General features: G+C 51.2%; 56 protein-coding genes and 6 tRNA genes (2 of these 62 only partly in view). 7 read left to right on the forward strand and 55 right to left on the reverse strand.

The features are described 5' to 3' along the window. The 11 genes from flgL to flgB all read right to left on the reverse strand — a co-directional run. A protein-coding gene (flgL, locus tag H8K43_RS14255; protein ID WP_186904456.1) for a flagellar hook-associated protein FlgL crosses the window boundary here: on the reverse strand, positions 1 to 1105 show its 5' portion. 110 nt of this gene lie to the left of the window's left edge; the window shows 1105 of its 1215 coding nt (coding positions 1-1105); the start codon lies at positions 1103 to 1105; its stop codon lies beyond the left edge, outside the window. A gap of 8 nt (positions 1106 to 1113) precedes the next feature. Then, entirely contained in the window at positions 1114 to 3360 is a 2247-nt protein-coding gene (flgK, locus tag H8K43_RS18870; protein WP_222611051.1) for a flagellar hook-associated protein FlgK, read from the reverse strand. A gap of 210 nt (positions 3361 to 3570) precedes the next feature. After that, the gene (gene flgJ / locus H8K43_RS14265; protein WP_186904457.1) at positions 3571 to 4470 is read right to left on the reverse strand and encodes a flagellar assembly peptidoglycan hydrolase FlgJ; all 900 of its coding nucleotides are present in this window, start codon (positions 4468 to 4470) and stop codon (positions 3571 to 3573) included. Positions 4471 to 4479: 9 nt separating this feature from the next. Next, entirely contained in the window at positions 4480 to 5619 is a 1140-nt protein-coding gene (locus H8K43_RS14270) for a flagellar basal body P-ring protein FlgI (RefSeq protein WP_186904458.1), read from the reverse strand. An 18-nt stretch (positions 5620 to 5637) separates the two neighbouring features. Continuing rightward, positions 5638 to 6303, reverse strand: coding sequence for a flagellar basal body L-ring protein FlgH (locus tag H8K43_RS14275; protein ID WP_186904459.1), 666 nt, complete (start codon positions 6301 to 6303; stop codon positions 5638 to 5640). Positions 6304 to 6320: 17 nt separating this feature from the next. After that, entirely contained in the window at positions 6321 to 7103 is a 783-nt protein-coding gene (gene flgG, locus H8K43_RS14280; protein WP_186904460.1) for a flagellar basal-body rod protein FlgG, read from the reverse strand. A gap of 71 nt (positions 7104 to 7174) precedes the next feature. Further along, positions 7175 to 7915, reverse strand: coding sequence for a flagellar basal-body rod protein FlgF (gene flgF / locus H8K43_RS14285; RefSeq protein ID WP_186904461.1), 741 nt, complete (start codon positions 7913 to 7915; stop codon positions 7175 to 7177). A 50-nt stretch (positions 7916 to 7965) separates the two neighbouring features. Next, on the reverse strand, positions 7966 to 9318 hold the full coding sequence (gene flgE / locus H8K43_RS14290) for a flagellar hook protein FlgE (protein ID WP_186904462.1): 1353 nt from the start codon (positions 9316 to 9318) through the stop codon (positions 7966 to 7968). A gap of 45 nt (positions 9319 to 9363) precedes the next feature. Further along, positions 9364 to 10047, reverse strand: a complete 684-nt coding sequence (locus H8K43_RS14295; protein ID WP_186904463.1) for a flagellar hook assembly protein FlgD — start codon at positions 10045 to 10047, stop codon at positions 9364 to 9366. An 18-nt stretch (positions 10048 to 10065) separates the two neighbouring features. After that, a complete protein-coding gene (flgC, locus tag H8K43_RS14300) occupies positions 10066 to 10470 on the reverse strand; it encodes a flagellar basal body rod protein FlgC (protein WP_162021058.1) in 405 nt (134 codons plus the stop codon). A gap of 2 nt (positions 10471 to 10472) precedes the next feature. Beyond that, the gene (gene flgB / locus H8K43_RS14305; RefSeq protein ID WP_186904464.1) at positions 10473 to 10880 is read right to left on the reverse strand and encodes a flagellar basal body rod protein FlgB; all 408 of its coding nucleotides are present in this window, start codon (positions 10878 to 10880) and stop codon (positions 10473 to 10475) included. A 178-nt stretch (positions 10881 to 11058) separates the two neighbouring features. On the opposite strand from flgB, the gene flgA reads away from it, so the two are divergent. From flgA to H8K43_RS14320, 3 genes are all read left to right on the forward strand, one after another. After that, on the forward strand, positions 11059 to 11802 hold the full coding sequence (gene flgA, locus H8K43_RS14310) for a flagellar basal body P-ring formation chaperone FlgA (protein ID WP_186904465.1): 744 nt from the start codon (positions 11059 to 11061) through the stop codon (positions 11800 to 11802). 123 nt (positions 11803 to 11925) lie between these two features. Then, positions 11926 to 12237, forward strand: coding sequence for a flagellar biosynthesis anti-sigma factor FlgM (gene flgM / locus H8K43_RS14315; RefSeq protein ID WP_162021061.1), 312 nt, complete (start codon positions 11926 to 11928; stop codon positions 12235 to 12237). A gap of 2 nt (positions 12238 to 12239) precedes the next feature. Continuing rightward, entirely contained in the window at positions 12240 to 12722 is a 483-nt protein-coding gene (locus H8K43_RS14320; protein ID WP_186904466.1) for a flagella synthesis protein FlgN, read from the forward strand. A gap of 114 nt (positions 12723 to 12836) precedes the next feature. On the opposite strand, the gene motD is transcribed toward H8K43_RS14320, so the two are convergent. The 34 genes from motD to aroC all read right to left on the reverse strand — a co-directional run bounded on the left by motD (position 12837) and on the right by aroC (position 42661). Continuing rightward, positions 12837 to 13598, reverse strand: coding sequence for a flagellar motor protein MotD (gene motD, locus H8K43_RS14325; protein WP_186904467.1), 762 nt, complete (start codon positions 13596 to 13598; stop codon positions 12837 to 12839). A gap of 12 nt (positions 13599 to 13610) precedes the next feature. Next, positions 13611 to 14345 (reverse strand): flagellar motor protein, encoded by a 735-nt coding sequence (locus H8K43_RS14330; RefSeq protein WP_186904468.1) that lies wholly within the window; start codon positions 14343 to 14345, stop codon positions 13611 to 13613. Beyond that, positions 14327 to 15058, reverse strand: a complete 732-nt coding sequence (locus tag H8K43_RS14335) for an RNA polymerase sigma factor FliA (RefSeq protein ID WP_162021065.1) — start codon at positions 15056 to 15058, stop codon at positions 14327 to 14329. The genes H8K43_RS14330 and H8K43_RS14335 overlap by 19 nt, the downstream gene beginning before the upstream one ends. A gap of 5 nt (positions 15059 to 15063) precedes the next feature. Beyond that, complete coding sequence (locus tag H8K43_RS14340; protein ID WP_230403969.1) at positions 15064 to 15906, reverse strand: MinD/ParA family ATP-binding protein; 843 nt, start codon at positions 15904 to 15906, stop codon at positions 15064 to 15066. Beyond that, positions 15899 to 17215, reverse strand: a complete 1317-nt coding sequence (gene flhF / locus H8K43_RS14345; RefSeq protein ID WP_186904469.1) for a flagellar biosynthesis protein FlhF — start codon at positions 17213 to 17215, stop codon at positions 15899 to 15901. The genes H8K43_RS14340 and flhF overlap by 8 nt, the downstream gene beginning before the upstream one ends. Beyond that, the gene (gene flhA / locus H8K43_RS14350; protein ID WP_186904470.1) at positions 17212 to 19320 is read right to left on the reverse strand and encodes a flagellar biosynthesis protein FlhA; all 2109 of its coding nucleotides are present in this window, start codon (positions 19318 to 19320) and stop codon (positions 17212 to 17214) included. Before flhA ends, flhF begins: the two co-directional genes overlap by 4 nt. Next, entirely contained in the window at positions 19313 to 20467 is a 1155-nt protein-coding gene (gene flhB / locus H8K43_RS14355; RefSeq protein WP_186904471.1) for a flagellar biosynthesis protein FlhB, read from the reverse strand. The genes flhA and flhB overlap by 8 nt, the downstream gene beginning before the upstream one ends. A gap of 366 nt (positions 20468 to 20833) precedes the next feature. Then, on the reverse strand, positions 20834 to 21214 hold the full coding sequence (locus tag H8K43_RS14360; protein ID WP_186904472.1) for a tautomerase family protein: 381 nt from the start codon (positions 21212 to 21214) through the stop codon (positions 20834 to 20836). 137 nt (positions 21215 to 21351) lie between these two features. Then, entirely contained in the window at positions 21352 to 21981 is a 630-nt protein-coding gene (locus H8K43_RS14365) for an ABC transporter ATP-binding protein (protein ID WP_186904473.1), read from the reverse strand. A gap of 192 nt (positions 21982 to 22173) precedes the next feature. Next, a tRNA-Leu gene (locus H8K43_RS14370) sits at positions 22174 to 22266 on the reverse strand. A gap of 70 nt (positions 22267 to 22336) precedes the next feature. Next, positions 22337 to 22410: transfer RNA gene (locus tag H8K43_RS14375), tRNA-Cys, on the reverse strand. An 82-nt stretch (positions 22411 to 22492) separates the two neighbouring features. Then, positions 22493 to 22568, reverse strand: a tRNA-Gly gene (locus H8K43_RS14380). A gap of 28 nt (positions 22569 to 22596) precedes the next feature. Further along, positions 22597 to 22672, reverse strand: a tRNA-Gly gene (locus H8K43_RS14385). Between the two features lie 30 nt (positions 22673 to 22702). Next, positions 22703 to 22778, reverse strand: a tRNA-Gly gene (locus H8K43_RS14390). A 22-nt stretch (positions 22779 to 22800) separates the two neighbouring features. After that, positions 22801 to 22876 (reverse strand) — tRNA-Gly (locus tag H8K43_RS14395). 50 nt (positions 22877 to 22926) lie between these two features. Beyond that, positions 22927 to 23520: a CDP-diacylglycerol--glycerol-3-phosphate 3-phosphatidyltransferase gene (gene pgsA / locus H8K43_RS14400; RefSeq protein WP_186904474.1), complete on the reverse strand. Its 594-nt coding sequence runs from the start codon at positions 23518 to 23520 to the stop codon at positions 22927 to 22929. Between the two features lie 118 nt (positions 23521 to 23638). After that, positions 23639 to 25513 (reverse strand): excinuclease ABC subunit UvrC, encoded by a 1875-nt coding sequence (gene uvrC / locus H8K43_RS14405; protein WP_186904475.1) that lies wholly within the window; start codon positions 25511 to 25513, stop codon positions 23639 to 23641. 64 nt (positions 25514 to 25577) lie between these two features. After that, on the reverse strand, positions 25578 to 25973 hold the full coding sequence (gene acpS / locus H8K43_RS14410) for a holo-ACP synthase (protein WP_186904476.1): 396 nt from the start codon (positions 25971 to 25973) through the stop codon (positions 25578 to 25580). Next, positions 25970 to 26620 carry a hypothetical protein gene (locus tag H8K43_RS14415; protein ID WP_186904477.1) on the reverse strand — a complete coding sequence of 217 codons (651 nt, stop codon included), beginning with the start codon at positions 26618 to 26620 and terminating at the stop codon, positions 25970 to 25972. The genes acpS and H8K43_RS14415 overlap by 4 nt, the downstream gene beginning before the upstream one ends. Beyond that, entirely contained in the window at positions 26617 to 27447 is an 831-nt protein-coding gene (gene recO / locus H8K43_RS14420) for a DNA repair protein RecO (RefSeq protein ID WP_186904478.1), read from the reverse strand. The genes H8K43_RS14415 and recO overlap by 4 nt, the downstream gene beginning before the upstream one ends. 18 nt (positions 27448 to 27465) lie before the next feature. Continuing rightward, on the reverse strand, positions 27466 to 28368 hold the full coding sequence (gene era / locus H8K43_RS14425) for a GTPase Era (RefSeq protein ID WP_186880651.1): 903 nt from the start codon (positions 28366 to 28368) through the stop codon (positions 27466 to 27468). A gap of 8 nt (positions 28369 to 28376) precedes the next feature. Continuing rightward, entirely contained in the window at positions 28377 to 29222 is an 846-nt protein-coding gene (gene rnc, locus H8K43_RS14430) for a ribonuclease III (RefSeq protein WP_186904479.1), read from the reverse strand. Positions 29223 to 29234: 12 nt separating this feature from the next. Then, a complete protein-coding gene (locus tag H8K43_RS14435; protein ID WP_186904480.1) occupies positions 29235 to 29630 on the reverse strand; it encodes a DUF4845 domain-containing protein in 396 nt (131 codons plus the stop codon). 75 nt (positions 29631 to 29705) lie between these two features. Continuing rightward, entirely contained in the window at positions 29706 to 30611 is a 906-nt protein-coding gene (gene lepB / locus H8K43_RS14440; protein ID WP_186904481.1) for a signal peptidase I, read from the reverse strand. After that, a complete protein-coding gene (gene lepA, locus H8K43_RS14445) occupies positions 30608 to 32401 on the reverse strand; it encodes a translation elongation factor 4 (protein WP_186880655.1) in 1794 nt (597 codons plus the stop codon). The genes lepB and lepA overlap by 4 nt, the downstream gene beginning before the upstream one ends. A 165-nt stretch (positions 32402 to 32566) precedes the next feature. After that, positions 32567 to 33385: a tRNA pseudouridine(38-40) synthase TruA gene (gene truA / locus H8K43_RS14450; protein ID WP_186904482.1), complete on the reverse strand. Its 819-nt coding sequence runs from the start codon at positions 33383 to 33385 to the stop codon at positions 32567 to 32569. 84 nt (positions 33386 to 33469) lie between these two features. Beyond that, positions 33470 to 36304 carry a motility hub landmark protein FimV gene (locus tag H8K43_RS14455; RefSeq protein ID WP_186904483.1) on the reverse strand — a complete coding sequence of 945 codons (2835 nt, stop codon included), beginning with the start codon at positions 36302 to 36304 and terminating at the stop codon, positions 33470 to 33472. 297 nt (positions 36305 to 36601) lie between these two features. After that, positions 36602 to 37729 carry an aspartate-semialdehyde dehydrogenase gene (asd, locus tag H8K43_RS14460; RefSeq protein WP_162019373.1) on the reverse strand — a complete coding sequence of 376 codons (1128 nt, stop codon included), beginning with the start codon at positions 37727 to 37729 and terminating at the stop codon, positions 36602 to 36604. Positions 37730 to 37783: 54 nt separating this feature from the next. Further along, positions 37784 to 38857 carry a 3-isopropylmalate dehydrogenase gene (leuB, locus tag H8K43_RS14465; protein WP_186904484.1) on the reverse strand — a complete coding sequence of 358 codons (1074 nt, stop codon included), beginning with the start codon at positions 38855 to 38857 and terminating at the stop codon, positions 37784 to 37786. Positions 38858 to 38950: 93 nt separating this feature from the next. Further along, on the reverse strand, positions 38951 to 39598 hold the full coding sequence (gene leuD, locus H8K43_RS14470; RefSeq protein ID WP_186904485.1) for a 3-isopropylmalate dehydratase small subunit: 648 nt from the start codon (positions 39596 to 39598) through the stop codon (positions 38951 to 38953). 23 nt (positions 39599 to 39621) lie between these two features. Continuing rightward, positions 39622 to 39744, reverse strand: a complete 123-nt coding sequence (locus H8K43_RS14475; RefSeq protein WP_186904486.1) for an entericidin A/B family lipoprotein — start codon at positions 39742 to 39744, stop codon at positions 39622 to 39624. 28 nt (positions 39745 to 39772) lie between these two features. Further along, a complete protein-coding gene (gene leuC / locus H8K43_RS14480; protein ID WP_186904487.1) occupies positions 39773 to 41176 on the reverse strand; it encodes a 3-isopropylmalate dehydratase large subunit in 1404 nt (467 codons plus the stop codon). An 81-nt stretch (positions 41177 to 41257) separates the two neighbouring features. After that, a complete protein-coding gene (locus H8K43_RS14485) occupies positions 41258 to 41482 on the reverse strand; it encodes a hypothetical protein (RefSeq protein ID WP_186904488.1) in 225 nt (74 codons plus the stop codon). A 105-nt stretch (positions 41483 to 41587) separates the two neighbouring features. Beyond that, entirely contained in the window at positions 41588 to 42661 is a 1074-nt protein-coding gene (gene aroC, locus H8K43_RS14490; protein ID WP_186904489.1) for a chorismate synthase, read from the reverse strand. Positions 42662 to 42935: 274 nt separating this feature from the next. On the opposite strand from aroC, the gene H8K43_RS14495 reads away from it, so the two are divergent. The 3 genes from H8K43_RS14495 to H8K43_RS14505 all read left to right on the forward strand — a co-directional run bounded on the left by H8K43_RS14495 (position 42936) and on the right by H8K43_RS14505 (position 47467). Further along, positions 42936 to 45209: a bifunctional diguanylate cyclase/phosphodiesterase gene (locus H8K43_RS14495; RefSeq protein ID WP_230403972.1), complete on the forward strand. Its 2274-nt coding sequence runs from the start codon at positions 42936 to 42938 to the stop codon at positions 45207 to 45209. Between the two features lie 178 nt (positions 45210 to 45387). Further along, positions 45388 to 46701 (forward strand): sensor histidine kinase, encoded by a 1314-nt coding sequence (locus tag H8K43_RS14500; RefSeq protein ID WP_186904490.1) that lies wholly within the window; start codon positions 45388 to 45390, stop codon positions 46699 to 46701. A 7-nt stretch (positions 46702 to 46708) separates the two neighbouring features. After that, positions 46709 to 47467, forward strand: a complete 759-nt coding sequence (locus H8K43_RS14505) for a LytR/AlgR family response regulator transcription factor (RefSeq protein WP_162019380.1) — start codon at positions 46709 to 46711, stop codon at positions 47465 to 47467. A 58-nt stretch (positions 47468 to 47525) separates the two neighbouring features. Here the strand turns inward: H8K43_RS14505 and H8K43_RS14510 are convergent, their stop codons facing one another. From H8K43_RS14510 to rpsF, 7 genes are all read right to left on the reverse strand, one after another. Beyond that, positions 47526 to 48536, reverse strand: a complete 1011-nt coding sequence (locus H8K43_RS14510; protein ID WP_186904491.1) for an inorganic phosphate transporter — start codon at positions 48534 to 48536, stop codon at positions 47526 to 47528. Between the two features lie 114 nt (positions 48537 to 48650). After that, entirely contained in the window at positions 48651 to 49277 is a 627-nt protein-coding gene (locus tag H8K43_RS14515; RefSeq protein WP_162019382.1) for a DUF47 domain-containing protein, read from the reverse strand. A 113-nt stretch (positions 49278 to 49390) separates the two neighbouring features. Continuing rightward, complete coding sequence (locus H8K43_RS14520) at positions 49391 to 50782, reverse strand: replicative DNA helicase (protein WP_162019451.1); 1392 nt, start codon at positions 50780 to 50782, stop codon at positions 49391 to 49393. 159 nt (positions 50783 to 50941) lie between these two features. Continuing rightward, positions 50942 to 51394, reverse strand: a complete 453-nt coding sequence (gene rplI / locus H8K43_RS14525) for a 50S ribosomal protein L9 (protein WP_186904492.1) — start codon at positions 51392 to 51394, stop codon at positions 50942 to 50944. A gap of 27 nt (positions 51395 to 51421) precedes the next feature. Then, on the reverse strand, positions 51422 to 51706 hold the full coding sequence (gene rpsR / locus H8K43_RS14530; RefSeq protein ID WP_162019384.1) for a 30S ribosomal protein S18: 285 nt from the start codon (positions 51704 to 51706) through the stop codon (positions 51422 to 51424). 9 nt (positions 51707 to 51715) lie between these two features. Continuing rightward, entirely contained in the window at positions 51716 to 52015 is a 300-nt protein-coding gene (gene priB / locus H8K43_RS14535) for a primosomal replication protein N (RefSeq protein ID WP_162019385.1), read from the reverse strand. 33 nt (positions 52016 to 52048) lie between these two features. Continuing rightward, positions 52049 to 52417, reverse strand: a complete 369-nt coding sequence (gene rpsF / locus H8K43_RS14540; RefSeq protein ID WP_162019386.1) for a 30S ribosomal protein S6 — start codon at positions 52415 to 52417, stop codon at positions 52049 to 52051. Between the two features lie 242 nt (positions 52418 to 52659). Between rpsF and lexA the strand changes: the two genes are divergently transcribed. Beyond that, complete coding sequence (gene lexA, locus H8K43_RS14545) at positions 52660 to 53319, forward strand: transcriptional repressor LexA (protein WP_162019387.1); 660 nt, start codon at positions 52660 to 52662, stop codon at positions 53317 to 53319. A 99-nt stretch (positions 53320 to 53418) separates the two neighbouring features. Here the strand turns inward: lexA and lon are convergent, their stop codons facing one another. The 3 genes from lon to clpP all read right to left on the reverse strand — a co-directional run. Beyond that, positions 53419 to 55824, reverse strand: coding sequence for an endopeptidase La (lon, locus tag H8K43_RS14550; RefSeq protein ID WP_186904493.1), 2406 nt, complete (start codon positions 55822 to 55824; stop codon positions 53419 to 53421). Between the two features lie 227 nt (positions 55825 to 56051). Further along, the gene (gene clpX / locus H8K43_RS14555) at positions 56052 to 57317 is read right to left on the reverse strand and encodes an ATP-dependent Clp protease ATP-binding subunit ClpX (protein WP_186904494.1); all 1266 of its coding nucleotides are present in this window, start codon (positions 57315 to 57317) and stop codon (positions 56052 to 56054) included. A 175-nt stretch (positions 57318 to 57492) separates the two neighbouring features. Next, positions 57493 to 57671, reverse strand: partial view of an ATP-dependent Clp endopeptidase proteolytic subunit ClpP gene (gene clpP / locus H8K43_RS14560; RefSeq protein ID WP_329604529.1) — the end only. Its footprint extends 448 nt past the window's final position; only the last 179 of its 627 coding nucleotides appear in the window; the start codon falls outside the window, past its right edge — the gene reads right to left on this strand; the stop codon is at positions 57493 to 57495.

Consider the following 57671-nt stretch of genomic DNA (forward strand, 5'->3'; position numbering starts at 1 on the left):
CGATGTCCTGGATCTCAGACAAAGACTGCTTGTAAGACACGCTCTTGGCATCGCCCTCATTGTCGAGACCATCTATCTCTTTCAGACTGCTGCCTACCTGTGCCCGCACGGTCAACACGTTACTCAGTGACTTATCGACATTGTTATTTGCCTGCGTCAAGGCTTGTGTGAGATCACTGCGCGCCGCAGAAGTCGTCGCTGGCGTTTTGAGCGCATTAATCACATCCGTCACGGTTTCAAAAATATCCTGATTACCGGGCTGGATCAGGATTTTATCCCCTGGTGCCGGCGCGGTCGGATTATTTTGTAAGGTCAGATTAATGCCATCAAACGTCACATTCACCGGATTGGTATAAGGTGTTGGCGGAACGATGGTACCACCTGTCGTTTTATCAAATACTGAAAAATTAGCAGCAGTATTATCAAATCTGACTTCGTAATTATGACCAGTGAGATTGCCAGAGGTTAATGGATCCACTGCTGCCGTCGCCCCAGTTTTGCCTACATTAGAAAGATTCGGCACAATATTAAATTGTGCATTCGAGGTACGGATATTTCCAAACACTTCCATACCGGGAGCACTTAAAGGCAGTTGTCGTGCCGAATCAGCCTGCAGATAGCGCTGCCCCTGATCCCCGGCATAACTGGCACCGGTGATAGTCTTGGTAAATGGCGCGGTAGTCGTGGAAAATCCTGAAAACAGGTAATTCCCTGTTCCATCAGTCGCATTCGCAGAGCTGATCATCTGATCCAGATTGCTTTGCAATTGCTGGGCAACGTAAGTACGGTCAGCATCACTCAAGGTGCCATTTCCTGCCTGAACGATCAATGTTTTAATGCTGTGCAGATTATCCGTCACAGTCCCCAACACGCCATCGGTCACACTGAGTAAATTCTTTGCGTTCTGACGATTCACTGCAAACTGATCATTGATTGCATCAGCCTGGGTAATGACCAGTGCCCGTGCGGATCCGATAGGGTCGTCAGCCGGGGTCAGCACTTTTCTGCCTGAGGAAATCTGCTGCTGGAGTTTATTCATATTGGTCTGAAGATCACCAATACGGCTACTGCCAGTATCATAAATGGTGTTGGTACTGATACGCATGATTACCTCTATCTGCCCAGCGTCAGCAAGGCATCAAATAATTGACTGGCGATCTGCATTAACTTGCCTGCAGCCTGATATGCCTGTTGATAACGCAACAAATTAGCTGCTTCTTCATCCAGATTGACGCCGGATTCACTTTGCTGCGCAGCCACTGCCTGCGCCAGCATTTTCGTTTCAGAGGCACTGGTGACTTGTAATTCGGCGGTTTTATTACCGACCAGGCTCACGAACTGCGCGTATGCACCTTGTATCGTTGTGGTATTTCCAACCAACAGATTCTTAGTCTGTATGGTGGCTAAAGCCAGTGCATTACGATTATCGCCAGTACCATTGGTATTCGGTGCGATGTTGAACACATCGCCATTTGCCGGGCTACCGGTTACCGTGAAACTTGCACCATTGAAACTGATCGTTGAGCCAGCAGTGAACGGAACATTACTGCCAGCCGGATAAGTCGTGACCGCGCTTCCATTGGTGACCGTGACATTCGCTGTTGCAGGAAATCCACTCAAAGTGTTAGTCGCTGAATTGAATGTCAGCTTAGTCGACGCCACTGGCGTTGAAGCCGCCAGCGTGAACTGATCACCGTTGCTGGGTGCTGCTGTACCATTTTTAATAGCAAAGTTCATTCCCGCTACGCTGATCTGCGCACCGCTGGTATAAGGCACGGTCGCAGGCGGAGGATAATTTGTGGTGACACCTGCGTTAGTGACAGAAACGATTTGTCCCGCAGGAAAGCCTGTCAGAGAACCACCTGAATAAGTCAACGTCACTGGCGGCGTCAGTGTACTGGATTTGAACGAATTATCTGTTTTTACCGGACTGATCGTCGCTGTGGCCGAAGTAGATGCAGAGCCGGCCAGCGAATCAAAATTACCGGAAGAAATCTTTCCTGAACCAGTATTGGTGGTCGGTGCAACGCTGCTGACTGGCGACGCCACCGCCAGCTTATTCGGATCACTGATAGCGACCGCCAGGCTGTTTGCCGCATTGGAGGTAGGCTTGATCAAAAATTCGTCGCCTGCTGCAGGCTGTGCAGCGGGCGGCTGCGGGAATTCCATACTGACGCCATCGACCACAACCGGCTGGGAAGTCGAATTCGTTACCTGACCATCACTGAGCCGTGTCACTTTATAGGTACCTGGCGCTGTGATCTGCAGGCGGTAATCACTGGTACTCAATGCCGATGCATCGACAATTTTCGAGGTCACCAACGCGGCAGTGGTATTACCCGCACCTGGTGTATTGACCGGCTGCGCAATATTGAAAAAATTACCACCCATTTGACCATTCAAATCCTGGCCTAAGGCATGTTGCTGATTAAAGGCAGATGCAATGCTGACCGCTACCCGACCAATCGCGCTTTGCGCCGGATCCAGGGTATTGGCACGAAAATCAAACAAGCCGCCCAATTTACCACCTGGCAAGCCATTTTCTGGAATTTGGGTGACATTCCCGTTCGAGGTATAAGCCACTTCGGAACGATTAGGATCGGTCGCAGAAACACTGACCTGCAATTGATTGACCGTACCACCGAGTACAATGGGCTGACCATTACCGATAAACACATTGTATTTATTATCTTGCGGGATCACCGTCACCTTGGTCAGTTTAGATAATTCGGTGACCAGCAAATCACGCTGATCCAGCAAATCATTCGGCGGCGAACCGGTAGTGCTTTGCGATTTTGCTATCGTATCGTTTAAGGCTGCTAATTGCGTGGAATAGGCATTGATAGAACTGACAGCGCCGGCGATTTCACCATTGACGTCCGTGCGAATCTGGTCCATGCGCCCTTGCAGACTGGTGAAACGATTGGCCAGCGCCTGACCATTTGAAATCACGGCCTGACGCGCAGCAGCGCCAGCCGTGCCATTCGGACTGCTCGATAAGTTCTGTACCGATTTGAAGAAATCCTGTAAGGCTGGCGTTACACCGGCAGTCGGATCAGCAACCAGATTATTGATCTGCTGGATCTGAGCAGCATATGCACTCACCTGGTTCAGTGAGGTCTGCGAAGAATTAACCTGCTGCCCAATGAACTGATTGTATTGACGCTGAATCTGGCTGATCGTCACACCCTGCCCGACAAAGGAGCCGCCCAGATTCTGGGGCGCATTTGCCGATTGCACCAAAACCTGGCGGCTATATCCTGGAGTTGACGAGTTGGCAATATTATGGCCGGTAGTGGTAATCCCCATTTGGGCTGCTGCCAGAGCACTTTGCCCTATGTTCAGAACGTTCGTTCCCATAATTCAACCTATTGAGTTGTGCCACGCCTTTACACGTCATCACCCTTGTTTTCGGAGAATTTCTGAAAAACTTTAATGAGGGAAATATATGGCATCAAAGCCTGATGATAGCCTGCGCCTTATTCGTGACAGCCAGTCTATACCTCAGTCTTCTGTAAAGGCGAAAATGCGAAAAAATGTATTTTTTTATTCAAATCCTGAGTTTGCAACTCAGACAGACAGATTTTGCTTAATGATACGGGTCAGTTTATTCGCATAATTAGGATCCGTTGCATAACCTGCTTTTTGCAAGCCTTGCGCGAACGCACTTGCATCTTTAGCATTGGCGATCACATTTTCATAGCGCGGATTTTGCGTCAGCAACTTAGCATAGTCCTTAAACGCATCTGCATAGGTGTCATACGCTTTAAATTTCTCGACACGGCGCTGCGCCACGCCGTTGATATACTCAGTCGTCACGGCATCAACAGTTTTACCCTTCCAGCTACTGGTGGCCTTAACCCCAAAGATGTTATGAGAGGTACTACCGTCCACTGTCTTGATTTCGCGCTTGCCCCAGCCACTTTCCAGCGCTGCCTGGCCTAGCATGAACTTGGCCGGAATACCGGTGGCTTTACTGGCCTCCTCGGCATGTGCAGTCAGTTTTTGCTGGAATTCACGCACATGGGCAGGACCAGAGAAACCACTTTTCGCGTCCGGAACCGGCTGTTGTTCAAACTTCAGATTATCCAGGTAACGATTGATGCCCTGAGAAGCAAAAGCCTGTGGTGCACTGGCATTTTCCGGCTGTATCGCCTGTGCCACTGCATTATTGGTGAGCTGCCTGACTAAGGCATCCGCCAGGCCTATGCCCTTATTCGCCATCGACTGCGATAACTGCTGATCCAGCATAGAGGTATAAGTACGCGTCTGTTCGCTATCAAACGGACCATCCTGTCCGCCTGCCTGACGCATAGACTTGAGCATCATGTTCATAAACAATGCTTCAAACTGTTTGGCAGCCGCCTTCACCGACTCAGGAGAATTATCTTTTGCCGATTGCTTAAGACTGTCCAGACTGCGGGTATCAAACGCCAGCCGGTTTTCGGGAATTTCTGCACGTCCTAACATGGCGGGTCCTTAAATAATTTCCAGTTCAGCACGCAAAGCGCCTGAAGCCTTCATCGCCTGTAAAATCGCCAGCAAATCCTGAGGTGTGGCACCAATCGAATTGAGTGCTTTCACAACATCGGTCAGTGAGGCACCGGCTTTCAACATCATCAATTGGCCGGCATCTTTAGTGATACTGATATTGGAATTGCCGGTCGCCACCGTTTGACCACCCGCAAGAGCATTCGGCTGACTGACCGCATTCTCAGTGTTGACCACCACCGACAAATTACCATGCGCAACCGCACAGGTTTCCAGGCTAACCGCCTGATTCATCACGATAGAACCGGTACGGGCATTGAGTATGACTTTCGCCACCATCGCTGCGGGCGTCACATCCAGACTTTCCAGATTCCCCAGAAACGCAACCCGCTGATCGGGGTTGGCCGGTGCCTTCACCTGTATCACCCTGCCATCCAGTGCGGCAGCGGTATCGTTACCGAAGCGACGGTTAATCGCATCCACTACCCGGCTGGCCGTCGAAAAATCCGAATTATTCAATTCCAGCTGCACCGTATTCCCATTCGCCACCGGACTAGGTACAGCCCGTTCCACAGTGGCACCACCAGAAATACGACCGACGCTCAGATGATTCACCTGAGCCTTGCTGCCATTGGCCGATGCACCAACGCCGCCGACCAGCACATTACCTTGTGCCATCGCATAAATCTGACCATCTGCACCTTTGAGTGGCGTCATCAGCAAAGTGCCGCCGCGCAGACTTTTAGCATTCCCCATAGAAGAGACCGTGATATCTAATGCCTGCCCAGGCTGCGCAAATGGTGGCAGGCTGGTGGTGACCATCACTGCAGCGACGTTTTTTAACTGCAGCGTTGAGCCGACCGGCAAGGCCACGCCCATTTGCTGCAACATACTGACGATACTCTGTACGGTGAACGGCGTCTGCGTTGTCTGATCACCACTGCCATCCAGACCTACCACAATCCCATAGCCCAGCAATTGATTCTGACGTACCCCCTGAATGCCAGCCAGATCCTTAATACGTTCCGCCTGTGCAGGCGCAGGCATCAGTATGCTCAGCGACAATAATAATGCTGCATATAAGCTCGAAGGAAGCACGCCAGAGGCGAAGGAAAATCCGGTTTTCATAGCCAACTTTCAATTCCCTTACATAGGGAGAAAACTCAGGAACAGACGACCTAACATAGAATTCATTTCGGTCGCGTCTATGCGTGTATTAGAACGATATTCAAAGCGCGCATCGGCTACCTGAGTAGATGCCACCACATTCCCTGCAGCTATCGTGGTGGGATTCACCACACCGGAAAAACGTACGAACTCCGCACCTTTATCGAAGGCTAGCTGCTTCTCGCCACTGACCAGCAAATTTCCGTTCGGCAGCACGTCGATCACCGTGACCGCTATCGTGCCGGTAAAACTGTTGCTGGCGGTTTCTGCGCCTTTTTCATCAAACTTAGAGCTGCCATTGGTGTTGACCGAACCACGCGAAGTGGTTGCCGCATTCAGGCCAAACAAATTAGGTGTAGCCAGCGCCAGACTGGAGGATTTACTGTTGGAATTCGCACTCGCTTTCGCCGCAGAGGTTTTCTCTGCAATCGTGATGGTCAGTGTATCGCCCACCATTCTGGCCTTCGCATCTTCATACAGTGGCCGGTAGCTGGCACTCTGAAAAATGGCGCCATTCGCTTCGCGTAAAGGCCTGGCAGATTGTGCTGGCAAACTCATAGGCTGATGCACGATCGGTGCGGGCGCACCGGCGCAGGCAGATAGCAACAGTACACTCAACAGATAAACCCGATTCGCGATTTTCATGATCAACTCCTCAATGCTTACAGCTGCGACAGTTTCTGCAACATCTGATCCGATGTCGTAATGGCTTTACTGTTGATCTCGTATGCGCGCTGAGTCTGTATCATATTCACCAGCTCTTCGGCGACATTCACGTTGGAGGTTTCTACAAAATTCTGCAACAACAAGCCCGCGCCATTCGTACCAGGTGCGTTGGTGCCTGGATTACCGGAGGCGGCTGTCTCTACGTACAGATTTTCGCCCAGTGCCTGCAAGCCAGTCGGGTTGATGAATGTCGCGAGCTGGATAGAACCGACTTGTACCGGTGCCGCCGAGCCGGGCTGGGTGACTGAAACGGTGCCATCACGTGCGACGGTAATCGACTGTGCATTGGCTGGTATCGTAATCGCAGGCTGAATCACAAAACCGCTGGACGTGACCAGCTGGCCTTGATTATCCATTTGAAATGAGCCGTCACGCGTGTAGGCAGTGGTTCCATCTGGCAGTAATACCTGAAAAAAGCCCTGCCCCTGTATCGCCAGATCCTTGCTATTGCCCGTTTGCTGCAGATTCCCCTGAGTGAAGATTTTCTCAGTTGCGACCGGACGCACACCGGTTCCGAGCTGCAAGCCAGAAGGCAGCTGGGTCTGCTGCGAGCTTTGTGCACCGGGCTGACGTATGGTCTGATACAGCAAATCCTCAAACACGGCGCGTGAGCGTTTAAAACCAGTCGTACTGACATTGGCCAGATTATTGGTAATCACATCCATCTGGGTCTGCTGCGAATCCAGACCTGTTTTCGCAATCCATAAAGACCGTATCATACATTTCTCCTGCGCGCCGTTACGGCACAATTAAGCTGGCAAATTTTGAGACTATTGTGCACCTGTAGGCATCAACTCAAACTGAGGATCTGACTGGCTTTTGTCTCGTTATTCTCGGCATTCTGCAAAAGCTTCATCTGCATTTCGAACTGCCGTGCCAGATTAATCATGGTGACCATTGATTCCACCACATTGACATTGCTGTTCTCCAGCATGCCACCGGCCACGCCTACTGCAGGATCAGCATCCGGTACCGTGCCATCTTTGGTACGAAATAAACCATCATCGGCACGTACCAGATTTTCTTCCGGCGGATTGACCAGCTTCAGCCGCCCTACTACCTGCACTGCGTTCGGACGATTTCCATTCGGCACGGTAGATACCGTCCCGTCCTTCGCAATCGCAATCGAAACATCCGGCGGTATGGTGATAGGGCCACCATCGCCCAGTACGTTCTGGCCATTCTGGGTTTGCAATACACCATTCTCACTGAGCTTCAGACTACCAGCACGGGTGTATGCTTCACTGCCATCCGGGCGCTCGACCACTAGCCATCCCTTACCTTGAACTGCCACATCAAGTTCGCGTCCGGTGATTTGCATCGCGCCAGTCGTAAAGTCTGCGCCGACGGTGGAATCCACCACGAATGCACGGGTGGGAATTTCTGCATTTTGTACCGGCACAGCACGGAAAGAATCCAGCTGTGCGCGGAAACCATTGGTGGTTGCGTTCGCCAGGTTATGCGAATTGGTCGCCTGCTGTTCGAGAACATGTTTAGCACCCGTCATCGCGGTGTAGACTAATCGATCCATGGTCTGCTCCTGTTCATACTGGTCGAACGCATATCATCACTCCCTAGTCATTAACGGAGATTGACGATAGTCTGCAACACCTGATCCTGCGTTTTAATCGTTTGTGCATTGGCCTGATACACACGTTGCGCAGTAATCATATTGACCAGCTCACCGGTCAGATCGGTATTCGAATCTTCCGTGGCCGATGCAGTCAGCGCACCCAGATTACCCGAGTTAGGCGGCCCCACCAAAGACTGACCAGACGCAGCAGTCTCTGCCCACTGATTATCACCCAGCGATTGCAAGCCATTCGGATTCGTGAAGCTGGCCAACACCACTTGTCCCAAGACTTTAGTCTGACCATTGGTATAACTACCCACAATAGTACCGTCCTTAGAAGTATTGAATTTAGACAGCTTGCCCGAAGTGAAACCGTCTTGTTTCATACTGCTGACACTGAAGTCAGAACCGAACTGGGTGGAATTGGTGTAGTCGAAACGGATGTCTGCCGTGGTATTAATCGGTGTCACCGCACCCGAAGCGACCGGCACTCTGAAATGCAGCGCGCGCGGGTCGGTTGGCGCATAGGCAGGATTCGCGCCTATCAATTTACCCAAATTATCGAAAGCGAGCTTACCTATCGGTGAAGCAGGGCTGGCGGCTGGCGTCAGCGCACCGGTTGCATCAAAACGATTGCCATCAACTGTGGAGAACACATTCCACTCTATCGAACCCGGGACCGCAGGCGGCGTGGTGACCGGATCGATACGTACATAATAGGTTTGTACGACGTGTGAGTTACCCAGACTATCGAACACCGTGACAGAGGTGGATTTATTGTACGAAGTCGGATCAGTCGGCGAGAAGGCGATCGGTGTAATGACCGGTGGAATAGTGACGGGCTTTTGTGTACCAGGTACGTATTCGCGCGAATCCAGGTTCATCACGCCACTGATTTTAGACGTTTGCGCTGGTGCGATATCTGCCGTATTGATATTGATCTGTGCAGCCGAACCGGTTGACAATACACCGTTAGCATCAGCGATATACCCGGTCAGATGTGCGCCTTGCGCATTCACGATATCGCCGTTTTTATCGAGCTGAAACTGACCATTACGGGTGTAAGTGACTGCACCATTGGTACTGAGACGGAAGAAGCCATTACCGTTAATCGCGATATCCAAAGGATTATTGGTGGAACTGATATTCCCTTGTGTGAATTGCTGGGCAATGGTCGATACTTTGACACCAATCCCCACGGCATTTGCTGACGCGCCGCTCAGCGAGTTCGCATAGACGTCGGCAAACTGCACCTGCGCCTGTTTGAAGCCTACCGTATTGGCATTGGAAATATTATTACCGATTACATCCAGCGACTTGGATGCTGCATTCAAACCACTTAAGCCTTGCTGAAAACCCATGATATCTCTCCTTAATTTAGCCGTGACCTGGACTATCCAGCGGACTTAATAAATCTGCCTTACATCATTCATACCAACCTGACCAACTCCGGAAACAGTCAGCTTGACTCCTTGCGCACCAGCTGTGACACTATTCACCACACCAAAACATAAAGACGTTACATCCAGCTTTTTATTCCCGGCGCTGGCTTCAATTTCATACTGATAATTCCCATTGGGCAGCGTGGTACCCGCATCATTCTTACCATCCCAGGTCATATTATTTAAACCGGCCGGCAATGCCCCAAGTTCTATCTTGCGCACCACCGCACCGGACTGATCCCTGATCACCAGACTGGCTTTGTCTGCAGCCTGTGGTAAGTCGAGTGCGTAAACGGATTTGCCATCCTGTAATGCGATATTGCTACCCGGTGTAATCACACCATGACCTATCATATTGGCTGCCTGCAGACTCTGACTGGCCACGTAATTGGAATTCATGGTCGCCATCGAAGCATTTAGTTTTTCTATGCCAGTCACCGTGGATAACTGTGCCATCTGACTGGTCACCTGCGCGTTATCCATAGGATTCAAGGGATCCTGATTTTTCATCTGCGTCACCAGCAGTGTCATAAAACGATCCTGCGCATCCTGGGTCGTGTTTTTTGTTTTGCCATTGGAGCCATTCATCGCAGTCAGCAAAGTCTGATCAACCGTATTTCCTGTATTTCCCGTATTTATTGTAGCCATGTCAGATTACTCCCCGTCTTACTGACCCAAGGTCAAAGTTTTTAACAGCATTGTCTTTGCTGCATTCATTGTTTCCACATTCGTCTGATAGGATCTGGACGCGGAAATCATATTCACCATTTCCTCCACCACATTGACATTTGGCATCGCGACATAGCCTTTTTCATCCGCCATAGGATGCTTAGGATCGTAGTGCAGCTTGGGTGCGGTCGCATCTTCCACCACCTCCTTCACACGCACTGCAGTCGCCGGCGTGCCTTCCACCGGAACAGCACTGAACACCACCTGCTTGGCTTTGTACGGCTGACCATTGGAGCTGGTCACACTGTCGGCGTTGGCGAGATTACTCGACACCACATTCAGGCGCTGTGACTGCGCACTCATGGCAGAACCGGCCACATTAAATACATTAAATAGCGACATGATTATTGCCCCTGTATCGCCGCAAGCATGTTGCGGATTTGCATATTGATCATCGTGATACTGGCTTCGTAGCGCACCGCGTTATCGGTAAATGCATTACGTTCAGCATCCATATCCACCGTATTTCCATCGATATTGCCCTGCCCGTTGCCGCGATACAGCGTCGGCGCTTCGCCCAGACTGTTTTTCAGACCCAGATGACGTACGTCTGTACGCTCAACCACAGGCGCCTTCTGATTCGTATCCAGATGCAAGGCATTCGTCAGCGTGGTGGCGAAATCAATATCTTTCGCCTTGTAATTCGGCGTGTCCGCATTAGCGATATTGGAGGCCAACAATTGCTGGCGCTGGCCACGCAGGGAAAGCGCTGTTTCATGGAAGCGCATGAACTCATCTAACTTATTCACCACCGGATCCTCCTGTGACAGCGCATATACGCTACTAATGACGGTTTCTGATACTTCCCATCATAGGACGCACAACACAAGTCCAATCCCCAAAGCAAAAGGGGGAAAACCCGCTTATTCATCAATTCGGAAATCCTGGCCCGTCCTACAATGAGTGCTATCCAAACCCACACCCAAGATCATGGATACGCTTTTTTTACGCCCCATCCTGCTGGCAATCAGCTGCAGCGCTTTGTTGAGCCTGCCCGCTGATGCTCAGATGCAGGCTCAGCTTCAGACTCAGGGAGCAGAAACGCCTTCCAGTCAGAGTCATGCCGAGCTCAAAAAAGTCGCTGTGAATTTTTTACAGCAAACGGCCAGCAACCAACCGGGTGAAGTCAAAATCAGCGTCAACGAAGCAGATAGCCGCCTGAATCTGGCAGCCTGTCAGGATATGGCTGCATTTCTGCCACCGGGCAGCAAACCCTGGGGGAAAATCTCGGTCGGCATACGTTGTAATGCGCCAAAAACCTGGCAAATTTATCTGCAAGCCCAGGTTCAGGTCACCAGCGATTACTATGTTGCGGCCAAATCTTTGCAAATTGGACAAGTACTCAACCTCGATGATTTAAGTAAAGTCAGAGGGGAAGTCTCTTCCCTGCCAGCCGGAATTATCATGACGCCGGAGCAGGCGATAGGGAAATCGCTGAGTATGTCGCTGGCGTCCGGCAGCCTGTTGCGCATGGATATATTGAAAAGTCCGTCCGTAGTACAGCAAGGCCAGACTGTACGCATCGTGAGTCAGGGGCCAGGCTTTCAGGTTGCGACAGAAGGTCAGTCGCTGAGCAATTCGGCCGATGGGCAAACCGCAAGAGCAAGAACAAATTCAGGACAAACCGTGAGTGGCATCGCCAGAACTGGCGGAATCATTGAAATTAACTACTAATTATTAAATTTTGATAGATTTTTATATTTTTTATAAATTTTCTCTCCAGAATTAAAGTTTAAAAAGAGATAGCCGATAACCGGATTGTAGAAGTAGATAAGTCCGACCATCGAGGGTATCGCTGTGAAAATTAATGACACACTAAATAAAACTGCCGGGCTCCCAGTGAGTCCGCAGCAGGCACGAACAGACAGAGCGCCGGATAAAGCAGTCAACAATACGCCGTCGCCTTCGATTAACGTGCAGATCTCTTCGCTCTCGACACAATTGCAAGCCATGCAGGGTACGCAAGCGAGCAATGCCGTGTTTGAAGCGAAGAAAGTCGAAGAAATTAAATTGGCCATTTCTGAGGGACGCTTTCAGGTCAACTCAGAAAAAGTGGCTGATGGACTTTTGGAGACAGTTAAGGATCTGCTTAACTCCAGAAAACGATAGACATGAGTACGACAAGCGCAACAGACTCCGGCATCCTGCAATGCATCAAAGATGAAACCCTCGCCATGACGGCGCTGGCGACATTACTGAAATCGGAACAGGACGCGCTTGTCGACGACAATTTGCATACGCTGAACGAAGTTGTCGCCAGCAAGACCGAATTGGTACGTAAAATCAATGAACTGGAGCGCCTGCGCTTAAGCTGCCTCAGCAATGCAGGCTACGAGCAAACGGCGGATGGCATGGAACAGCACCTGAATGCAAGTCCCGCAGAAGCGCGTCTGGCCTGGCAGGAATTGCTGAGTATCTCTGAAAAAGCCAAAGAGTTTAATCATACCAATGGCTTACTCATCAGCAGAAAGTTATCGCAAAATCAGGCTGCACTGGGTGTGTTCCAGCAAGGAAGCGCAACTGCCGCCTTATATGGTCCAAATGGACAATCGAGCATACAGGCCATGCCAGTGAAAGGCGTCATCGTACGCTGAGCCTGACCTGCAAACGCTGGTAAGCTAAGCTGATATCATCATAAAAAAAGCACGCTAAGCGTGCTTTTTTACATTAAGTTCATCTGTATGCAAACAGGCAGACAGACAAACCCATCAGGGCACAGGCACCTCAATCACAGGTTCAGGCAATACTGACAAGACCGTGACGGTCACGCGGCGGTTACGTGCCCTGCCCTCAGGTGTGTCGTTCAGATCGACCGGCAATTTGGCGCCCTGCCCGACTGCTGTCACACGTAATTCATCGACGCCATTCTCTGTGAGCAAACGTGCCACAGTACTGGCGCGTACTGCTGATAATTCCCAGTTGGACGGAAATACAGGATTTCGGATAGGCAGATTATCGGTATGCCCTTCGACTTGTATCGCGTGATTATCCAGTTTAAGCACCGATGCAATTGCGATCAGAGCCTGTATCGAATCGGTATTCAGCTTTGCTTCACCAGGAGGGAATAACAGACTCGCATTGATTTCTATCGTAACGCCTCGGCTGGTCTGCGACACCTTGACCTTGCCTTCGCGCACCAGCGGCTCCAGCACGGCCATGATATTAGTCGCGACACCGGTCATTTTTTCCCGCTCTTTACGCAAAGCTTCATGCGAACGGTTTTTCACCACCGGCAGCGTATCCAGCTTGACCACCGGAGGAACCACCACCGGCTGCACCGCATTACTATTGGAGGAATTACTGAAAGCACCGGTCAGCGAGTTAGACAGCACGCGGTACTTGCCCTCATTGACTGAGGAGATCGCATACATCACCACAAAAAAAGCAAACAGCAAGGTAATGAAGTCAGCATACGACACCAGCCAACGCTCATGATTTTCCGGCTCTTCCTGATATCGTCTGCGCGCCATGATGGGGAATGCTTAATGATTGCTGACCCGCTCTTCGATCACGCGCGGGCTGTCGCCGGTTGCGATACTGAAGAAGATATCGGCCAGCATTTCGCGTCGCGTGACTTCACGCGCAATGATCTCTTTTAACTTATGCCCGACCGGCAGAAAAAACAGATTGGCCAGTCCGACACCATAAATCGTCGCGACAAAAGCGACCGCAATGCCACCACCCAGCCGCGCCGGATCGGACAGATTTTCCATCACATGAATCAAGCCCAGCACCGCGCCCAGGATACCTATAGTCGGTGAATAGCCACCGGCGGAATCCCAGATGCGTGCTGCCTGGCGCTGTTCCATCTCATACAGGGAAATATCGACATCCAGAATTTCTTTCAGGCGCACCGGGTCGACACCATCGATCACCAGGCGCAAGCCCTTATTGATAAAAGCGTCGTCTGAATTACTCATATAACGCTCCAGACTCAGAAAGCCTTCACGGCGCGCGATCAGACTCCAGTTCAAGGCATCCTGAATATTTTTACGACTGGTATCCGGTGGTTCACTGATCACCCAGCGCAGCATGCGCAAGCCGCGCCTGAAGGTCGTCATCCGGCTTTGCAACAGCACGGCACCCAGAGTGCCGACGAAGACAATGACAAATGCCGATGGCTGCAGCAGAGAAGATAACTTCCCACCTTCCATCAGCTGGCCAGCTCCTATCCCGACCATCACCAGGATAATTCCCGCTACGCTAGCCCAGTCCACGCCTTCTCCCTCAGATAAGCACGCAGACGTGCGACCGCCTGACTATGCAATTGCGAGACACGGGATTCTGATACCCCCATGACCGCGCCGATTTCCTTCAGATTCAGTTCCTGCTCGTAGTACAAACCCATGAGCAGTTTTTCACGCTCGGGCAGACTGTCAATCGCACCGATCACCGCATCGCGGAAGTCATCGTTCAGCAAATCCTGCAAAGGATCACCGGAACTGTCCGAGCAATAATGATCAAGGAAATGTTCCTTGGTTTCGGAGTCGTGAAAATCTTCGTAGTACACCAGTTGATGACCGCCGCTGTCACCCAGCACATCCTGATATTCGGACAGACTGAGTTTGAGCGATTTCGCGACTTCGGTTTCGGTCGGCGGCCGCCCCAGCTTTTGCTGCAGCGAGCTCATCGCGCTTTCGATTTTGCGCATATTCTGGCGCACCCCACGCGGCAGCCAGTCGGTATTGCGCAATTCGTCCAGCATGGCACCGCGTATGCGTTGCACGGCATAGGTTTCGAATTGCGCGCCATGGGTGTCTTCGTAGCGGTTGACCGCATCCAGCAAGCCTATCATGCCGGCCTGCACCAGATCATCCACTTCCACACTCGGCGGCAGGCGTGCCTTTAACTGGTAAGCGAGTCGCTTGACCAGAGGCACATGCTCCTTGAGCAGATAGCTTTTGTCTGATTTTCCGCTAGCGGTGTACATAGTTATCACATTCCGAGGCCCACACTCAGCTCAGATTGACCTTCCAGCGCCAGGCTGGAGCGCGCGGTCGAAGCCAGACGCTCTGCCAGACGGGAGAACGCCAGTGCTGCGCGTGCTTTCGGAAAGGCATCAATCACTGATTGCCCCAAGTGTGCGGCCTTAATTACATATTCATCCTGAGGAACATAACCTACAAATTGCAGCGGTACGGCCAGATAACGGCTCGCAGCCTGCGCCATATTCGAGTAGATCAACGTTGCCTCCTGTTCGCTTACCCCTGACACCAGCACATTAAAAGAGCGCCGGCCAAGACGGGCACTCAAACGCTTAATCAGACCATAGGCAGCCTTGATTGCCGCAGGATCTGACGATACCTGTATCACCAGTTCACTGTCATCAAGCGAGGCAAGCGGAAAATGATCCGTCGCATCGATCGCTGCATCCACCACCACCAGATCGACATCATTGACGACCAGATCAAACACACGCGATAACTGGCGCAAATGCTCGGGCGGCAGCTCACGGGTCAGTGCGGCATGACGTGACAACTGTGTCACGGATAATCCTGCTGCGACAACTTTTATTGCTTCCTGCATTGTACGCTGTTGTTTCGCTACATCCAATAAGCTGCGGTCAAATCGCGCATTCAGCCACGCTCCCACGCTTTGAGGTGTGGAACGCGCATCCAGCATCAGCACCTGATTACCCTGCCGTGCCAGCGACACACCCAGATTAGCCAGTGTTCCGCTTTTTTCATCTTCGCTCAATACTGATAAGAATGTCAGCACCCTGGGTTTAGGCCCGGCCAGCATGCGGCGCAGACCTTCTGCCTGATCAAATTTAGCCAAGGGACACCTCCTTCGCCATTCCTGCTGCAATGCGTCCCTGTACGGCACCTGCCATGATCAGCGGCAGCTCTTCATCCAGATAGCGGAAAGCCGCGGTTTCACGCTTGAGCTTAAATGCACGGTCGATCAGGTACTGCTTATTCGCTACATGCAAATCTTCCGGTACACGCTGGCCGCTCGCTACATAATACAGCGCCAGACGCTGACGGATCGCGATATCCAGCGCACCGCCTATGGTTGCCGCTTCATCCAGTTTAGTCAGGATACAACCTGCCAGACCACCGCCCTGATAGGCGCGCACTACTTCGCTCAGGGTCTCGCCGGTAGAAGTCGCATTCAGGCACAGCAGGCGCTTCACTTGCGAGCCTGAGCCGGACAGCATGGCGACCTGCTCCGTCACCATCTTATCGCGCTGACTGACGCCGACAGTATCTATCAATACTGTATGTTTATTCTTGAGTTCCGACAAGGCAATACGTAAATCACTCTCATCTTTGACCGCATGTACCATCACACCCAGGATTTTTCCGTAAATTCTTAACTGTTCGTAGCCACCGATACGATAGCCATCGGTGGTAATCAGCGCCAGCTGGGAAGGACCGTGACGCATCACGCAACGCGCTGCCAGCTTGGCTGTGGTGGTGGTTTTGCCGACACCGGTCGGCCCTACCAGCGCGTAGACGCCGCCCTTTTCCAGGATTTCGCTTTCATTGTCGATGGTCATCAGATTACGTGCCAATACTGACTTGACCCATTCCACGCCGTTTTGCACCGAATCACCCTCTGGCAATTTCGAGATCAGATAACGCGACAGACTGGCACTCAGGCCAGTGGCCAGCATTTCGCGCAGCACTTCGGCTTTATGCGGTTGCTTTTGCTGAGTCGCCGACCACGACAATTCAGCCAGTTGCGATTCCAGCATACTGCGCATAGAGCGGATCTCACTCATGACATCGTGCAGTTCACTGGATGCAGCTGCATTGGCTGAACTGACCGGACTGGCGACGGATGGACGGGTAATCAGCGGACGCACTGCCTCGGCTTCCGGTTCAGGTGCGAAACTGCGCGGACTAAAACTACGGGCAGACTCTGCCGGAAAAGCGGGCGTCAGGCGTGCAACTTCGGGGGCCATGCTGCGTGGCTTTTCAACGGGAGCATATTCCGGCACCGACTCTTCAGCCATCGCCATGATCTCGACTTTACCGTTGACGGTTTTATTGGACAGAATGACGGCATCTGCACCGAGTGCATCACGCAACATACGCAAAGCCTCACGCGAGGTATTGGCAGTAAATTTTCTCACGTTCATGATTGCCCTCCGATCAGGCTGGTAACTCTAATTGTTTTAGTTTCAGGTAATTCAGCATGCGACAGCACTTTGAGCTGTGGCAGTGCGCGGCGCAGGAAGCGCGATAACAAAGGACGCAGTGGTGCTGGCACCAGCAAGACCGGGGTTTGCCCCATTTGCTCTTGTTGTTTGACTGCCTGATCCGCCTGTGCCGCCAGCGTGTCAGCCAGACCTGGCTCCAGCGCTGTGCCATCGCCGCCACCGGTATTCATGGCTTGCATCAGCAGACGTTCTAAACGGCTGTCGAGTGCCATCACGGTCAGTTCATTGGTACCCGGGAAAATCTGCTGCACAATCGCACGACCCAGTGCAATCCTGACCTGCGCCGTCAATTCATTCGCGTCCTGGCTATGCATCGCCTGCTCAGACAAAGTTTCGATGATGGTGCGCATGTCGCGGATATGTACGCCTTCCTGCAACAGGTTCTGCAATACTTTTTGCAGTACTGATAAAGGCAGCATTTTTGGCACCAGATCTTCCACCATCTTAGGCATTTCTTTGGCCAGATGATCAAGCAGCGATTGCACTTCCTGACGACCCAGCAATTCCGCTGCATGCGTGGTGATGATGTGATTCAGATGGGTCGCAATGACGGTGCCTGCATCCACCACGGTGTAACCCATGATCTGCGCCTGTTCACGCATGCTGCCATCGATCCAGACAGCGGGCAGACCAAAGGCCGGGTCAGTAGTTTCTGCACCAGGCAAAGGACCGCTGACCATGCCGGGATTAATCGCCAGATACTGACCATTCATGGCTTCACCAGTACCCACCTCCACGCCTTTGAGTGCGATTTTATATGCCGATGGTTTCAGTTCCAGATTGTCACGGATGTGCACAGCTGGCGACAGAAAGCCAACTTCCTGTGCGAATTTTTTACGTATGCCTTTAATCCGGCGCAGCAATTCACCACCCTGAGATTTGTCCACCAAAGGGATCAGGCGATAGCCCACTTCCAGGCCCAGGGTATCGACCGGCAAAATATCCTGCCAGGTCGCTTCTTCCATTTCCGGTGCTGCTGCAGCAGCGGCGGTTGCGGCAGCGGCTTGCGCGGCATTGGCTGCAGCCGGGCTGCTTTGCGCATCAATGCGTTTCTGGATCAGATAACCGGCACCACCCAGTACCGAGGCCAGGAACACAAACGCCATATGTGGCATGCCGGGAATCACGCCCATGCCACCCACGATGCCCGCAGTAATAAACATCACCTGTGGTTTGGCAAATAACTGACCGACTAACTGGGTACTGATATCTTCTTCACTGGCGACGCGCGATACCACCACACCAGCTGCGATGGAAATAATCAGCGAAGGAATCTGTGCCACCAGGCCATCACCAATCGCCAGCAAGGTGTAGTTTTTCAGGGCCGCGCCAAAGTCCATATCATGCTGCACCATGCCCACGATCAAACCACCCACGATATTGACCACGGTGACCACGATACCGGCCACCGCATCACCACGCACGTATTTGGAGGCACCGTCCATCGCGCCATAGAATTCTGCTTCCTGCGCGACTTCAGTACGGCGGCGGCGTGCTTCCTGCTCCGGGATCAGGCCCGCATTTAAATCGGCATCAATCGCCATTTGCTTACCAGGCATCGCATCCAATGCAAAACGCGCACCGACTTCCGCGATACGGCCTGCACCTTTGGTCACTACGGTAAAGTTAATAATGGTCAGAATCACGAACACCACGATACCGACTGTGTAATTACCACCAATCAGAAAATGGCCGAAAGCCTCAATCACCTTACCTGCCGCATCCGGACCAGTATGACCTTCAGTCAGCACGATACGGGTGGATGCCACGTTCAGCGATAAACGCAACATGGTGCTGACCAGCAGCACCGTTGGGAACACCATGAAATCCAGCGGCTTGACCGTGTACAGACTGGTCAGCAATACAATCACCGCAATCGCGATATTGAAGCTGAAAAACATATCCAGTATGAAGGCCGGCAAAGGCAAAATCATCATCGCCAGCATCAGGATGATTAACAGCGGTGCCGCCAAAGCCTTAGCATTCATGCCGGCCATCCACATCGGCAGTCTCAGGCTATTCATGGTTCTCTCCTAACAAATTCAAAGGGTCCAGCTCTTTTGGTACATTCAGATTGCGTGGTTCATCGGGGTACTTACCACCACGTTCGCGATACACCCGCAACTGGAATACATAGGCCAGCACTTCTGCCACCGCACCGTACAAAGCCTCAGGAATTTCATCGCCCAGCTCAGTGTGCTTGTACAGCGCACGGGCCAGCGGTGGCGCTTCCAGCAGCGGCACTTTATTTTCTGCCGCGATTTCACGAATTTTGGCAGCCACGGCATCCGCACCTTTGGCCACCACCTGCGGCGCACGCATGCCGCCTTCTGTATATTTCAGCGCTACCGCAAAGTGGGTCGGGTTAGTCACCACCACATCGGCAGTCGGGATTTCCGACATCATGCGGCGGCGTGCCATCTCGCGCTGTTGCTGACGCATTTTCGCCTTGATCTGCGGATTACCATTGGCTTCTTTTGATTCCTGGATCACTTCCTGATGCGTCATCTTCAGCTTCTCGGCATAGGCCCACATCTGGTAAGGCGCATCAATCGCCGCGATCACCACCAGCGAAGCAACAATCGCCATAAAACACACACCCAGCATGTGTCCCACGTGGGCCGAACCAGCCTGTACCGATTCTGTGGCAAGACTGAACATCGCCTCTTTCTGCCCCATCACCACCACCCAGGATACGCAGCCGACCAGGATGGTTTTCAAGACTGCCTTGAGCAACTCGACACCGGCGCGCGAAGACACCATATTGCCGAGTCCGGAAATCGGATTCATGCGGCCAAAATTAGGTTCCAACGCCTTGGCACTGAACAGCCAGCCACCGATCAGTAAAGGTGAGGCCAGTGCCACGATCAGCAACAACACGGCGACCGGAGCGAAAGCCAGCAATACATCGGTCAGACTGACTGAGATCTTTTGCACCAGCAAATTGAAATCAAAAGCGACTTCGCGCTCCAGGCTAAGGCCAGTAATCAGGCTGTGATTGAGCTGATTCACCAGTGAGCCACCCATCGCCCACAATGCACCACCCGCTGCCAGCAACACCGTACAAGTCGATAACTCGCGCGAACGCGGAACATCACCCTCTTTGCGCGCGTCTTCCAGACGCTTGGGCGAGGCCGGTTCGGTTCTTTCGAGATCGCTTTCTTCGGACATTGCCGACTCCTGTTATTTCCGCATGGCAAACACGACTTCACCATCACACGTCTACAGTTAGCATTATTGGCGAGTCAAACCACATTGCATGCGTGGAACAAACGAGTAAAAACCCGCTTATTCCCAGATAACAGAGAAAATCAGCACTGGCACTGACAAGGTACGCATGCCATTCGGGCAAAAGCCGTACAAATCAGCATGAAGATGAAGGATGAGATGAAAGGATAAAAAAGGAAGTCCAATAAAGACGCGGCCTGTAGCCCGAAAACAGGCTGCAGGCCGCATAGATACTGGGTGATTGGAAATTGATGGCAGATTGCCAGATGCAGCGGAATCAGCAAGCACCGGGGAAAGAAGAAAACGAACTCAGACGTGCAGCATGCGCCCGCCAGCAAATGACCAGTTTTCCCAGGTGGTTTCTTTGAAGCAGACCATCACCTGCTCAGGCGACATGCCCGCAGCGCGTATGCCCTCCATCAGCGTCGCCAGCAAGGCTTTCTTAACCTTCACACTGCGCCCTGCCGACCACACAATTTCAATGAGCACAAAGTCATCCGTGCGCGCCTCGGTCAGATCCGGATAATGGGCATCAAAGCGAAAATCCTCAGCTGGCAATTCCAGCACACGCTGAAATACATCGGTTTGCGGCACCCCACTGGCCACCAGTGCGGCATGGACTGCCTGTAAAACGCCATCTTTAAAGGCGGTGGTTTTGGGCTGACGTGTGGTGATGGTAACGATGGGCATAGCAGTCTCCAGTCTGTAGCGCTTGGCAGTAGAAGGTAGTGGCAAACAACGGGAACAGCCTCAGGCTAACACAACTCCATGCAGGCCACTGCGCACCGCTCAGCCAACAACAGCGCGCCGTTGCGGCAAGATGACAGTCAGGAAGCCAGATCTATTCTCGCCACCAGCGGCACATTGGCCGGCGCCTGATAATCCCCCACCACCAGAGCGCGCTGACCGGCCTGCGCCAATGCGGCCATCTGGGACAATACAAACGTGGCAGAACTTTTATCCAGCGCCGCCAGCGGATCATCCAGCAAAGTCAGCGCAGCCCCACTCGCAAACGCCGCCGCAATCCACACCTTGCGCCGGGTACCGGCCGATAACATCCGTATCTGCTTGAACAAATGCGGCTCCAGCGCCAGCCCGGCAATCAGCTGCACCAGCGCCGCCTGATCAAAGCCCGCATAGCGACTGGCCTGCAAGGCAAAAAACGCCTCTACCGTGAGTTCATCATAATCCACAGTCGCTGGCGCAATCCAATACACCTGCCGCCGATAAGCCTGCACATCCACCTGCAGTGCCACGCCCAACAGACACAAACACCCCGCCGCCGCCGTCAACTCCCCCGCCAGCAAACGCAGAAAATCCGTCTTGCACTCCCCTTCCTCATCACACACCAGCGTCACACCCGCACCGATGGCAGCCGACCAGTCACGCAAGACCAGCCGCCCATGCGCAATATGCAAGCCATCGATCTGTAAAATTGCCGGGTTTTCAGTATGCATAGCAGGCACCAGTGATTCTTGTTGAACAGGGAAAAGCCAGCCCAAAGGCAGGCGCAGTCAGGCCAGCATTATGGCGGCAAACTATGCACACCACAATCTGACAGCGATCAAATCCGGCATTTGAAACAGGCAACAAAAAACCCGCAAACTCCAAAGAATTTGCGGGTTTTTGCACTTACTGAGATGTCGATATGGTGCCCGAGGCCGGAATCGAACCGGCACGCCCCGATTAAGGAAAGCGGCGGATTTTAAGTCCGATGTGTCTACCTATTTCACCACTCGGGCCCATCACTACAACATGCAGCCGAAACTGCTTGCTCTGAAAAAAAAGCGCTTAACAGCGCTTTCTTTGTACTGGAGGCGGGGGTCGGGATCGAACCGGCGTCTACGGCTTTGCAGGCCGCTGCATAACCACTTTGCTACCCCGCCTTTGAGATACCTCACAGCTTATGCTGCGAAATACATCACTACTGCTCTGATAAAAACGGGGAACGTATTCCCCGATTTAATCTGGAGCGGGAAAAGAGTCTCGAACTCTCGACCTCAACCTTGGCAAGGTTGCGCTCTACCAACTGAGCTATTCCCGCATTAACTGTTGCCTGCTGTGTGGGAAAGTGGAGCGGGAAAAGAGTCTCGAACTCTCGACCTCAACCTTGGCAAGGTTGCGCTCTACCAACTGAGCTATTCCCGCTTTGACCATCACAACATTTACTACGAAACCTGGAGCGGGAAAAGAGTCTCGAACTCTCGACCTCAACCTTGGCAAGGTTGCGCTCTACCAACTGAGCTATTCCCGCATTACATTTCATCGAAGATACTTGGAGCGGGAAAAGAGTCTCGAACTCTCGACCTCAACCTTGGCAAGGTTGCGCTCTACCAACTGAGCTATTCCCGCATCGACGAAAGACCAAAATTATATAGCACTCCGAAATTATGTCAAGCGGGCTAACTCACTTTGTCCTGGCGCTCTGTGCTTTCCTTGATCATAGGCCAGGCTTTTTTCAGGTAATAGCACATCGACCAGACGGTCAGCACGGCGGCCACCAGCAATAACCAGGAACCGATCAGCACGGAATCTATCACGCCAAACAGCATGTCGTAATACAGCAGCATAGGAATGGCGATCATCTGCGCCGTGGTTTTAATTTTACCCAGCGAGCTGACTGCTACCGATTTCGAGGCACCGATCAGCGCCATCCATTCACGCAATGCAGAGATGGTGATCTCGCGCCCTATGATCACAAACGCGATCACGGCATTCACCCTGTCCAGCTGCACCAGCACCAGCAAAGCACCAGCTACCATCAGCTTGTCGGCCACCGGATCGAGAAAGGCGCCAAACGAGGAAGTCTGATTCCAGCGCCGCGCGAGGAAGCCGTCGAACCAGTCCGTCACCGCTGCCACGATAAACACGATGGTCGAGGCCAGACCTTTATAGAAGGGACTCAGCCACGCATCCGGCAAATAAAAAACACCGACCACCAGAGGAATCAGTGCGACGCGCAACCAGGTCAGCAGTATCGGAAAATTTAAGGGCATGACTATTGTTATGAGGTTCGGGCCAGTGGTTCAGCAAGGCAGCGACTACCGCTTTTGCGTGTCGCGCACAGTGCTGTTTTCACTGTTTTTTATGAGAAATTTCGCCCATTATATTTGTCTATCGCAATCGCTTGTAAATTTCTTCGGCGAGTTTGTGCGATATTCCTTCGACGCTGGCTAATTCATCGACACTCGCATCGGCCACGCCCTTCAGACCACCAAAACGGGTCAGTAATTTTTGACGTCGTTTTGGCCCCACGCCTTCGATATCTTCGAGTTGTGAAGTCTGGCGCGCCTTGTCACGCTTGGCACGCATGCCGGTAATCGCGAAGCGATGCGCCTCATCGCGGATCTGCGCAATCAGCATCAGTGCTGCCGATTCTTTGCCCAGTTCCTGCTCAGGGCGACCATCGACGAACACCAGCGTTTCCAACCCGACCTTGCGGCCTTCACCCTTGGCGACGCCAACGATCAGGCTGCAATCCAGACCCAGCTCGGTAAATACCTGACGTGCGACTTCGACCTGCCCTTTACCACCATCGATCAACACCACATCAGGCATGACGCGATTTTCCGCCGTTTCACTCTGTCCTGACAAATGCGCATAACGCCGCGTCAGCACCTGGCGCATGGCGGCATAATCATCACCCGGAGTAATGCCAGTGATATTGAAGCGCCGGTATTCGCCATTCTGCATCGCATGATGATGGAACACCACGCACGAAGCCTGGGTCGCCTCACCCTGGGTGTGACTGATATCAAAACACTCGACCCGTATCGTTTCCAAATCCTGCGCGTCCAGTTCCAACACATTCGCCAGCGCACGGGTACGAGCCTGTTGCGAACCCTGTTCGGATAACAAACGTGCGAGCGCCAATCGTGCGCCTTTGAGCGCCATCTCCAGCCAGATACGGCGCTGCTCCTGCGGCTGAAAACTCAGATGGATTTTATGCCCGCATTGCTCGGTCAGCGCCAGCATCAGATCGGGTGCATTCAATTCGATATTGGTGACTAAGGTAGCCGGAATGAATTGCTCGACATAATGCTGCGCCAGGAAGGCCGCCAGCACTTCGGCTTCTATGCTTTCTTCCGCTGTCGCCTGCACCTCATCGACATGAGTCGGAAAATAAGCGCGGTCACCCAGATGCCGCCCACCGCGTATCATGGCCAGGTTCACGCAGGCGCGGCCACCTTCTACAATCACGGCAATGATATCGACATCGGCGCTGCCGCTGGTTTCCATACTCTGCTGTTGCAGCACTTTGGATAAAGCGGACATCTGATTACGTACCAGCGCCGCCTGCTCAAATTTGAGCTGCTCAGCGTAAGCCAGCATTTTCTTTTCCAAAGACTGCAGCACTTCCAGCTGACGCCCTCGCAGAAAATCCGCAGCATTAGCCACGTCTTGCTGATAGTCTTCAGGCGTGATCAGACCTACGCAGGGCGCGCTGCAGCGATGGATCTGATGCAGCAGGCAAGGACGGGTACGATTGGCGTAGACGCTGTCCTCGCAATTCCTGAGCAAAAAAACTTTTTGCAGTATCTCCATCGACTCCTTGACCGCCCAACCTGAGGGGAAAGGACCGAAGTACTGATGTTTTTTATCGACCGCACCACGGTAGTAACTCATGCGCGGCGCGGCATGTTGACTGATTTTCAGATAGGGATAGGATTTATCGTCGCGGAACAGAATGTTGTAGCGCGGGCGCAGCGCCTTGATCAGATTATTTTCCAGAATCAGGGCTTCGGCCTCACTGCGTGTCACCGTGGTTTCCATGCGCGCGATTTTCGCGACCATCATGGCGATACGCGGACTGGATAAGGTCTTTTGAAAATACGTGGTGACGCGCTTTTTTAAGTCTTTCGCCTTGCCCACATACAGCAATTGATCCTGCTGATCAAAATAGCGGTACACGCCGGGCAAGTGGGGTAATTTTGCGACGGTATCGAGCACTTGTTGTCTGCCGTCGGCTTGCTGCTCATTCTCTGTCATGATGGGTCCAGGCTAGGTAAAACGGCGCAGTGTTCGTACAAATGGTAGTTACCTGGCGACAGGTTCAACACTCTGCTTCCACCACGACAAAAGCCAGCGCATAGTCTTTTTCATCACTGAGCGACACATGTGCTTTCAGGCGCTGCGTCTGCATCCAGCTGGCCAGCGTGTCGGAATAATGCAGCACTGGCTTACCCTGCGCATCATTCAGCGTCTGCAGATTTTTCAAGGTCATCGGCAAACGTACACCAGTACCTATCGCTTTACCAAAGGCTTCTTTGGCCGCAAAACGGGTCGCTAAATAATGCATGGCACGCAGTTCCGATTGGGCTGCGCGTTGCTGGTAGATTTGCCATTCCTGCGCACCCAGAATTTTCTCGGCAAATCTGGGACCAGAACGCTGCAAGGCAAGCTGCATGCGGTCTACCCGGGTGATGTCGTTGCCTATGCCGTAAATCATGGCTGCGGACCATACAGGCGTATCAGCTCCGCTTTAGCGGCGGCCACCGCACTGCCCCAGCCTGACAGCAAGGCGGTCGCCAGTAAGCCCTGCCCTAACTCCAGCACGCGACAGCAAGGATAACTGCGTACCGCAGCCATTTGCTGAACTGAACGCAGCGGCAAACGCAGACTGATGCCAGCTTGCGTCGCAGCGCTACACAGCGCAGTGACATCGGCGACGGCCTGCCAGCCTTCTTGCGGCAATTCCAGCAACACACTGCGCGCACCCTGCGCATGCACGGCCTGCAAAGCAGCGCTATCCGGGCTGGCCACTGCCACCCACGGCGCGTCTGCAACCGACTCTGAGGCAATCTGTCCTGCGATTAAGCCCTGCTGCCATAAGCTCTGTGCCAAGGTATCCTGTGCAGCGGCATACACAAACACCGGCAATGGGCATGTGCGCAGTAAGCTCTGCACCCCTTCAGCTGTCAGCGTGAGGCTGGCCACAGCCAGATCCAGGCTGAACTGATCGGCGCCCGCGTGCACCGCATCGCGCATCAGTTGCTCGCACACAGACTGCGGGTTTGCATCATTCAGCAAGGCGAGCAAGACCGGATCAAGGTCGATACACAGATCCGGCAAATGCAAAGGAGGATGTATCATCATAAATTCTGCAAATCGATCAAAAGCTGGCGGGTACTGAGTACCGCGCCGTGTAAATGATGCGAGAGTAAAAAGCGCATCAGCATCTTACTTTGAAACTGAGTTTCCGGCAGGCTGTAATCACCATCCGCCATCGCCAGCAGGCAAGCCCCGCTCAATACCGGGAAATGATCACCGGGCCGCGCCGGGCGCGTGCCAGCTTGTGGATCGAGCACATAATGCAGCTCAGGCTGCACGGGCGCACGCTGTTCGGTACACAGATGTATATCGCCCAGCAGGCCAGACTGACGTAGCAAAACCAGCTCAAACTGGCGCAGCACCACGGGTGCCGATTCGCCATGTGCTAACTGATTAATGGTTGCCACGTACTGATCAAACAAGGCAGGATGCGGCTCGTCTTTGAGCAGAAACTTAATGATCAGTTCATTCAGATAAAAACCGCATACAAGCGCCGATTTTTCTAAGGGCAGCATGCCGCCTACCCAATCAGCCGAGGTCAGGGTTTTTAACTCGGTCTTGCCCATCCAGGATAAGTTCAGCGGCTGGAAAGTCTGCAATACGCTGCGCAACTGCGAGTGTGGCCGTTTGGCGCCTTTTGCGACCAGCGCAATGCGGCCGAAGTCGCGCGTCAGCACATCAACGATCAGACTGGTTTCTTTGTAGGGGCGTGCATGCAGCACAAAGCCAGGTTGCTGCAAAATTTTGCGCTCACGCTGTGCGCTGGCAGAGATGGCAGAGGAACTGCGCTTTTTGACTGGCGCAGAAGTGCGCAGAGGATCTTGCAGGTAGTCTGCAAGATCCTCTGCCACTGCGTCCGTCGCGGGATTCATCACCTCAAAGACAGAAATTTACTCGTAGCCGTAAGCACGCAAACCGGCTTCATTGTCGGCCCAGCCTGATTTGACTTTGACCCAAATTTCCAGATATACCGGACCACCAAACAGCTTTTCCATGTCGATACGGGACTGGGTGGAGATTTCTTTCAGGCGCGCACCTTTGTTACCGATGACCATGGATTTATGGCCATCACGATCGACCAGGATCGCGACAAACACGCGGCGCAGATTACCTTCCTGCTCAAATTTTTCAACCAGCACGGTACTGGTATAAGGCAGCTCATCACCGACGAAACGGAATAATTTTTCGCGTACGATTTCAGCTGCGAGAAATTTTTCGCTACGGTCGGTGATATCGTCTTCACCGAACATCGGTGGCTGTTCCGGCAGATATTTACGGATTTCACCCTCCAGATTTTCCAGCTGGAAGCGCAGTGTCGCAGATACCGGCACAATCGCAGTGAACGGGAACGCAGCCGCCACCTTCTGCGCGAACGGCATCATGACGGCTTTATCTTTGATACGGTCAGACTTGTTAATCACCAGGATGCAAGGCACGTTCTTAGGCAGCAGCTCGATCACTTGCTGATCAGCCGGGCCAAACGTGCCCGCTTCGATGATGTACAAAATCACGTCAGCGGCAGTTAAGGTGGTGGTAACGGTGCGGTTCAGCGTGCGGTTCAGCGCATTCGAATGGCGGGTCTGAAAACCCGGCGTATCGATGTAGACAAACTGGGTCTGATCTTTGGTTTGTATGCCAGTGATACGGTGACGGGTAGTCTGCGCTTTACGCGAAGTGATACTGACCTTGGCGCCGATCAGCGCGTTCATTAAGGTCGATTTACCGACATTAGGACGACCGACAATAGCAATATACCCACAACGAAATTCTGGGTTGTCTGTGATTTCATTCATGGGAAGACTCAGGCTGATTTAGGATGGGATTTCGCGGCAGGCGCTTTTTCTGTTGCGCCTGGTTCTTGCTGCGATACCGGTTTTTCTGACGGCGCTGGATTATCCTGCTGCGGCGTCGCGATACCGGCTAATTTTAATTGTGCGCTTCTGGGCTTGGATTTGCGTGCAGCGGGGGATTTTGCCAGCGCAGCAATTGCTGTTTCCAGTGCCCGCTTTGCTGCGGCCTGCTCGCCGGCACGGCGACTGCCACCGGTACCAAATACCTGAATATCGAGTTTAGGCACCAGGCATTCGATCTCGAATTCCTGATTATGTGCCGCGCCATGAGTCGCAACCACATTGTACTGTGGCAGTGCGATTTTCTTACTTTGCAAAAATTCCTGCAGCAAGGTTTTGGCGTCTTTACCCAAGGTAGTCGGGTCGACGGTGGCCATAATCGGTTGATACAAGGCCTCGATCACGCGCTTGGCAGTATCGAATCCTGCATCGAGGAAAATCGCGCCGAATAAGGCTTCCAGCGTATCGGCCAGGATAGACGGACGACGGAAGCCGCCGGACTTGAGCTCACCTTCACCCAGGCGCAGGAATTGCGATAATTCTATGCTTTGGGCGATTTCAAACAAGGATTGCTGCTTGACCAGATTGGCGCGGACACGCGATAAATCGCCTTCATCGATATCTGCAAAACTATCAAACAACAGCGACGCCACCACACAGTTGAGCACCGAATCCCCAAGGAATTCGAGGCGCTCATTGTGCGTGACGCTATGACTACGATGCGTTAATGCCTGCTGCAATAAAGCGGGGTTATTAAACTGGTGCCCCAGTCTCTTTTGCAATAGTTGAAGATTCATACGTCTGTCTGCTTATTCTGGCTTTTTCGCGATCACGCCACGACTTGCCGTTGTTCCCTGGTACTCGAGCAATAAGCTGGCTGGCCCGACCAGAGGAATTTTCTTTTGATACGAAAAGCTGACCTCGACACCTTCATCGCCTTTGGAAATTTGCAGCTCTTTACCAGAGATGGAGGTGATATAGCTTACTTCAGCCTGTTTATCAAAAGCAGTCTGAATTTCATTTGCGGTCGTGCCTGCATTCTTAGCCGATGCAATCGCTTTCTTAACCGAAGTGTATTCAATCACAGTCGGCACCACTTTCATCGCCAGCATCGCGATCAGGACGATGATGCCCAAGGAAAAAATCAATCCAAACAAGGAAATACCTTGTTGTGATTTCAAAGTTTGTTGTCCGGTCTGTTTCATATTGTTTTCTCCCGATTATCCAAGTGCTTTTACAAGCATTGATTCAAGCATTGATTCAAACATTTATTCTAGGACTTAATGAAAGCTGCCTATACGTTTCACATCGCCGAAGTTCATCCAGACGAAGAAAGCCTTGCCGACGATATTTTCATCCGGGACAAAGCCCCAGATACGGCCATCAGCACTATTATCGCGATTATCGCCCATCATGAAGTAATGGCCTTCTGGCACCACGCAGGTAAAGCCCTCACTATCATAACTACAGTTCTGACGATATGGGAAATTCAATGGATCACTCACGAAAGCCGGACGTGTTTCATCGTTCAGGATGCGATGCGAGACACCTGTCAGGTTTTCTGTGAATTGCTTTGAATAACTGATTTCGTCCAGAAAATCTGGCTGTTGCTCGTATTGCAAAGGCTTACCATTGATGCTCAGACGCTTGTTTTTGTACTCTACTTTATCACCAGGTATACCAACCACACGTTTGATGTAGTCTACGGTCGGATCCAGCGGATACTTGAATACCATCACATCGCCACGCTGTGGTTGATTCAGATCGATGACTTTTTTGTTGATCACTGGCAAACGTATGCCGTACGTGAATTTATTCACCAATATCAGATCACCAATCAGCAGCGTAGGCATCATGGAGCCGGAAGGAATTTTAAATGGCTCGAACAAAAACGAGCGCAGGAAAAACACCATCGCAATCACCGGGAAGAAGCTGCCTGAATACTCGATCCAGGTTGGCTGACGCAAGAGATTCGCTTCCAGCTCAGCGCGCTTGCCCTGCTCCATCTTCACGCCATCTGCAGTCAGCTTGGCGACCCGTGCATCAAATTCTGCCAAAGCCTTATCTGCAGCAGCACGACGCTGCTTGGAAAATACAAATTTATCCAGACACCAGACGATACCCGTACCGACTGTCAACACAAACAATATCAGGGCGAAATTACCCAGAATGAATGCAAATTTCATTTCTCGTCCACTTGTAAAATCGCCAGGAATGCTTCTTGTGGAATCTCCACAGAACCGACTTGTTTCATCCGTTTTTTACCGGCCTTTTGTTTTTCGAGCAGCTTACGCTTACGGCTGATATCACCACCATAACACTTCGCTAAAACGTTTTTACGCAAGGCTTTCACATTTTCACGGGAAATGATGTTAGAGCCAATCGCAGCCTGAATCGCCACATCAAACATCTGACGCGGAATCAGTTCACGCATTTTGGCAGCCACTGCACGACCACGGAACTGGCTGTTCGCACGGTGCACAATAATCGCCAGCGCATCGACTTTTTCACTGTTAATCAGCATATCGACTTTAACCACGTCGGCAGCACGATTTTCCTTGAACTCATAGTCCATGGACGCATAGCCGCGTGAGGTGGATTTCAGACGATCAAAGAAGTCCAGTACGATTTCTGCCATCGGCATTTCATACGTCAGCTTGACCTGGCGGCCGTGGTAGCTCATATCCATCTGCACACCGCGCTTCTGGGTACACAGGGTAATCACAGAACCGACATACTCTTGCGGCATATACAGGTTAACTGTCACGATAGGTTCGCGAATTTCCTCGATACGCGACGGTTCAGGCATCTTGGATGGATTATCCACCATCGCGATACTGCCATCAGCCATCACCACTTCATACACCACGGTCGGTGCGGTGGTGATCAGATCCATATCAAATTCACGTTCCAGACGTTCCTGTACGATCTCCATGTGCAGCAAGCCCAGGAAGCCGCAACGGAAGCCAAAGCCCAGCGCCTGCGACACTTCCGGCTCATACATCAGCGCCGCATCATTGAGTTTGAGCTTTTCCAGCGAGTCACGCAAAGCATCGTATTGATTTGCCTCGACCGGGAACAAACCGGCAAACACCTGTGGCTGTACTTCCTTAAAACCAGGCAGAGGTTCAGCGGCCTTGTTGTTCGCGACCGTAATGGTGTCGCCGACTTTCGCTGCCTTCAATTCCTTAATACCGGCAATCACGAAGCCCACCTGACCGGCTGTCAACTGATCACGGCTCAGGGATTTAGGCGTAAATACACCGACGCTTTCGACCAGATGCTGGGCTTCTGTTGCCATGAACAGAATCTTATCTTTCGGACGCAAAGTACCGTTGACGATACGTACCAACATGACCACACCGACATAGTTATCAAACCAGGAGTCGATGATCAAAGCTTGCAAAGGCGCAGTCGGATCACCCACAGGAGCCGGCACTTTAGCAATCAGGGATTCCAGCACATCGGCCACACCGAGACCTGTCTTAGCGGAGCAGTGCACTGCTTCGGTCGCATCAATGCCGATGACTTCTTCAATTTCGGAACAGGCATTGGCTGGATCGGCGGACGGCAAGTCTATCTTATTTAGCACAGGTACCACTTCAACACCCAGCTCAATCGCGGTATAGCAGTTCGCTACAGTTTGCGCTTCCACACCCTGGGACGCGTCCACCACCAGCAATGCGCCTTCACAAGCGGATAAGGAGCGGCTCACCTCATAGCTGAAGTCGACGTGACCCGGAGTATCAATCAGGTTCAGGTTATACACCTGACCATCACGTGCTTTGTAATGCAAAGCGGCAGTCTGCGCCTTAATCGTAATTCCGCGCTCACGTTCGATATCCATCGAATCGAGGACTTGTGCCTCCATTTCGCGGTCAGACAGGCCACCACATAATTGAATGATGCGATCCGCCAGCGTTGATTTACCATGATCAATGTGGGCGATGATAGAGAAATTCCGGATGTTATTCATTGAGATTGCTAAAAATTCTATATGTGAAGCGGTACCGGCTAAAAAAAAGCGCTCCGGTCTGGGCAACTTTCCCCAGGCGAGCGCCTTCTGTTTGGGTTTTGCAAAGCGCCATTTTACCGGAATTCAAGACCGAAAACCGAGTATTTACCAGAGAACAAGACGCATTTACGCCAAAAGCGACAAGAAACCAGGGATCAGCGCCGCCTCAGGCTGGGGCAACATCCACTTTTCTTCATAATCAATTTTGGCCAGATACAAGCCATCCGGCATAAAAGTGGGTGCTGCAACACTGCGATCACGGCTGGCCAGCACTTCCGCCACCCAATCTGGCGCGCGCTTTCCGGTACCAACAAAAATAAGGGAGCCGACTATGTTTCTGACCATGTGATGCAAAAAGGCACTGGCCTTGAGGGTAAAGACAAACAATTCGCCATGCTGACGTATCTGTATTTCATACATGTGCTTGACTGGTGACTTGGCCTGACATTCAGCCGCGCGGAACGCAGAAAAATCATGCTCACCCAGCAAATGCGCAGCCCCCTGCTGCATCAGCGCCAGATCGAGCGGCCGGAATACCCAACCTGCCCGCCCTATCCACATTGGCGAACGGATTTTACTGTTATGCAAAACATAATGATAGGTTCTGGCACGCGCACTGAAACGTGCGTGAAACTGATTCTGATCCTCAGCATCGAACTCCAGCTCTTTCGCCCACTGCACCGCAACCGTAGGTGGCAAAAAGGCATTCACACCATTTACCCAGGAATACGGAGTACGGCTGAGCTCAGTATCAAAGTGCACGACCTGCTCCAGCCCATGCACACCCGCATCGGTGCGACCAGCGCATAAAGTACGTATTTCCTGATTGGTAAAGCGGAGCAAAGCACGTTCCAGCGCATCCTGCACAGTATCTCCGGAGGGCTGTGTCTGCCACCCACGCCACCCCTGGCCATCATATTGCACTCCCAATACTAATCGCTTCACAAACACTCTTCCCCAAATATGACTTACGCAAAAAAGAAAAACGGGCGCCAACTATCGTGGCGCCCGTCCAGAGTTTACCCTGTTTTATGCCAACTGCAACAACATGGCATTTGCTCTTTCTTTTTGAGCTGCACTGCCACCCTTCAGGACTTCGTCCAGCAATTCCTTAGCGCCCTCTTTGTCGCCAATTTCCTGATAAGCCACTGCCAGATCCAGCTTGGTTGACATCTCAGCATTATCTTCCTCTGCGTGAGCCTCTGCAGCAGGCGCATCGGAAGGCAGATCCAGACTGATGCCAGACAAATCAAACTCAAATGCCGAAGCATGATCGGCATCTTGCTGCTCAGCAGGATGTTCAGCCGCATCAGAATGCTGCTCATCTTCTGCAGGCAGTGTCAGCACGGCCAATGGCTCTTCAACCTGGCTGGCTGGCTGCTCTGTACCCGCATCAGACAAGGCAAAATCGAGTGCACCCAGATCGACATGATCAAAATCCAGCGCATGGCTTTCGTCTGTTGGCGCGGCCACTGGCTCAACAGCTGCAGCAACTTCAGCGACCGGTTTCGCATCACCAAAATCAAAATCAATGGTACCAAAATCCACCTCAGGCACAGGCTCTGGCTCCCGCTGAGAGGCAGCAGACACAGGCTCCGGAATTTGCGGCACTTCAGCCAGATCCAGACCCAGATCAAAGTCCAGTGCACCGGCATCGAGTGGCTGGACTGGATCCACCACATCCGCTGCAGCATTGGCAGCTGAGTCAGCAGTATCTTTGTTTTCTGCATGGGATGCGGTATCTATGATACTGATCGCTTCCAGCATATCGCGCGATAAGGAGTTCCCCAGCAGTGCATCCGGATCCAGATCCTCCAAAGGCTGAGTCGAATTACCCAGGCCGGCAGCGATCGAGGTATCCTGCTTCAGTTGCCCACCCGCATACAAAGGATTACCTGGTTCCAGCGAGACGCCCATAGACGCAGCTTGCGCCCACTCATCGCCCGCACCGCTGGTCATGCCATACAACTCACTGGCAAGACGTTCAAACTGTTTGGTATCTTTGCGTGCAAAATAAATTTCCAGCAATTTGAGACGCACAGCATGACGATCCGGCTGGGTACGCAAGGCCTCTTTCAGGATTTCCTCAGCCTGAGAATCACGACCATAGGCGATATACACATCTGCCTCAGCAACCGGATCGACCTCATTGGCATCGAGCTGACTGGCGGAAGGCGCAAAATTCGAATTAAAGACACTGTTATTGGTATCCACGCTCTGCCCACCAGTAGAGCCGAACATGGAGTTCGCCTTCATGCTGGAGCCAGTCAGAATACTGTCTTCGAATTGCTGCATTTTTTTCTTACGCTGGCTGGCCCAGAAACCTGCACCACCGAGCACTGCGATCAAAGCGATACCAGCTGGCATCAACCAGTCAGATATGCTTTCGAAGAAACTTGGCTCAGGCGCAGGAGGTGGCGGCGGCGGTACCGGCTTACGACGCACAACTGGTTTATCACTGGCTGATGCATCGCTGGCTGCCGCCGCACTGGCTGATGCTGCTACCACTGGTGCTGAGGCCATCGCTGACGCACTTGCCGAAGCAGAGGCACTGTCAGGCGCTTTGGCAGCAGAAGCCGGAGCAGTTGCCGTCGCAACTGCGGGTACTGAAGCAGCCACTTTCGCCTTATCCGCAGCAGATGCAGCCACCGGAGCAGCAGCCTTATCCTGCTGTTTCGCTTTAGATGCCAGCTCGGCTTCTTTCGCAGCCAGATCCTTGTTCTTTACATCCAGCAGACGCTGCAAATCGCCTACATTTTTTTCCAGTTCTTTGAGGCGACTATTGGCTTCAGCCGTGGCTTTTTCTTTGGCGATCTTATCTTCTTCAGCAACACCCTTACCTTTACCGCCTTTAGCATCGGCCGGAGCTGCTTTAGAGAGCTTCAGCTTATCCGGTGAATCACCGGTTGGCGTTGGCAACTCCTTCACTTTCGCGGTGATGGAACCACTCGCCGTTTGCTTACCAGCATTACGCTTTTCAGCAGGTGCACGTTCAACCTGCTCAGCTAACTTACCACGGTAAGAGTTAAAATCAGCCGCATGCGCCATCACCACAGAATGGGCTTCGGCATTGCTTGCTGCACTGGATTTGACGGCATCAGCATCGGGCACCACCAGAATCTGGCCAGCACGCAGGCGATTCATGTTTTTTCCGGTAAATGCATTAGGATTTGCACGATACAAGCCGACCAGCATCTGATCCAGCGAAACTCCCTCTGGCTTGTAATTGCCAGCGATTTTACTCAGGGTATCACCAGGCTTAACAACATGCTCAGTGCCGTTTTTTTGCACTGGCGCTGCAGGCGCAGCACTATTTTTTTTTGCAGCTGAAGGCTGAATCGCAATCGCAGGTGCCTGCGAGCTACGGCCACCCGCGTCCGGCGCGGCTTTGCCAGCTACCGGATTAGGTTGCGCCACTTGCGGCGCCTGGCCATTTCTAAGCTCCGCCGGATCCAGCAGGAAAGTGTATTCGCGCAACAGCTTACCATTGGAAGATGTCATTTCTAATAACATATCTACAAATGGCTCATTCATTGCCTGGGTCGAGCTGACCTTGATCACATAACCCGCACCCTTAGGTTCGATCGCGAAACGCAGGGATAATAAAGCTGCATTGAATTCTATATTTGCCTGACGATACGCATCTGCTGAGGCCAGCTTGGGTACCAGGGCACCGATTTCATCTTTGCTGGGCGAAGTCAGCTCAATTTCAGCTTTCAGCGGCTGCCCCAGAGCGGACAGTACAGTCAGTCGTCCCATGCCTGTAGCATGTGCACCAGACATCACCATCAAAGTCGAAGCCACAGCAACGCCTAAGGCTTTGCGTCCCAGAGAAATCACAGATGTTCTTTTTTGTTTATGCATTTTGTCAGACATATTGGGAATTTGGCGAACAGGGGTTCGCTGGGATTAGCTAGTTTAGCCAAAAGAAACAAATATTGTTTCAAGATAACATTAGCCACATAGCCGTGCAAGCTTAACGCTATTTATACACAGGGTAAATACATTACGCCAGTAAGCCGCACTCTACTCCCTGGAAACGTTGCAGCCATTTAACAGAAGTTCTCTATTGTAAATCGCCAGACAGGGACTGATCATAAAAAAAGGGAGGTAAACACCCCCCTTTTTTGACTTAATTTGCTACCAGATGTAACGGTCTGATCAATCTATCAAAATACGTAACATTCTGCGCAGAGGCTCTGCTGCCCCCCACAATAACTGATCACCGACAGTAAACGCACCCACATACTCAGGACCCATCGCTAATTTACGGATACGTCCGACCGGAATCGTCATCGTACCGGTAACAGCAACCGGCGTCAGATCACGGATACTGTCTTCCCGGGTATTTGGCACTACTTTCACCCATTCATTGTCCGCAGCGATCATGGCCTCGATATCAGCGACCGGTACATCTTTTTTCAATTTGAAAGTCAATGCCTGACTATGGCAACGCATCGCACCTATACGGATGCAGAAACCATCAACCGGAACTGCCTGCGACCCAAAGGCCTCTCCCTGACCCAATATCTTATTGGTTTCAGCCATGCCCTTCCATTCTTCTTTGGACATGCCATCGCCCAGATCTTTATCAATCCAGGGAATCAGAGAGCCACCAAGCGGAACGCCGAAATTAGCCGTTTCCACGTCAGAGAAGGAGCGCTGTTTAGCGATGATTTTGCGATCAATTTCCAGAATCGCACTCTTAGGATCATCCAGCAAATCCCGTACTTCTGCATTTAAGCTGCCGTACTGGGTCAGCAGTTCACGCATATGCTGTGCACCGCCACCGGACGCGGCCTGGTAAGTCTGGGTACTCATCCACTCAACCAGACCCGCCTTGTACAAAGCGCCAACACCCATCAGCATACAGCTGACGGTGCAATTACCACCGATCCAGTTTTTCTGACCTTTGACCAGTGCATCCTTGATCACCGGCAGATTAACCGGATCCAGCACGATCACCGCATCATCATTCATACGCAGACTGGAAGCGGCATCGATCCAGTGACCATTCCAGCCAGCTGCACGCAATTGCGGGAAAACTGCATTGGTATAGTCGCCGCCCTGGCAGGTAATAATGATGTCGCACTTCTTGAGCTCATCAATATTATTTGCGTCTTTCAGTGTCTTTTCATTTTTTGCCATCGCAGGCGCCTGACCGCCAGTATTTGATGTCGAAAAGAACACGGGTTCAATATGCGCAAAATCACCTTCTTCCTGCATACGCTGCATCAGAACCGAACCCACCATGCCACGCCAACCAACTAAACCAACCAGTTTCATCATTTTTCCTTTAAATTGCAGGATAGCCTGCACCTGCTTTCATCGTCTCCGGCGACTTTAACGCGCTAACGCCGCCACCACCGCCTGCCCCATCTCTGCCGTTCCCACTTTAGTGGTACCAGCTTCGTAAATATCCGGCGTACGCAAACCCTGAGCCAGCACCGTTTTGACAGCCGCCTCAATACGGTCCGCCTGCTCTGCCTTATTTAGCGAATAACGCAACATCATCGCCGCCGACAGGATAGTTGCGAGCGGATTAGCAATCCCTTTACCCGCGATATCCGGCGCCGAGCCATGCGAAGGTTCATACAAGCCCTTATTGTTCGCATCCAGCGATGCGGACGGCAACATGCCGATAGAACCGGTCAACATCGCTGCCGCATCCGACAGAATATCGCCGAACATATTGCCAGTTACGATCACGTCAAACTTCTTCGGTGCACGCACCAATTGCATCGCCGCGTTGTCGACATACATATGATCCAGTGCCACATCCGGATATTCGCGATGCACATCGGTCACGATATCTTTCCAGAACTGGAAAGTTTCCAATACATTCGCTTTATCGACGCTGGTCAGACGCTTGCCACGTTTCTGCGCAGTCTGGAAAGCGACATGCGCAATACGGCGGATCTCGGTTTCCGCATAGCGCATGGTATCGAAACCTTCGCGCTCACCTTTGAACGGGCCATCCGGACACTCACGCACACCGCGTGGCTGACCAAAATAAATATCACCGGTCAGTTCACGGATAATCAGAATATCGAGCCCAGAAACCACTTCTGGCTTCAGTGTGGAAGCACCCGCCAGCTCCGGATACAGTATCGCCGGACGCAAATTCGCGAACAGCTTCAGATTTTTACGCAAACCGAGGATAGCCTGCTCAGGGCGCAATGCACGCTCCAGCGTATCGTATTTCCAGTCACCGACTGAACCAAACAGCACTGCATCCGCATCCTGTGCCAGCTTCAGGGTAGCCTCAGGCAAAGGATGGCCAGAGGCTTCATATCCTGCACCACCAACCGGTGCCGTCTCCATTTCAAACTGTTCATCGAGTGCTTTGAGCACATGCACTGCCTGCTCTACGATTTCCGGACCAATGCCATCGCCGGGCAAAATTGCAATTTTCATTTTTTCTTTTTTCCTTAAGCTGCCGGCTGAGCGGCAGATAGACAGAACTGGCACCAGGCACGCACTATATGCGGCGACTGGATACCAATCCGTTTAAATAGTGTTTTGCAACCAGGGCTGCGCTTGCAAATGACGCTCTTCAAACGCCCTGATTTTGTCTGCATGACGCAGCGTCAGTCCAATATCATCCAAACCATTCATCAGGCAGTATTTGCGGAAAGGATCTATCTCAAAACTGAAACTGAGCGCGCCATCGCTTGTGCTAACGGTCTGCTGACTCAGATCGACCACTAGATGAAAACCAGGGAAAGCCTTCACCTGATTGAATAACTGATCTACTTGCGCCTCACTCAGCACAACTGGTAACAAGCCATTTTTATAGCAGTTATTAAAGAAAATATCGGCAAAACTTGGCGCAATAATGACCTTGAATCCGAACTGTTCCAGCGCCCAGGGCGCATGTTCACGCGAAGAGCCACAGCCGAAATTTTTACGCGCCAACAGTACCGAAGCGCCCTGATAGCGCGGCTGATTCAGGACAAAATCCGGATTCAGCGGACGCTGACTATTATCCATACCCGGCTCGCCGTGATCGAGATAACGCCATTCATCAAATAAATTAGGACCAAAGCCGGAACGCTTGATCGACTTCAGGAACTGCTTGGGAATGATCGCATCTGTGTCGACATTCGCTCTGTCCATAGGAGCGACCAGACCATTTAATAAAGTGAATTTTTCCATATAGCTAACCAGTCGTATTTTTCTTATTTTTTAGCTGCGTTCTCAACCGCCTCACCGGCTTTTTTGACATCCTTACCAATACCTTGCACGGTATTGCAAGCTGACAGGGCGCAGGCACAGAGGATCAGGGCGAATAATTTTTTCATACTATTTCCTTTTACTTATTTTGCAGAATCAGGATACGCGGCGCACATCAACAAAGTGCCCCTCAATACCAGCCGCAGCTGCCATCGCCGGAGAAACCAGATGCGTGCGACCGCCCTGCCCCTGACGTCCCTCAAAATTACGGTTAGAAGTAGAAGCGCAACGCTCGCCCGGCTCCAGGCGGTCTGCATTCATGGCCAGGCACATAGAGCATCCCGGTTCACGCCATTCAAAGCCAGCATCACGGAAAATTTTATCCAGACCTTCACGTTCAGCCTGTTCTTTGACTAAACCCGAGCCAGGCACAACCATCGCCAGTTTGACGTTTGAGGCGCGGAATTTACCTCTGACGACAGCAGCCGCTTCGCGCAAATCCTCGATACGGGAATTGGTGCAGGAACCGATAAAGACCTTATCAATCCGGATATCAGAAATCGCTGTGTTTGGCTTCAGTGCCATATATACCAGTGCTTTTTCTATCGCATCACGTTTGACCGGATCTTTTTCCAGATCAGGATCAGGCACGCGCGCATCGATAGCCACCACCATTTCCGGCGATGTGCCCCAAGTCACCTGCGGCAGGATTTCTGCCGCGTTCAATGTAACGACCAGATCAAATTTAGCGCCTGCATCGGAATGCAGCGTTTTCCAGTACTCGACCGCACGATCCCAATGCGGGCCCACCGGCGAGAACGGACGACCATGTACATAATCTATCGTGGTCTGATCAACCGCGACCATACCGGCGCGCGCTCCAGCTTCGATGGCCATATTACAGATGGTCATACGACCTTCCATCGACAAAGCACGGATTGCGGTTCCGGCAAACTCTATCGCGTAGCCAGTGCCGCCAGCTGTACCGATGCGACCGATTACTGCCAGTACGATGTCTTTAGCGGTAACGCCCTTAGGCAAAACGCCGTCAACCTGCACCAGCATCGATTTGGATTTTTTGGCGATCAGTGTCTGGGTTGCCAGCACGTGTTCCACTTCTGAGGTACCGATACCATGCGCCAGACAGCCAAACGCACCATGAGTGGAAGTATGCGAGTCACCGCACACAACCGTCATACCGGGTAGCGTTGCACCTTGCTCAGGTCCGATCACATGCACGATACCCTGACGCTTGTCATTCATACCGAAATAAGTCAGACCGTACTGGCGCGCATTCGCATCCAGCGTCTCTACCTGCAGCCGTGAAACCGGATCTTCTATGCCACCTGCACGATTGGTGGTCGGCACATTATGATCGGCCACGACCAGATTAGCTGCATTACGCCATGGCTGACGTTCAGCCAGTTTCAAGCCTTCAAAAGCCTGAGGACTCGTGACTTCATGTAGCAAATGACGATCTATGTATAGGATTGCGGTGCCATCATCTTCGGAATGAACAACGTGAGATTCCCATAATTTGTCATAGAGCGTTTTGAGCATAATCTGAAGCCTGAAGAATGTTCTAAATAGAGAGTGTAAAGATGATAAAGAAGCGTGGACTTACATTTTTTTCGCATTTGATTATGCCACAATTGTGCGATGCAAAACCAAAAAAGCAGCCAAAATGGTGCGATGAAATTCAATATAAAAATCAGCTATTAGCTTATATACCAAATATTGAATGGTATTTTTCCAGGACTGCACGCGAATTCCGTTCAATATTTCGCAATGGAAATCTACCGCAAAACCTGCTGCGCCAGCAGATAAGAACAGTGACGTGAAATCTGGAAAAAATTTAGCTGGCACCAGCGATGCCCGCTCCGGTACAGGCTGCAGGCATCAGGACGACCGGAACCGTTAGACGGCTAGTCCGCGGCCTCACAGACAACCAGGCCGAGAACCCAGTCAGTCTCAGACAACATCGCCGCATTGAGCACGATGACGCAGCACATGATCCATCAACACAAGTGCCAGCATCGCCTCTGCAATTGGCGTAGCACGGATACCAACACAGGGATCATGTCGCCCAAAAGTCTCCACCATGACGGGATTGCCATCCTTATCGACCGAGCGGCGCGGGGTACGTATCGATGAAGTCGGCTTAATCGCGATCGATACCGTGATGTCCTGGCCGGTCGAGATGCCACCCAAAATACCACCCGCGTTATTCGACAGAAAACCTTCAGGCGTGAGTTCATCGCCATGCTCAGAGCCTTTTTGTGCCACACAGCGAAATCCGGCACCAATCTCCACACCCTTGACCGCATTGATCCCCATCATGGCGTAAGCAATTTCAGCATCCAGCTTGTCGTAAATCGGTTCCCCGAGCCCGACCGGTACGTTCTGTGCGACTACATCGATTTTTGCGCCTATAGAATCACCGTCCTTACGCAAGGCATCCATGTAATCTTCCAGGCGCGTGATCAGTGCCTGGTCGGCGGTCGGTGCAAAAAAAGGATTGGCGGCTGTATGCCCCCAGGATTCCAGCGGAATCACGATATCACCCAGTTGCGTCATGCCACCTTTAAATTCAGTGCCGAACTTGAGCTTCAACCATTTTTTGGCGATTGCTGCCGCACCAACCACGGGGGCAGTCAAACGAGCGGATGAGCGCCCGCCACCACGCGGATCGCGTATACCGTACTTATTCCAGTACGTAAAATCAGCATGACCCGGGCGGAAAGTTTCAGTGATATTGCCGTAGTCCTTACTACGTTGATCCTGATTCCGTATCAGCAGCGCGATCGGGGTTCCGGTTGTTTTACCCTGATACACACCAGACAAAATCTCCACCGTGTCCGGCTCCTGCCGCTGCGTCACATGACGTGAAGTGCCAGGCTTGCGCCGGTCCAGCTCCAGCTGTATGTCAGCCTCGGACAATTCCAGCCCCGGTGGACAACCATCCACCACACAACCAATCGCCGGACCATGCGATTCACCAAAGGTAGTTACCGTAAACAAGGTTCCAAATGTATTACCAGACATAATTCTTTTTGCAGTTCGGGTTAGTCGGATTGATGGGGCATTCTAACAGTGTTACGGTATGCCGCATGCACGCAGCCATTGGAAAACCAAGGTAGTCGTTGGCAATTTTAAAATTATTCGTTAATTGATGTCACTTAGGCGTAAAGAGTGTTTTATTATTGCCAAATAAAAAAACTTAAGACTTGGCTGGCATCGTTTTTAATGTCATAGTTCCGCAAGGAACGATTTCAATCGCCCCCCACAGAAAAACGTCCAGTATGGAGCTGCATTTCCGATGAATTCACCGATTCAATCTACCGAAGACGATCTGGTTTTCCTTGACGAGCCAGATCACGATGAGTTTTCGGCAGTTTCGCAGACCCAGGCGAGCTGGCGGATCATGATTATCGATGATGATCCTGACGTCCACTCGGCAACAACCTTTGCACTGGGCAGCCTCGAAATACAACATCGGCCGCTGAGCTTTGTGCATGCTTACTCAGCTGCCGAAGCACGAGAAATTCTGCAAAAAGAAAAGGATATCGCCATCATCCTGCTCGACGTGGTGATGGAGCATGAAGATGCCGGCCTGCAGTTAGTCAATTACATTCGGAAAACGCTGCAGCTCGCTGATGTACGCATCATTTTGCGTACCGGTCAGCCAGGCTATGCACCTGAAATTGACGCTATCCGCGATTATGATATCAACGACTACAAAACAAAATCCGAGTTAACGCGTACTAAACTGTATACCGCTGTCACTTCAGCTATCCGCTCCTACGAGCAAATCTGCTCCATCAGTGCCAGTCGCCGTGGTCTTGAGTTAATTATTAATGCCAGCACAGAGCTGATGGCGAAACATGGTTTGCAGAATTTTGCCTGTGGCGTTCTGACCCAGATTACTGGACTGCTTAACCTCGACACTGAGGGATTTGTCTGTGTACGGCAAAACCCGCTGGGCGAACAAGATACGGTCAATGATCTGCATATCATCGCATCAACCGCTGGCTTATCCCATCTGGTAGACCGTTCACTGGCCGACCTCGACCGCCCAGCCGTGCTGGATCTGGTCAGCCGCTCACTGAGCGGCAAGCAGAGTATTTATGAAGCCGACATGACCGCGCTGTATTTCAATAATGCAGAGAAAAAAGACTTCACGCTATTCCTGGAAAACGGTCTGCAACTGAACGAAATGGACAGACGCCTGCTTGAGGTTTTCTGCGGTAACGTCTCGGTCGGTCTGGACAATGTGATTTTGAATTCACGTCTGCATAATTATGCTTTTTATGATTTGCTGACCGGCTTAGCGAATCGCCTCAAGTTACTACAGACCTTAAACGAAACCCTGAGCTCACCGCTGAAGGAAAAGAGCGCACTGTCACTGATCGACATCGACCATTTTGCAGAAACCAATGACGCACTGGGGCATCAGTTCGGTGATTTACTGCTGTATGCGGTGGCGCAGCGCCTGTTCAACCATTTCGGCACACAATGCCAATTGGCCAGGGTCGGCAGCGATACGTTTGCGCTGCTGGGAGATCAGAATCTGGTCAATCCTGATACGATACTCAAGCTCTTTACCACGCCTTTCCAGGTCGACCATCAGGACGTGCAGCTATCTGCAACGATAGGTCTGATCAAACTCGACGACTATGAAGGCGATGGCTCAGAAGCCTTAAAAGACACCAATATTGCGCTCAAACGTGCCAAGACTAATCAACGCGGCGGTTATGAATACTTTACCCGCAGCATGGGAGTGGAAATCCGGGAACGGGTTCTGCTGATGCACGCTTTACGTGCCGCTTTTGAACATGAGCGCCTGTTCCTGGTGTACCAGCCACAAATAGACATGCGCACGGGTAAAGCCTTGGGTGCGGAAGCGCTGTTACGCTGGCGTACCGACGAGGGGAAATTTATTCCTCCGGATCAGTTCATTCCTATCGCTGAATATTCTGGCCTGATCGTCGACATCGGCGAATGGGTGCTGCGCAGCGCTTTGTATGAACTGGTTCATCTGCGTAGTATAGGATATACAGAATTTCAGATGGCGATCAATGTCTCGCAAGCCCAGTTTTCCCATCCTTTGTTTATGCAATCCCTGCACAAAGCTTTGCAAGACACCAAGGCGCCGCCTGAGTTTGTAGAACTGGAAATCACCGAATCTATGGCAATGAAGGACCCGGACTTGCTGATCAAAACACTGCATCAGATCAAGCAGCTCGGGGTCAATATCTCAATTGACGATTTCGGAACGGGATTTTCATCGTTGAGTCACCTGCAAAAACTGGATGTCGACAAACTCAAGATAGACCGCGCATTTGTCAACGATATCCAGCAAGATGCAAGTGAAGGCAGTATCGCCAAAATGATCGTCCAGTTAGGTCAAAACCTGGGTCTGACTATCATTGCTGAGGGCGTTGAAAACCAGATGCAGGCCAACACACTGCAAGAATACGGATGCTTCCTCGCGCAAGGCTATTTCTATGCAAAACCGCTGACTCAGCAAGACTTGCGTGCCTGGCTGCAGCAACGTGTGCAGCAACAAAACCTGAGCGCCCATCAACGCTGACTCTGCGCATTGCATACGATGGAGTTTCCCTGATTGGCATTCTATCCCCCGCTTTTTACTCCCTATCGCAATCTCGTGGCAAAGCAACCTACATTTCTTTAGAGTACAGACATGTAAGTTGCTTTGCACCGGATGTCCAGAGGCTGGATAGACCAGCGCCTTTAGAAGAGAGTAAATCATGAATCCAAACACAGCAGACACGCTTAAAACACTACTCAGCGATTTCAGTGGCTGGCTGAGCCGTAGCTTTGATAAAACGGCAGCATGGGTAACCCAGCTTTCCTGGTGGAAGTTCTTCATTTTTGCGATTCTGCTCATGGCTGCAGGTGCCATCCTGCAAGACACCATATTCACGTCTGAAGAGAGTATTGTTGTCAGCAAAAGTCCAAGTAAGAAGAGTAAAAAGAATTCACATACCATAGAAGGCGATGCCAATATCGACATAGACGAGACCGGCATCCGCATCCGTAAACCCGGCGGCGATGGCAAAGGTAAGCAGATAGAAATCGACGAAAATGGGGTCAGAGTTTTGACTGAACCGGAAGCGATCAATTCATCTGGCATGCCGGCAACACCGGCTGCTCCGGCAACTCCAGCCACGCCCGCGCAACCGGGAGCGCATGAAATCAGGACTGGTGACGATATCCATATTAAGTTGCCACCAGAAGTCGCGCGTGAGATCAGCAACGAAATCAATAATGCAGTCGCCGATGCCGCCGATGAAGAAGTCAGAAGCTATAAGAAAACCTCATCAAAATGGTTCGCCAATTTTGTGCTGCTGGCCATCTTCGGTTTGTTTGGCATGAAGATTCTGATGGGTGGTAAGGTGCGCGCGGAAGAGAAAGCCAAAGAAGCAGGTCTCGCAGCAGAACGGGAATCGCTGCTGCGCCAGGTCAGTGAAGCGCAGATGCAGATGATGCAAGCGCAGGTTGAACCGCACTTTTTGTTCAACACCCTGGCCTCAGTCGAACATCTGATAGAAACCGATCCGCCGCGCGCAGCAGCCATGCAGCGCTGCCTGATCAGCTATCTGCGCGCGGTGTTACCACAAATGCGGGAAAACGCCTCTACCACCAATCTCGGGCGTGAAGCTGACATGATCAAATCCTATCTGGATCTGCTGAAAATGCGCATGGAGGAACGGTTGAACATAGACTTTGTGATGCCGGAGGGTTTAAGAAGCGCGTCCTTCCCGCCTATGATGCTGCAATCGCTGGTAGAAAACGCCATCAAGCATGGCCTGGAATGTAAGGCAGAAGGCGGCACCATCCAGTTCCGGGTTGAAGTCGCTCATAGCAAATTGCGCGTCTCTGTGACCGATGATGGCCTGGGCTTCGGCGCTATGCCCAGCAATGGCACCGGACTGGGATTGCAAAATATCCGCGAACGCTTGAAATTATTATATAAAGAAAAAGCACAGATGATCATTACCCCTAACCAGCCTGGCGGTGTCTGTGTCACGATAGAAATTCCTTACGAATTAGCCCATTGAATAGCCTATGCCAACCGCGATTATTGCCGATGATGAACGATTGATGCGCGACCAGTTGCGGTCGCGCCTGGAACAGGCCTGGCCTGAATTACAGATACTGGACGAAGCGAAAAATGGGGAAGAAGCGATACAGCTAGTCGCTCAACATCGCCCTGACCTGGTGTTTCTCGATATCCGTATGCCGATTAAAACAGGCCTTGAAGCAGCCAAAGAGATAGGCAACCAGACCCACATCGTCTTCATCACAGCCTATGATCAGTATGCGATTCAAGCCTTCGAGCACGGTGCGGTCGATTACGTATTAAAACCTGCAGACCTGGAGCGCCTTGGTAAAACAATAGAACGCCTCAAGGCACGCCTACAGACACAGACCCAGCCTGCAGACATGAGTCAGCTACTCGGACAACTGGCTAAGCAAATGGGTATTGCCAGCAAACCGGCGTATCTACAATGGATACAGGCCTCGATAGGTCAGGAGCTGCGCCTGATCCCGGTAGAAGAAATTTTGTTTTTCCAGTCAGATGAGAAGTATACCCGGGTACAAACCAGTAACTATGAAGCGCTGATCAGAAAACCGGTGCGCGACCTGGCTGAAGAACTGGATCCTGCGCTGTTCTGGCAAATTCACCGCTCTACGCTGGTCAATGCCAAAGCCATTTCAGGCGTGGTACGAGATCTGCGCGGACGTCATCTGGTGCAAATAAAGGGGTCAACTGAAAAGCTGGAAGTCAGCAGGAGTTTTGTGCACCTGTTCAAACAAATGTGAGCCAGCCCCAGCCATGCAAGCAGACATAAAAAAACCGGAGTTGACTCCGGTTTTTTTATTACAGAATTTGCTTACCTATCCACCAGGCTATCGCTGCGACAAACGCAGACGCTGGTATCGTCAGCACCCAGGCCCACACAATATTGCCCGCAACACCCCAGCGTACTGCAGACATTTTTTGTGAAGAGCCGACGCCAACAATCGCGCCGGTAATCGTATGCGTGGTTGACACTGGAATACCCATTGCAGTTGCGATGAACAGCGTAATCGCACCGCCAGTTTCAGCACAAAAGCCACCAACAGGTTTCAGCTTGGTGATTTTCTGGCCCATGGTTTTCACAATACGCCAGCCACCAAACAAAGTCCCCATACCTATCGCCGCATAGCAAGACAAGATCACCCACATCGGTGGCATCGCGTCATGCGTACTGGAATACCCGCCAGCAATCAGCAACATCCAGATGATACCCATAGTTTTTTGCGCATCATTACCACCATGTCCCAGACTATACATGGATGCCGACACCAGTTGCAGACGACGGAACCATTTATCGACCTTCATCGGCGTGGAACGTACGAATACCCAGGATACCAGCAACATCATCAGCGAACCCAGCAGGAAACCCAGCAAAGGGGACAAAACGATGAAGCTGATCGTCCAGATCAGGCCTGAAGAAATCAGTGCCGCAGTGCCTGACTTAGCCACAGCCGCACCCACCAGGCCACCAATCAAAGCATGCGAAGATGAGGATGGGATACCAAAATACCAGGTCACCAAATTCCAGAATACAGCACCGACCAGGGCACCAAAAATCACATAATGATCAATTGCCCACGGTTCTATGGTGCCCTTCCCTATCATCGCAGCGACTTTTAATTTAAAGAACACTATCGCGATCACATTGAAAAAGGCCGCCATCGCAACTGCTGTCTGCGGCTTCAGCACGCCGGTTGAAACGACAGTTGCGATCGCATTCGCTGCGTCGTGAAAGCCGTTCATAAAATCAAATAGCAATGCCAGCACAACTAAGCCTGCAATGACATATATGCTAATTTGTAAAGTTTGCATGAAATTTACTCTGCTCTATCTGCTCTATATAGCGCCGGCAAAACTGCCGGCCCCGATCAATCAATCCTGATCAGCCCGCAGGCTGACCGGTCAAACACTATCCAGGCGGGGAAATTATGCGTTCTCTACAATAATGCCTTCGATGATATTCGCGACGTCTTCGCAACGGTCAGTCACGGTTTCCAAAATTTCATAGATCGCTTTGAGTTTGATCAGATTGCGCACATCAGGTTCGTCGCGGAACAGCTTGGACATCGCTGCGCGCATCACATGATCCGCATCCGATTCCAGTCGGTCGATTTCTTCACAAATCGTCAGAATTTCGCGCGAGTTGTTCATGTTATGCAGCAGGCCTACGGCTGCTTTGACTTTTTCCGCACAAGCCAGGCACAGTTCAGCCAGGCGCTTGGCTTCAGGCGTGATTTCACGGATGTCGTACAAGGAGATGGTTTGCCCTGCATCTTCCAGCAAATCCAGAATATCATCCATGCGTGTGATGAGCTTATGAATATCATCGCGGTCTATCGGCGTGATAAATGTCTTATGCAGTAACTCGATGGTGTTGTAAGTCACCGCATCAGCTTGTTTTTCTATACCTTCTATCGCATGAACACGGTTTTCGAGATCGTCGAAATTGGTCATCAAAGCCAGCATTTCTTTAGAACCTTTGACACACAAATCAGCGTGCTGGTTGAAAAGCTCAAAGAATTTGCCTTCGGTAGGCATCAAACGTCCAAACATTTTTTTCTCACTGAAAATAGAAAATTACAAGAACCAATTTCATGGATTCAATTGGTCGAAAACAAAAAAACAAAAAACAAAACCCGCGCATCTTTACATGATGCACAGCTACATCAGGACTCGCTGTCTCCGTAAATAGACAAGGAACCCACGTAATTATCAAACTTGGTGTACTCACCCAGGAAAGTTAAGCGCACACTGCCTATCGGACCGTTACGCTGCTTACCGATAATGATTTCCGCCGTACCCTTATCAGGAGAATCAGGGTTATAGACCTGATCGCGGTAAATAAACATGATCACGTCCGCATCCTGCTCAATAGCGCCGGATTCACGCAAATCTGACATGACCGGACGCTTATTCGGACGCTGCTCCAGCGAGCGGTTCAGCTGCGACAAGGCAATCACTGGGCAATTCAATTCCTTGGCCAGACCTTTCAGATTTCGGGAAATTTCTGAAATTTCTGTAGCGCGGTTTTCACCCGCTACGTTAGCCGACATCAGCTGCAAGTAATCGACGATGATCAAGCCCAGCTTACCGCACTGACGCGCTAAACGCCTGGAGCGGGCACGCAATTCTATCGAACTCAATGCCGGCGTTTCATCGATATACAACTGCGCCTCATTCATCTTCTGAATCGCATGCGTGAGTTTAGGCCAGTCTTCATCCGACAGCTTACCGATACGCAAACGGCTTTGATCAAGACGCCCAACTGAGCCCAACATACGCATCGCTAACTGCGCGCCGCCCATCTCCATCGAAAACACCGCGACTGGCAAACCGCTGTCAATGGCCACGTTTTCACCGATATTCAGCGAGAACGCCGTCTTACCCATAGAAGGACGACCAGCAACAATCACCAGATCACCGGGCTGCAAACCTGAAGTCATCTTATCCAGATCAACAAATCCAGTCGGGACACCGGTAATATCATTCTGATTGTCACGGTTATACAGCTCATCTATCCGCTCAACCACTTGTGTGAGCAAAGGCTGAATTGCCTGAAACCCCTGTGCTCCGCGCGCACCTTCTTCTGCAATAGCGAAAATTTTTGATTCCGCCTCATCCAGCATTTGCTTCACTTCTTTGCCCTGAGGATTAAAGGCATTGCCTGCAATTTCATCGGAAACAGTGATCAATTTCCGCAATACACCACGATCACGCACAATCTCAGCATAACGCCGGATATTTGCTGCCGAGGGAGTATTTTGCGCCAAGGCATTCAAATAGGTCAGACCACCAGCCTCTTCCGCCTTTCCTTGCACGCTCAGTGCTTCATACACGGTGATTACGTCGGCCGGACGGGAACTGTTAATCAGTTTGACCATGCATTGGAAAATAATCCTGTGGTCATAACGATAGAAATCCTCTTCACTGATGAAGTCGGCAATACGGTCCCATGCCGCGTTGTCGAGCAACAAACCACCGAGCACAGATTGCTCTGCTTCGATGGAATGAGGAGGTACGCGTAGCGCGTCGAGTTGTGGGTCAGAAGCTGCTTTCATGGCGCGCATTATACCTGCTAAATCAATTTCCCTAACAACACAAAACAAGCCGATTTGCGCTGTCTATACATAACAACAAAGCTGAAATTGTATAAATTATTTATTTGCAGAAAATAAAAAAGCCGGGTTAAACCCGGCTTTTTTTGAAGCGAACTAAGCTTAAGCTTGTTCAGCAACAACAGAGATAGTCACGTTCACAACAACGTCTGTGTGCAATGCAACAGATACTGCGTGCTCGCCAACTACTTTCAGTGGGCCTTGTGGCAGACGCACTTGAGATTTTTCAACTGTGAAACCTTGTTTTACCAGGGCTTCAGCGATGTCGAAGTTAGTTACGGAACCAAACAAACGACCATCAACACCTGCTTTTTGAGCAACTTGAACGGTAGAACCTTCCAGTTTTTCGCCTTGAGCCTGTGCAGCAGCCAATTTCTCAGCAGCAGCTTTTTCCAGATCTGCACGCTTTGCTTCAAATTCAGCGATAGCAGCTGCAGTAGCACGACGTGCCATACGTTGTGGAATCAGGAAGTTACGTGCATAACCGTCTTTTACACGAACTACATCACCCAGGTTGCCGAGATTAACGACTTTATCCATCAGAATAACTTGCATATTTTTCTCCTAATACTTGGTCGTCAATTACGCTGTGTGCAGATCAGTGTAAGGCAACAACGCTAAGTAGCGTGCGCGCTTGATCGCTGTGTCAACTTGACGCTGGTACAGTGCTTTAGTACCTGTCAAACGTGCAGGCATAATCTTGCCGTTTTCTTGTACGAAATCTTTCAGAGTGTCTACGTCTTTGTAGTCCACTTTTTCTACGTGTGCTGCTGTGAAGCGGCAGAATTTTTTACGCTTGAACAAAGGATTTTGTTGCTGACGCTTTTGCTTCAATTTGCTTTTATCAAATTTTTTACCGAATGCCATTTTTGGCTCCTAATCAAGTAAATGTGTCCCGACTTCAGTGATATGAAAAACGAGACTTTTGCTGTTGCGATTTTTGCGTGCTAAAAACCCGGAAAAACAAAACTCAACATCGAGCGGCAAATCTGAAACAACTTTGGACTGTTCACCGGCAGCCAGTGCTGCCAATTCAACTTCCACCAGTCTTGATAAGCCTGCCTCTTTTTGTTGGGAACTGTGCAACAACACACCATTCGCTATCGGAATACCCGCCGGCGTATAACGCACCGCAGCTTTTTCGATTAATTTAGCGACTATAGTTAGTTGGTTCACCAGGTTGTCACACGACCTTTAAAAATAAAGAAATTAAGCAGCTGGTGCTTCAACGCGTTGTGCTTTCGCTGCGTCTTCTTTCTGAACAGCTTTCATCATTGGAGATGGTGCTGTTTCAGCTTTCTTCATTTTAACTGTCAGGTGGCGCAGAACAGCATCATTGAATTTGAATGCGGTTTCCAGCTCAACCAGAGTCTCTGCATCGCACTCGATGTTCATGCAAACATAGTGTGCTTTTGCCAGCTTCTGGATCATGTAAGCCAATTGACGACGGCCCCAGTCTTCTACGCGGTGGATCTGACCACCACGGGCAACAACACTGGCTTTGTAACGTTCGATCATTGCCGGAACTTGCTCGCTTTGATCCGGATGTACGATAAATACGATTTCATAATGACGCATATATTCTCCTTGTGGACAATAAAAATAGCCTGCCTCGGCGTCAAGACGAGTGCAGGAAGAGGAAAGCCGACGATTTTAACTGGTTTCCCCGGTTAACTCAAACTATTTTAATGCCCTGTACAAAAGCCTACCCACACTTAGGAATTTTCTGTATCGAAAAGATCAAATAGCGCTTGCAGATTCAATGACACTGTATAAAAATACAGACTGTTCATACGTACAGCGCAATTTACGGATATTTCATGCTAAAGCTTACCAATCGTCAGGAACAGATACTCAATCTGATCAAGGATGCCATACACCACACCGGCTTCCCACCAACCAGAGCAGAGATAGCAAGCGAGTTAGGCTTTCGCTCCACCAATGCAGCTGAGGAGCATCTGCAAGCCCTGGCACGCAAGGGCGTGATTGAGATTGCCGCTGGCACTTCACGTGGCATACGCCTACTGGAGTCCGAGCTGTCCAGTCATATCACCGGGATGCTGAAGAGCAAACCAAATCAGGACAATAGTAATCATATTTCGCTGCCACTGGTAGGCAGAGTCGCAGCGGGGTCGCCCATTCTTGCCTCCGAGCATATAGAAAGTAATTACACGGTTGATCCTGCTATTTTCTCTGCCAAACCGGATTTCCTTCTGAAGGTCAGGGGTATGTCTATGCGTGACGCAGGGATACTGGATGGCGATTTACTCGCAGTCAGACGCAGCGACAACGCCAGAAACGGACAAATTGTGGTCGCTCGCATCGGTGACGATGTGACGGTGAAACGCTACAAAAAAACCGGCGATCTGATCGAATTACTGCCAGAAAACCCAGACTACCCCATCATACGCATAGAGCGCGATGAACAATTATTTTCACTTGAGGGCCTGGCGGTTGGACTGATGCGCAGCTGGACTTAATCCAAGCTATCAATAAAAAACGCCCCGGGACTATCCGGGGCGTTTTCATTACAACTCAACTAAGCTTACTCTCAACTGCATTGAGGTGCGCACGCAGCATCAATGCTTCACAACACCAGACTCAACCGGTGCTGGCGCAGAGGATGCAGCAAGCGCGACCTCCTCGTCCGACAAGGCAACCGGCTGACGCTCCAGAGCGATTTCCAGAACACGGTCTATCCAACGCACAGGAATAATTTCCAGTTTGTTTTTGACGTTATCCGGAATCTCAGTCAGATCCTTAGCATTTTCTTCCGGGATCAACACAGTTTTAATGCCACCACGGTGCGCCGCCAACAGCTTTTCTTTCAACCCGCCAATCGGCAACACCTCGCCGCGCAAAGTGATCTCCCCTGTCATCGCCACATCTGCACGGACTGGAATACCAGTGAACACAGACACCAAGGCAGTCGTCATCGCGATACCGGCAGAAGGACCGTCTTTCGGCGTAGCGCCCTCAGGGACGTGGATATGAATATCAGACTTCTCAAACACATCTGCCTTGATACCCAGACGTTTAGCACGGCTACGCACCACCGTACGCGCTGCCTCTATCGACTCTTTCATCACATCACCCAGGGTGCCGGTGCGGATCACACCACCCTTACCAGGCATAGAAACCGCCTCTATCGTCAGCAAGTCACCACCCACCTCAGTCCAGGCCAAACCAACTACCTGGCCAACCTGATTTTCTTTGACTGCCACACCAAAATCATAGCGCCGCACGCCCAGATATTTATCCAGGTTTTTAGAAGTGATCGTTGCTTTTTTCTCGGTCTTCTTCAAAAGCAGCATTTTGACCACTTTGCGGCAAATCTTGGAAATCTCACGCTCAAGCGAACGCACACCGGCTTCCCGGGTGTAGTAGCGAATGATGTCGCGGATCGCACTTTCAGCCACGCTGATCTCTTCCTCTTTCAAGCCATTGTTCTTGACTTGCTTAGGCAGTAAATAACGCTGGGCTATGCTGGTTTTCTCATCTTCGGTATAACCCGACAGGCGTATTACTTCCATCCGGTCCAGCAAAGCGGGCGGAATATTGTAAGAATTCGAGGTCGCAACAAACATCACGTCCGACAAATCAAAATCTACTTCTATGTAATGATCAGAGAAAGTGTGATTCTGCTCAGGATCCAACACTTCCAATAATGCAGAGGATGGATCTCCACGGAAATCTGCACCCATCTTATCCACCTCGTCCAACAGGAACAGAGGATTGCGTACACCGACCTTAGACAGACTTTGCAGGATTTTTCCTGGCATGGAGCCTATGTAAGTGCGACGATGACCACGGATCTCAGCCTCATCCCGAACACCACCCAAGGCCATACGGACAAACTTGCGATTGGTCGCACGCGCGATAGACTGGCCCAGCGAAGTCTTACCCACGCCAGGAGGCCCGACCAGGCACAGGATAGGTGCCTTCAGCTTATCAACACGCTGTTGAACCGCGAGATACTCGAGGATGCGCTCTTTGACTTTATCGAGTCCGTAATGCTCATCTTCCAACACTTTCTCAGCATTACTCAGATCATTATTTACCTTGGATTTCTTTTTCCATGGCAAACCAACGATGGTATCGATGTAGTTGCGCACGACTGTAGCTTCAGCCGACATCGGAGACATCATTTTCAGCTTTTTGAGCTCAGCCTGCGCCTTTTCACGCGCCTCTTTAGGCATTTTGGCAGCGATGATCTTTTTCTCAAGCTCATCAATATCCGCGCCTTCATCACCCTCGCCCAGTTCTTTCTGTATGGCCTTTACCTGCTCATTCAGATAATACTCGCGCTGCGACTTCTCCATTTGGCGTTTAACACGTCCACGGATACGCTTCTCCACCTGCAGGATATCGAGCTCACCTTCGAGCTGACCTAACAAGTGCTCCAGGCGTTTACCAACACTGAAAATTTCGAGTATGACCTGCTTCTGCTCAAGCTTGAGCGGCAAATGCGCAGCTATCGTGTCAGCGAGGCGTCCGGCATCATCAATTCCGGATAAAGAAGCGAGGATTTCAGGCGGAATTTTTTTATTCAGTTTCACATACTGATCAAACTGCTGAACGATGGCACGACGCATCGCCTCGACTTCAGAATCATCTTCTTCATCCGATTCCACTGGCAGCAAATCAGCGCTGAAATGCGATTCAGAATCATGGATCTGACTGATTCGTGCACGTTGGCTGCCTTCGACCAGCACTTTGACTGTGCCATCCGGCAGCTTTAGCATCTGCAGAATATTGGCAACGCAGCCAATCTCGTAAATATCATCGGCCGACGGTTCATCCTTAGCGGCAGCTTTCTGCGCCGCCAGCATGATACTTTTACCTTGATCCATCGCAGCTTCCAAAGCCTTGATAGACTTAGGGCGGCCTACAAATAAAGGTATGACCATATGAGGGAATACAACCACGTCACGCAATGGCAGTAACGGCAATTGAGTTTGCCCGGTAATCAGAGTAGTCGTCATGGCGCACCTTTCAAAAATACTGGTTAACAATGTTGGCGCACAAGGCTAAAACACAAGCCCACCATCAAAAAAAATAATAAAAAAAGCCACGCAGAGCAGTCTCCGGGTAGCTTTACGATTGAAGCCCTTGGTTTAAATACATTCTACTGTGAAACGGAAAATCCCGCTGAAAACAAACAAAAAAGGGGAGTTAGCTCCCCTTTTTTGCAACAACTGTGATGCGCAGATCAGGCGCCAGCGACTTTGGCCTGCTCATGGTAAATCAATAAAGGTTTAGCGCCATTGACGATGGTGTTTTCATCAATCACGACCTTCTCCACATTCTGATGGCTAGGCAAGTCATACATTATGTCCAGCAAAGCATGCTCAAGAATAGAGCGCAGGCCACGTGCACCTGTCTTACGCGCTATCGCTTTCCTGGCAATTGCCTGCAAAGCAGCCGGACGAATTTCGAGCTCGGTTCCTTCCATCTCCAGCAATTTCGCATATTGCTTAATCAGTGCATTCTTAGGCTCAACCAAAATCTGGATCAAGGCTTCTTCAGTCAGCTCATTAAGCGTTGCAATTACAGGCAGACGGCCGATCAACTCAGGAATCAAACCGAACTTGATCAAATCCTGCGCTTCCACGTCCTGCAAAATTTCACTAGCCGACTGATCACTCTGACTCTTCACGCTGGCCGCAAAGCCAATACTGCTGCGCTCGGAACGATCTGAAATAATTTTCGCCAAACCATCAAATGCGCCGCCGCAAATGAACATGATATTGGTGGTATCGATCTGTATGAAGTCCTGATTTGGATGCTTACGGCCACCCTGCGGTGGCACAGAGGCCATCGTACCTTCAACCAGCTTCAGCAAAGCCTGCTGCACACCCTCGCCTGACACATCGCGGGTAATGGAAGGATTGTCCGATTTACGTGAAATCTTATCGATTTCATCAATGTAGACGATACCCTTCTGTGCCTTCTCCACTTCGTAATTGCAATTCTGCAGCAATTTCTGAATGATGTTTTCGACGTCTTCACCGACATAACCCGCCTCAGTCAACGTGGTCGCATCTGCAATTACGAACGGCACATTCAACATGCGCGCCAGGGTCTGTGCCAGCAGAGTCTTACCTGAACCGGTAGGACCGACCAACAGAATATTACTTTTTGCAAGCTCGATATCATCCTTTTTACCCAGATGTTTGAGGCGCTTGTAATGATTATAAACGGCAACAGCCAAAATCCGCTTAGCATGCTCCTGACCAATCACATACTGATCGAGCAGGCTGGTGATTTCTTTTGGCGTAGGCAGCTCGGTCTTTGCATTCGCAATATTATCGACCTCAGACACTTCATCACGAATGATGTCATTGCACAGGTCTATGCATTCATCACAAATGAACACGGAAGGCCCGGCAATCAGCTTTTTCACCTCATGTTGGCTCTTGCCACAAAAAGAGCAATAGAGCAGTTTTTCACCACTGGAGGATTTTTTATCGGGCATGGTACGAATAGAAAATAGTCAAAATTAAAGAAGCTGAACGGATTGCATATTACCCGCAAAAAGCCATTTCGTCACCGAAACGTCATCACTGAATTGGGCAGACTCCGCATTTTCCATTCCGGAATAAAAAACGCCCGTACCTGAGAGGAACGGGCGCTTACACAACTCATTAACATCAGGCGCGATGAGTAAGAACTTTATCGATCAAACCATATTCGACCGCTGCATCTGCTGACATGAAATTATCACGGTCAGTGTCTTTAGCTATTTGCTCAAGACTACGTCCGGTTTTCTCTGCCAAAATACCATTCAGACGCTCACGCAAGTAAAGAATTTCTCTGGCCTGAATCTCGA

The sequence above is a fragment of the Cognatundibacterium curvum genome, from assembly GCF_014284235.1.
GTDB lineage: Bacteria > Pseudomonadota > Gammaproteobacteria > Burkholderiales > Burkholderiaceae_D > Undibacterium > Undibacterium curvum.

Bases quoted from the DNA above. Each gene is read 5' to 3' on its own strand.
- flgK (WP_222611051.1), bottom strand. From the start codon at position 3,360: ATGGGAACGAACGTTCTGAACATAGGGCAAAGTGCTCTGGCAGCAGCC.
- flgJ (WP_186904457.1), bottom strand. From the start codon at position 4,470: ATGTTAGGACGTGCAGAAATTCCCGAAAACCGGCTGGCGTTTGATACC.
- H8K43_RS14270 (WP_186904458.1), bottom strand. From the start codon at position 5,619: ATGAAAACCGGATTTTCCTTCGCCTCTGGCGTGCTTCCTTCGAGCTTA.
- H8K43_RS14275 (WP_186904459.1), bottom strand. From the start codon at position 6,303: ATGAAAATCGCGAATCGGGTTTATCTGTTGAGTGTACTGTTGCTATCT.
- flgG (WP_186904460.1), bottom strand. From the start codon at position 7,103: ATGATACGGTCTTTATGGATTGCGAAAACAGGTCTGGATTCGCAGCAG.
- flgF (WP_186904461.1), bottom strand. From the start codon at position 7,915: ATGGATCGATTAGTCTACACCGCGATGACGGGTGCTAAACATGTTCTC.
- flgE (WP_186904462.1), bottom strand. From the start codon at position 9,318: ATGGGTTTTCAGCAAGGCTTAAGTGGTTTGAATGCAGCATCCAAGTCG.
- H8K43_RS14295 (WP_186904463.1), bottom strand. From the start codon at position 10,047: ATGGCTACAATAAATACGGGAAATACAGGAAATACGGTTGATCAGACT.
- flgC (WP_162021058.1), bottom strand. From the start codon at position 10,470: ATGTCGCTATTTAATGTATTTAATGTGGCCGGTTCTGCCATGAGTGCG.
- flgA (WP_186904465.1), top strand. From the start codon at position 11,059: ATGGATACGCTTTTTTTACGCCCCATCCTGCTGGCAATCAGCTGCAGC.
- H8K43_RS14320 (WP_186904466.1), top strand. From the start codon at position 12,240: ATGAGTACGACAAGCGCAACAGACTCCGGCATCCTGCAATGCATCAAA.
- motD (WP_186904467.1), bottom strand. From the start codon at position 13,598: ATGGCGCGCAGACGATATCAGGAAGAGCCGGAAAATCATGAGCGTTGG.
- H8K43_RS14335 (WP_162021065.1), bottom strand. From the start codon at position 15,058: ATGTACACCGCTAGCGGAAAATCAGACAAAAGCTATCTGCTCAAGGAG.
- flhF (WP_186904469.1), bottom strand. From the start codon at position 17,215: ATGAACGTGAGAAAATTTACTGCCAATACCTCGCGTGAGGCTTTGCGT.
- flhA (WP_186904470.1), bottom strand. From the start codon at position 19,320: ATGAATAGCCTGAGACTGCCGATGTGGATGGCCGGCATGAATGCTAAG.
- flhB (WP_186904471.1), bottom strand. From the start codon at position 20,467: ATGTCCGAAGAAAGCGATCTCGAAAGAACCGAACCGGCCTCGCCCAAG.
- H8K43_RS14360 (WP_186904472.1), bottom strand. From the start codon at position 21,214: ATGCCCATCGTTACCATCACCACACGTCAGCCCAAAACCACCGCCTTT.
- H8K43_RS14365 (WP_186904473.1), bottom strand. From the start codon at position 21,981: ATGCATACTGAAAACCCGGCAATTTTACAGATCGATGGCTTGCATATT.
- pgsA (WP_186904474.1), bottom strand. From the start codon at position 23,520: ATGCCCTTAAATTTTCCGATACTGCTGACCTGGTTGCGCGTCGCACTG.
- uvrC (WP_186904475.1), bottom strand. From the start codon at position 25,513: ATGACAGAGAATGAGCAGCAAGCCGACGGCAGACAACAAGTGCTCGAT.
- acpS (WP_186904476.1), bottom strand. From the start codon at position 25,973: ATGATTTACGGCATAGGCAACGACATCACCCGGGTAGACCGCATGCAG.
- H8K43_RS14415 (WP_186904477.1), bottom strand. From the start codon at position 26,620: ATGATGATACATCCTCCTTTGCATTTGCCGGATCTGTGTATCGACCTT.
- recO (WP_186904478.1), bottom strand. From the start codon at position 27,447: ATGAATCCCGCGACGGACGCAGTGGCAGAGGATCTTGCAGACTACCTG.
- era (WP_186880651.1), bottom strand. From the start codon at position 28,368: ATGAATGAAATCACAGACAACCCAGAATTTCGTTGTGGGTATATTGCT.
- rnc (WP_186904479.1), bottom strand. From the start codon at position 29,222: ATGAATCTTCAACTATTGCAAAAGAGACTGGGGCACCAGTTTAATAAC.
- H8K43_RS14435 (WP_186904480.1), bottom strand. From the start codon at position 29,630: ATGAAACAGACCGGACAACAAACTTTGAAATCACAACAAGGTATTTCC.
- lepB (WP_186904481.1), bottom strand. From the start codon at position 30,611: ATGAAATTTGCATTCATTCTGGGTAATTTCGCCCTGATATTGTTTGTG.
- lepA (WP_186880655.1), bottom strand. From the start codon at position 32,401: ATGAATAACATCCGGAATTTCTCTATCATCGCCCACATTGATCATGGT.
- H8K43_RS14455 (WP_186904483.1), bottom strand. From the start codon at position 36,304: ATGCATAAACAAAAAAGAACATCTGTGATTTCTCTGGGACGCAAAGCC.
- asd (WP_162019373.1), bottom strand. From the start codon at position 37,729: ATGATGAAACTGGTTGGTTTAGTTGGTTGGCGTGGCATGGTGGGTTCG.
- leuB (WP_186904484.1), bottom strand. From the start codon at position 38,857: ATGAAAATTGCAATTTTGCCCGGCGATGGCATTGGTCCGGAAATCGTA.
- leuD (WP_186904485.1), bottom strand. From the start codon at position 39,598: ATGGAAAAATTCACTTTATTAAATGGTCTGGTCGCTCCTATGGACAGA.
- H8K43_RS14475 (WP_186904486.1), bottom strand. From the start codon at position 39,744: ATGAAAAAATTATTCGCCCTGATCCTCTGTGCCTGCGCCCTGTCAGCT.
- leuC (WP_186904487.1), bottom strand. From the start codon at position 41,176: ATGCTCAAAACGCTCTATGACAAATTATGGGAATCTCACGTTGTTCAT.
- aroC (WP_186904489.1), bottom strand. From the start codon at position 42,661: ATGTCTGGTAATACATTTGGAACCTTGTTTACGGTAACTACCTTTGGT.
- H8K43_RS14495 (WP_230403972.1), top strand. From the start codon at position 42,936: ATGAATTCACCGATTCAATCTACCGAAGACGATCTGGTTTTCCTTGAC.
- H8K43_RS14500 (WP_186904490.1), top strand. From the start codon at position 45,388: ATGAATCCAAACACAGCAGACACGCTTAAAACACTACTCAGCGATTTC.
- H8K43_RS14505 (WP_162019380.1), top strand. From the start codon at position 46,709: ATGCCAACCGCGATTATTGCCGATGATGAACGATTGATGCGCGACCAG.
- H8K43_RS14510 (WP_186904491.1), bottom strand. From the start codon at position 48,536: ATGCAAACTTTACAAATTAGCATATATGTCATTGCAGGCTTAGTTGTG.
- H8K43_RS14515 (WP_162019382.1), bottom strand. From the start codon at position 49,277: ATGTTTGGACGTTTGATGCCTACCGAAGGCAAATTCTTTGAGCTTTTC.
- H8K43_RS14520 (WP_162019451.1), bottom strand. From the start codon at position 50,782: ATGAAAGCAGCTTCTGACCCACAACTCGACGCGCTACGCGTACCTCCT.
- rplI (WP_186904492.1), bottom strand. From the start codon at position 51,394: ATGCAAGTTATTCTGATGGATAAAGTCGTTAATCTCGGCAACCTGGGT.
- rpsR (WP_162019384.1), bottom strand. From the start codon at position 51,706: ATGGCATTCGGTAAAAAATTTGATAAAAGCAAATTGAAGCAAAAGCGT.
- rpsF (WP_162019386.1), bottom strand. From the start codon at position 52,417: ATGCGTCATTATGAAATCGTATTTATCGTACATCCGGATCAAAGCGAG.
- lexA (WP_162019387.1), top strand. From the start codon at position 52,660: ATGCTAAAGCTTACCAATCGTCAGGAACAGATACTCAATCTGATCAAG.
- lon (WP_186904493.1), bottom strand. From the start codon at position 55,824: ATGACGACTACTCTGATTACCGGGCAAACTCAATTGCCGTTACTGCCA.
- clpX (WP_186904494.1), bottom strand. From the start codon at position 57,317: ATGCCCGATAAAAAATCCTCCAGTGGTGAAAAACTGCTCTATTGCTCT.